A 57671-nucleotide genomic window follows, 5' to 3' on the forward strand; every position below is an offset into this window, starting at 1 on the left:
TTGGTCGCAGAGTTTGATTCCGGGGCCAGAAGTGTTGCCGACGGCCGGGACTGGTCCACGCTGTCGGCGGGGGAGCGGGCCGACGTGATCGATGACCACCGGTTGGTCTACCGGGCGGATTCGATGGTGAATTGGTGTCCTGGACTGGGCACGGTGCTGGCCAACGAGGAAGTGACATCCGATGGCCGCAGCGACCGCGGCAACTTCCCCGTATTTCGCAAGCGGCTTCGGCAATGGATGATGCGGATCACCGCATACTCCGATCGGCTGCTCGACGACCTCGATGTGCTGGACTGGCCGGACCAGGTCAAGACCATGCAGCGCAATTGGATCGGGCGCTCGACGGGTGCCTCCGCGCTCTTTACGGCGACCAGGTCCAACGGTGAGGCGGTCGGTCTCGAAGTGTTCACCACTCGCCCCGACACCCTGTTCGGTGCCACCTATCTGGTTCTGGCCCCCGAACACGACCTGGTCGACGATCTGGTTGGGGCCGCGTGGCCAGCCGGTGTGGACCCGCTGTGGACCGGTGGTGGTGCCACGCCGGCCGAGGCCGTGGCCGCCTACCGTCGCGCTATCGCGGCCAAGTCCGACCTCGAGCGTCAGGAAAGCAAAGAGAAGACCGGCGTCTTCCTGGGTAGTCACGCGATCAATCCCGCCACTGGCCAGCCGGTGCCGATATTCATTGCCGACTACGTGCTGGCCGGCTACGGCACCGGGGCCATCATGGCAGTTCCGGGCCATGATCAGCGGGACTGGGATTTCGCGAGAGCACTGGGTCTTCCGGTGGTCGAAGTCATTGCCGGCGGCGATATTTCGCAGGCCGCCTACACCGGCGACGGCGTCCTGGTGAACTCGGGATTCCTCGACGGCATGAGCGTGGGGGAGGCAAAGCAGGCCATCACCGCTCGGCTGGAGTCCGACGGCCATGGCCAGGCCCGCATCGAATTCAAGCTGCGTGACTGGCTTTTCGCGCGTCAGCGGTATTGGGGTGAACCATTCCCGATCGTGTACGACGCGGATGGACGCCCGCACGCACTTGCTGAGTCTGCGCTTCCCGTCGAACTGCCCGATGTACCGGACTATTCGCCGGTGCTTTTCGACCCCGACGATGCGAACAGCGAGCCGTCGCCGCCGTTGGCCAAGGCGACCGAGTGGGTGCACGTCGAGTTGGACCTCGGCGATGGGCTCAAGCCGTACAGCCGCGACACCAACGTGATGCCGCAGTGGGCGGGCAGCTCCTGGTACGAGCTGCGTTATACCGATCCGCATAACGTAGATCGGTTCTGCGCCAAGGAAAATGAGACGTACTGGATGGGGCCGAGGCCGGCCGAACACGGCCCGGACGACCCGGGTGGCGTCGACTTGTACGTCGGTGGCGCCGAGCACGCGGTGCTGCATCTGCTCTATGCCAGGTTCTGGCACAAGGTGTTGTACGACTTGGGCCACGTGAGCTCTCGCGAGCCCTACCGTAAGCTGATCAACCAGGGCTACATTCAGGCCTTCGCCTATACCGACGCGCGTGGATCCTACGTACCTGCCGAAGAGGTCATCGAACGTGGCGGCGGGTTTGTGTATCCCGGTGCCGACGGCGAGATCGAGGTCTTTCAGGAATTCGGGAAAATCGGTAAGAGCCTGAAGAATTCGATATCGCCCGACGAGATCTGCGACGACTATGGCGCTGACACCCTGCGGGTGTACGAGATGTCGATGGGCCCTCTCGAGGCTTCACGCCCGTGGGCGACCAAAGACGTTATCGGCGCGTATCGCTTCTTGCAGCGGGTGTGGCGGCTGGTGATCGACGAAAACACCGGCGAGATCCTGGTGGCTGATACGCCCGCTGAGTTGGACACCGACACGCTGCGGGCGCTGCACCGGGCTATCGCCGGGGTGGCTGAAGACTATGCGGCACTGAGAAATAACACCGCGGTCGCCAAGCTGATCGAGTACACCAACTTCCTCACCAAGCGCCATCGCGATGCCGTGCCCCGAGCCGCCATCGAGCCGCTGGTGCTGATGGTGGCCCCGCTGGCCCCGCACATGGCCGAAGAGTTGTGGCAGCGGCTGGGTCACACCACTTCGTTGGCGCACGGACCATTCCCGGCAGCCGATCCGGCCTATCTGATCGACGACACCGTCGAATATCCGGTTCAGGTCAACGGCAAAGTGCGGGGCCGGGTTGTGGTGGCCGCCGACGCGGATGATGATGCGGTCAAAGCCGCCGCCCTAGCCGATGAGAAGGTGCAGGCGTTCCTGGCGGGCGCAAGCCCGCGGAAGGTAATCGTGGTCGCCGGCCGTCTGGTGAATCTTGTTGTTTGACCGCGATTCCAAACCCGGGGTGGGTGTCCTCAGCGGGGTCGGATGACCACTTCGTGGACGTGACCGTCCGGTGGCGTGGCTACCACATTGGCCACCACCGCGGCGACCGTGTCGGCGCGCATGAATCTTGCGGGATCGTAGGTACCGCCTTCGAAATCGACTAGTTCCCTCTGCATGTCGGTGTCAGTGCGGCCGGGATAGACGGTCGTTACGCGAACCGTGGGCTCATCGGTGCGCAACGAATCAGCAAATGCCCGTAAGGCGAATTTACTGGCCGAATAGGATGCCATCCCGGCGGAAACGTTGCGCCCGGCCCCGGAGTTGATGAAGACAACCTGGCCGCGGGCACTTCGCAGCGCCGGCAGCAGCGCCAGCGTAAGAGCAACGGCACCAAAGAGATTGACGTTGAAGGTGGCGCGCCATTCGTCGACGTGCGAATCGCCGAAATGCCCCGGGATGGAGAGCCCGGCATTGTGCACCAGTACGTCGAGTTCGTCGACGATCTCGCAGCTGGTTTCGATCGACTCGTCATCAGTGAGGTCCAGCGGAAACGTAGTGGCGCCGAACTGATCTGCCACAGCGTCGAGTTGGGCGGAAGGCCGGCCGGCCAGCAACAGGGTGTGCGTCGGCGCCAATGCGGCAGCGATCGCAGCACCGATGCCGCGGCTGGCGCCGGTGATGAGTGCAGTTGGCATGGGTCTAGCTGACACCAATCCGTTTATCGGTCAATTACTTTCATCCCCGCCCGGGCGTGGCGGCGTCGTCCTCCGGGGCATTGGCGGGTTCGCCGCAGGCCAAGCGTTCGAGCGGGATCAGAGCCGTCATCAGGGTTTCGAGGTCGGAGTGGGGGAGTTGGTCGAGCATCGCGGCCAGGGCTGCGTGCCGGTTGGCCAGCGACTCGGCGTGAACGGAGCGTCCTTGCGGGGTGATGTCGACAAGCACCGCCCGCAAGTCCGATGGGTCGCGCGAGCGCTTCACCAGTCCGATCTTCTCCAGGCGACGGATCGCCACGGTGGTGGTGGGAGTTCGCACCCGCTCATGCGCGGCCAAGTCGGTCATCCGGATGGGACCCCGATCGAGTAGGGTAACCAGAATCGATAATTGCGCCAACGTCAATTCGCCGGCGACCACTCCGTTAGGGTCGCCCCGGCGCAGTATCGAAAACAACTTGGATAACGCGCGGTGCAGACCCTCGGCCAGTTCCGTCACCTCGGGCGCGGCTGATTCGCTATCCGCCATAATTCGGCAGTCTAACCCGACATCTGGCCAGCGGTAGAGGCGATCTAGCCGGCCTGTCAAAGTACTTGAGCGAGAAACCGCTGCAGCCGTTCGGTGCGCGCGGCCTCGAATAGCTGCTCTGGGGGACCGGCTTCGACCACCGTCCCGTGGTCCATGAACACCACGGCATCCGAGGTTGAGCGGGCGAAACCCATTTCATGGGTGACCACGACCATGGTCATCCCGTCGGCGCCCAAGTCGGCGATCAGCGCCAAGACGCCCTTGACCATCTCTGGGTCCAGCGCCGAGGTTGCCTCGTCAAAGAACATCACCTGTGGGGCCATCGCGAGGGCACGCGCGATCGCAACGCGTTGTTGCTGCCCCCCGGACAACATGTCTGGGCGTGCATTGGCCTTGTGTTTCAGGCCAACTCGGTCTAGTTGGTCCAATGCGAGCACTCGCGCTTCTTCGTTGGATAGTCCGCGTAGCTTGCGTGGCGCCAGCGTGACGTTGTCGACAACGTTGCGGTGCGGGAACAGGTTGAAGTGCTGGAACACCATGCCGATGCGCTGCCGAAGGTCGTTGGGGTTGTCGCGCAATACCGATCGCCCGTCTAACAGGATGTCTCCGCTGTCGGGCTCGTGCAGGCGGTTCAAGGTGCGAAGCAGCGTCGACTTGCCTGACCCGGACGGACCGATCACCGCCGCGGTGGTACCCGCGGGGACCTCCAAATCGACGCCACGCAGCACCATGCTGCCGCCCAGCGTTTGGTGAATACTCCTGGCCGCCAGACAAACCGGCTGTCGACCTGCATCCTGGTGGGTCACGTCATCTCCTCACCGATGGTGGAGCTGACGACTCCGGGGGGATCCTCCGGATCGAGGCGGCGGCGACCGCGGCGAAGCCGCGCGTCGATGTAGTTCACCAGATGCGTCAGCGGAACGGTCAACATCAGGTAGAAGATGCCCGCGGCCACCAGCGGCGACAGGTTGCCGGTTTGGGCGTTGAGGTCGCGCCCGACCTGGAACAGTTCACGCTGTTGAGCGATCAGGCCAAGGAAGTACACCAGGGCAGAGGCCTTCAGCAACGCGATGAATTGATTGACCAGTGCGGGCAGCACCCGTCGCACCCCCTGGGGCACCACCACCAGCCGCATGGCCGCCGAGTAGCTGAAACCCAGCGCGCGGGAGGCCTCGAGTTGACCGGGGTCAACACTTTGGATTCCCGAACGCAGAATCTCACCGACATAGGCGCCGGCCATCAACCCCAGCGCCGCGATGCCCAACGGGTAGGGATTGTTGTTGGTCAATCCGCCCACGATGGGCCCGACGCCCAACCCGATGATCAGGATGATCACCACCTCGGGCAGGCCGCGGAAAATGTCGGTGTAGACCCTGGCGGGCCAGCGCAGCCAGCGCTGGTGTGAGATTCCAGCGATCGCCAGCGCCATGCCGAGCGTCAGCCCGATGATGCTGGCGCTGAGGGTCAGGATCAACGTGTTGGGCAGCCCGGTCTTGAGCAACGTCGGGATGGCTTGCCGATACATGTCCCAGTCGAAGAAGGAGTCCCGCAACTGGGTCAGGGCCGATTTCGGTGCGGCCGGCCCCACCGGCTTGTGCCGATGGGTTGCGGCAATGGCTGTGAAATCGGGCAGGGTGGGCGCGGCGACGGCCCGAGAACCCGGCTTCCAGCCCGGCGGCAGGGTGCGGGGCACCCACTTGCTGTACAGCTGGGACCAGGTGCCGTCCGCGATGACGGCGTCCAGCCCCGAGTTGAGGGCATCGAGCAACGGCCGATTGTCTCTGGCCACCACATAGGCCACAAAGTCCCCCGCGCCGAACGTGTTCGCCACGAGCACGGCGGGATCGCCGGGCCGGATCGCCGCCTCGGCCTGATTGCCCGGTGCCACCCAGGCGTCGATCTGGTGGGTCTTGAGGTTGCCGTACACGGTGGCAAAGTCGGGGTACTTCACCGGTTGCAGATGCAGGCTGTTCACCACATAGGACTCTTCGACGGTGCCCTGAACCACGCCGATGCGTTGCCCCGGCGCCAGGTCACTGAACTTGGTTATTGCCGAACCCGGGGGCACCACCAGCGAGTAGTAGCCGAAGTCGTAGCCGTTGGTGAAGGCGACCGTGCGTCGCCTCGCCTCGGTCAATTTGACCGATGCAGAGCCAACGTCGAAGCGTCGCGCCGCCACCTGGGCCAGCAGGCCGGAGAAGTCGGTGCCAACAAAGCGGACCTGCAGGCCCAGCTTGGCTGCGATGGCGCGCAAGAGTTCGTTATCGAAGCCGGTGAACTGCCCGGTGGAGTTGATGCAGGTGTTGGGCGGAGCGTCGGACAGGGTGCCCGCCGTCAAGACTCCGGGCGTGCCTAGCCCCAGGTCGCCAATGTTCACCGAACTCAGCGGCACAACCCCCGCGGTGGTCTGGACGTCTTCGTCCGAGCCGGCAGTCGTCGCACTGGACAGATCGGCGGGCAGGACCATGGCACTGTCCACACCGGCCGGTGCGCACTGATTGTGGTCCGCCAGGGCGGGCGCCGCCAGCGCCAAGCCCAACACGATCAGGATCGTCGCGGACACCGCAAGCATTCTCTTCCCGCCGCGAGCACCGGGATGCACGGTTGAACTCATCACCGCCACCGTATCGATCAAGCGGGCGGTGTGTGCTGCTCAGAATGCGAGCCGGGTCGCCTCGGGGGTCTCGACAACAATTTTGGGCCGCGCCGGCAGCGGCGCTACCGGCGCAGCCGTTGCATGGCCGTTGTGGCGGCACGCTTGCTCATGCGGGGTGAACACCTGGCGCCGAAACAGTTCGGCCAGCATCGTTTGCGCCATCAACTCGGAGCGGCCGCTGCAGGCCGCGCGCGCGGCCTGCGGGTCACGTCGATGTATCGCCGAATGCTCGTCTTCGTAGAAGGGCAGCATGTCTTCGCGCCGGTACTGGTAGCTCGCCCAAAACGCGCCGGGTATCAGGTTTTGCGACGCGCGAATGAGGGCCTGCAGTCGTGGTCCCGCGTACTCCTCGTTGATCGTTCTGCGGTATTCCGAGGTGAGTTCGGCAAAGATCCGGGCGTCCTTGGCGGCGCGAAGCGTTCGCATCAGCCCGTCGAGCTCTCCCAGAATCCGAGGCGTGGGATTGGCCGCGGTGCGCGCGGACGCCATGCCATTGAGCACGCCCTCGAGCTCGTAGTGCTCGAGCACGGTCGATTGGTCGAAGCGTTCCACGAACGCTCCTCGGTGATAGCGCGTGGACACGATTCCGTCGTGTTCGAGCTGGACCAACGCCTCCTGGATGGGGACCCGGCTGACCCCGAGGCTCCCTGCGATCTCGTTGCGGTCGACACGGTCGCCGCTTCGTAGTTTGCCAGTCAGAATCAGGTTGAGGAGGTGCGCAACAACCTGGTCTTTTTCCTTGACCCCATATTTCTTTGGCATCGGTTTCGTCGAGTCTCTTTTCGGCCCGGTCCGGCAATCAGCGCTGGAAGTTTCTCACGACTGGGCACGCAAATTCTCAGATTTGACGATTAAATTTACGTTCTCGAAAGTCAGCGGCTGTCACGCCATCTGCACAACGCCTCGGCAGCTGCCAGGTCGTAGTCGGGCCCATCGCACCCGACGGTCAGCAGTGTGACTCCCAGACCGGCGAGTGCGTCGGCGTCGGCGCTGAGCCTGCTGCTGTCCTGAAGCGCGGCAGAACGCTCGATGGTGGCTGGATCCCGACCGACGTCGGCGCAGTGCCGGGCGAGCACCGCGGACTTCGCCGGGAACTCGTCAACGCCGGTGAAGCTGTGCCAGATGTCAGCGTGTTCGGCGACCAGCCGTAGCGTCTTGCGTTCGCCCCCGCCGCCGATCAGGACCGGAATGTCGCGAGTAGGCGCCGGGTTCAGCTTCGCCAGCCGCGTTTTGATCCGGGGGAGGGCGCCGGCTAGATCGTCGAGGCGGCTGCCTGCGGTGCCGAACTCGTACCCGTATTCGTCGTAGTCCTTCTGCTTCCAGCCCGAACCGATCCCCAGGATGAGCCGGCCGTCGCAAATGTGGTCGACGGTGCGAGCCATATCGGCCAGCAACTCCGGATTGCGGTAGGAGTTGCAGGTCACCAGCGCGCCGATCTGGATGCGCGAGGTCTGTTCGGCCCAGGCCGCCAGCATGGTCCAACACTCGAAATGGGCTCCATCGGGGTCGCCGAACAGCGGGAAGAAGTGGTCCCAGTTGAAGGCGATGTCGACACCGATGTCTTCGCACCGGCGCACGGCATCGCGGATATCGCCGTAGTGCGAGGCGTGTTGTGGCTGCAGCTGAACGCCGATACGCAAAGGTCGATCGGGATGTACGGGTGAGGTCATAAGACCACCGTAGGCGTGTTGCGGCGCGGGCTCAGCGCCCGCCGAGCACTCCACGCAGGATCTCGACTAGGACCCGGGGTTGGTCGCTTTGCACCGAATGACCCGAGTTCTCGACCGTCTGTGCGCCACGAAAACCCTTCGCACGCCCGCGCAGCTCGGCGATGTCCTCGTCGCTGACGAAGCCCGACTTACCGCCGCGCACCAGGGTGACCGGCGCCGCCAACGCATCGACGTCGTCCCAGAGGACGGCGAAGTCGGGGAAAGCGCGGATGGCGTCATAACGCCATGCCCAGTTGCCGTTCTCCAGCCGCCGAGAGTTGTGGAACACGCCGCGGCGCAGAGCCTTTACTTCGCGATGTGGTGCCGCGGCGACCGTCAGATCCAACATGGCCTGGAAGCTGGGAAACTCCCGCTCCCCGTGCATCAGGGCAACCGTGCCGCGCTGTTCCGCGGTCATTTCAGCGTGGCGCTGCAAGGCAGAGGGGGTGACGTCGATGAGCACCAGCTCGTCGACGAGTTCGGGTGCCAGGGCGCCGAGCCGTATCGCGGTCAGCCCGCCCAGCGACATCCCGACAACGAATTCGGCTTCGGATGCCAGCTCGCGCAGCGCCGGTACCAGTGCGTCCGCGTTGTGCTGGGGTGAATAGTCACCGTCCTGACGCCAGGCCGAATGGCCGTGGCCGGGAAGGTCCACCGCCAGCGCCGGTTCGCCAAGACCGACGATCACGGTGTCCCAGGTGTGGGCGTTTTGCCCCCCGCCATGCAGAAAGATCACCCGCGGGGCGCGGCCGCCCCAGCGCAACGCGCTGATCCTGGTCTCGGCCGCGCCGACTTCGATGCGCTCCACTTCCGGAAGCGGACCCGTCACCCCGGCCTGTTCGGCATTCTCGGCCAGCAGGTCGAACTCGGTGAGGCCGGTCAGATCGTCGGGGAAGGAGTCGGTCACACCTGCGACTCTACGAGCTGCGCCGAGCGTCACGCTGGGGTGACGCTCGGCGCAGAAAGCCACGCTGGCGTGACGCTCGGTAGGAAGGGGTTAGCCCTCGATGATGAACTCTTCGAGCTGGGTGCGCGCAACGTCGTCGGCCAGCTGCTTCGGCGGGCTCTTCATCAGGTAGGCCGATGCCGGGATGACCGGGCCACCGATGCCGCGGTCCTTGGCGATCTTGGCCGCCCGCACCGCGTCGATGATGATGCCCGCCGAGTTCGGCGAGTCCCACACCTCGAGCTTGTACTCCAGGTTCAGCGGCACGTCACCGAAGGCACGGCCTTCCAGGCGCACGTAGGCCCACTTGCGGTCGTCGAGCCAGGCCACGTGGTCGGACGGGCCGATGTGGACGTTCTTGTCCTCGACCTTGCCGGCCAGCGAGCCGGTGAGGTTGGACGTCACGGCTTGGGTCTTGGAGACCTTCTTGGACTCCAGGCGCTCGCGCTCGAGCATGTTCTTGAAGTCCATGTTGCCGCCGACGTTGAGCTGGTAGGTGCGGTCCAGGGTGACCCCGCGGTCCTCGAACAGCTTGGCCATCACGCGGTGGGTGATGGTGGCGCCGACCTGGCTCTTGATGTCGTCGCCGATGATCGGCACGCCGGCGTCCTTGAACTTCTTGGCCCAGGCCGGGTCGGAGGCGATGAACACCGGCAGCGCGTTGACGAACGCCACGCCGGCGTCGATGGCGCACTGGGCGTAGAACTTGTCGGCCTCCTCGGAGCCCACCGGCAGGTAGGACACCAGGACGTCGACCTTGTTGTCCTTGAGGACCTTCACCACGTCGACCGGCTCGTCGTCGGACAGCTCGATGGTGTCGGCGTAGTACTTGCCGATGCCGTCGAGCGTCGGACCACGCTGCACCACCACGTTGGTGGGCGCCACGTCGGCGATCTTGATGGTGTTGTTCTCCGAGGCGAAGATCGCGTCGGACAGATCGAAGCCGACCTTCTTGGCGTCGACATCGAAAGCCGCCACGAACTTGACGTCGCGCACGTGGTACGGGCCGAACCGCACGTGCATGAGGCCGGGCACCATCGAGTTGTCGTCGGCATTTTGGTAGTACTCGACGCCCTGGACCAGCGAGGACGCGCAGTTGCCGACGCCGACAATGGCGACTCGTACCTCAGGCTGCGCACCCGGCGCGCCTAGCGGCTTCTTCTCACTCATTCGGGCGTTCTCCTAACCTCATTGCTTCTGCGGTGTCTAGGCATTGTTGGTTTGCGGGGGTTCAGGTCTGTTCAGCGTGATTGGGTGCGGCGCGTTCGGCGGCGATGAGCTCGTTGAGCCACTTGACCTCACGCTCGCTGGACTCCAGTCCGAGTTGATGCAGCTGGCGGGTGTAGCGGTCGAACGAGCTGCTAGCCCGGGCCACCGCGTCACGCAGGCCTTCCCGGCGTTCCTCCACCTGGCGGCGACGGCCTTCCAGGATGCGCATCCGCGCTTCGGCCGGGGTGCGGTTGAAGAACGCCAGGTGTACCCCGAAGCCGTCGTCGGTGTAGTTGTGCGGGCCGGTGTCGGCAACCAGCTCGCCGAAGCGCCGACGGCCGGCATCGGTGAGCTGGTAGACCCGCCGGGCCCGCCGCACCGGCATCCCCGTGGGGGCGGCGTTCTCGGCGATCAACCCTTCGGCCTGCATGCGCCGCAACGCGGGATACAGCGATCCGTAGGAGAATGCCCGGAACGCGCCGAGCAGGCCGGTCAGGCGTTTGCGCAACTCATAGCCATGCATCGGCGATTCGATGAGCAGGCCCAGGATGGCGAGCTCCAGCATCGAACCACCTCCCTTGCATGCCTGGTTACGACGAACCGACGCCTCGCGCCATAGTATCGTCGCGATATATTCGCCACAACACAACCTACCGTTGGTGCGGTGTTAGTCACAGTTGGTTGGCGGGGAAACCCGCTGAACGACGAGCCCGTTCGGGCTAGGACGGGTAGTTCACCTGTTTGATGGTGCCGTCGCCGGCAAAGGCGATGTATCCACTGCCGTAGTCGCTCGAGACGTATAACTGTAGCGATATCGCCCCGGGGGTGGTCGGGTCGCTCGCGGGGTTGATGGACAGGTACATGTTGGTGACGTCTTTCTGCTTCATCCCCAGGGTCTCCGCGGCCCCGCGCATGATGCCCACTGCCGTCTTCACGTCGAACTTGCCCAGGTCGACGAGCGCGGTGTCGGCGCCGCTTCGGGCGCTGCCGGTGGGATCCCCCCAGCCGCCGCGGTAGGTGTAGCTCAAGATCCTGCGTTCGTCGGCGGGGTCTTTGCGGTCCAGCACCGCGTACTCGGGATAGATCACCATCCGGTAGCCCATCGTGTCCCCGAACCTCTTGCGGGTTTGTTCCAGCAGCCCGGTCAGCCCGCCCAGCGAGTGCAATTGCTTGGGCGGTGTCAGCACCACCGCCGCCACCCCGTCGGGCTTGGCGCCCGGGTCCGTCGTGAAGTCCAGCGGCGAACGGGTGTTCCCGTACAGGCCCCAGCCGATCGCAACACCTAACAAGATCGAGACACCCAACGCGGCCGCCAGCAGGCCAAGGCTGTTGCGCTGGCCCCGAGACTTGAGGGCCGGCACCTCTGCGGGCGCACTCTCGGATTGCAGGTCGGCGACCAAGTGCTGCAGGTCACCCAACGTAACCGCCTGGGTTGCCGTGGCGACCCGCTGGCGATGCTCCTCCATCGAGAGCTGGCCGTCGCTGAGGGCACTGTCGAGAATCTGGCAGGCGTCTTGCCGGTCGGTGTCCTTGGCCCGGGTCGCCGTCGAGCCTCCACGCGCAAGTGATGCGCCTAGCCATTTCGCCACGCCGATGATCGTAGAAGTCCCCGCCGGCAGGTGGTCAACGAATGCCCAGGAGACGCGCGATAACGGCATTGTTGCGTATCGGTGGTGCGGATCGCGACGTACTCTGGTCAGCGTGCGACTGCAGCGACAGGTAGTGGATTACGCGCTTCGGCGGCGCTCACTGCTGGCCGAGGTGTATTCGGGGCGCACCGGTGTTTCCGAGGTGTGCGACGCGAATCCCTATCTGCTGCGCGCGGCGAAGTTTCACGGGAAACAAAGTCAGGTGATCTGCCCGATCTGCCGTAAAGAGCAGCTCACGCTGGTGTCTTGGGTGTTCGGTGACCACCTGGGCCCGGTGTCGGGTTCGGCGCGTACCGCCGAAGAGTTGATCATGTTGACCACCCGGTTCTCCGAGTTCGCGGTGCACGTCGTGGAGGTGTGCCGCACCTGCAGTTGGAATCACCTGGTGAAGTCCTATGTCCTGGGTGCGGCACGTCCCGCACGTCCCCCGCGGGGAACCGGTGGCAAGCGCACGGCGCGCAATGGAGCCCGCACTGCCAGTGAGTAACGAAGGGCGCCACCACCAGCCGCCCAGCGACGCTCGGGGCGGTCCAGCGGGCGACGACATGGGCGGCCAATCCGGCAACGACGAACGGTCGCGTTCGGTGCCGGTTCCGCGTCGTGCGGTTCCTCCCGACGACAGGATGACCACGATCATTCCTGCGGTGTCGGATCCTCGCTCAGCTCGCCACGCCGACCCGATCGAGGAAGTCAAGGCCGCCCTCGACAGTCCGCCCTCGGCGCCCCTGCAGCGTGATCAGCTCGATCAGGTCAAGGCCGCGCTCGACGCCCCGCCGACGCGGCCCATCCGCAGCCGGCGCGGCGGCGGTGGGCTTCCGCCCGATGGCGGGGCGCCTCCACCCGCGGGGCCCGCGGGGCCTTCAGGTCCAACAGGTCGCTCTCGCGCCCGGTCCCACCGGTCCACGACACAGCGCGACTGGCTGCGCCGGATCAACTGGAAATGGGTGCGGCGGTCGGCCTACCTGGCCGCGGCGGTGGTCATCCTGCTGCCCATCGTCACCTTCACCATGGCCTACTTCATCGTAGATGTGCCAAGGCCGGGCGACATCCGCACCAATCAGGTGTCCACGATCCTGGCTAGCGACGGCTCCGAGATCGCCAAGATCGTTCCCCCCGAAGGCAATCGGGTCGACGTGAACCTCAGTCAGGTGCCCGAGCATGTCCGCGCCGCCGTCATCGCCGCCGAAGACCGCGGCTTCTACTCCAACCCGGGGTTCTCCTTCAGCGGCTTCGCGCGAGCGATAAAGAACAACTTGTTCGGCGGTGACCTGCAAGGCGGCTCCACGATCACCCAGCAATACGTCAAGAACGCGTTGGTCGGCTCGGCGCAACACGGGTGGAGCGGCCTGATGCGCAAGGCCAAGGAACTCGTCATCGCCACCAAGATGTCGGGGGAGTGGTCCAAAGACGATGTGCTGCAGGCCTATCTCAACATCATCTACTTCGGCCGCGGCGCATACGGGATTTCGGCAGCGTCCAAGGCCTACTTCGACAAGCCGGTCGAGCAGCTCACCGTGTCGGAGGGAGCCCTGCTGGCGGCGTTGATTCGGCGGCCCTCCACGCTGGACCCGGCGGTGGATCCCGATGGGGCGCTGGCGCGCTGGAACTGGGTGCTCGACGGCATGGTGGATACCAAGGCGTTGTCCGCCAAAGACCGGGCCGAGCAGGTATTTCCCAGGACCGTGCCGCCGGATCAAGCCCGCGCGGCCAACCAGACCACCGGGCCCAACGGGCTGATCGAACGCCAGGTCACCAAAGAGTTGTTGGAGCTGTTCAACATCGATGAACAGACCCTGAACACGCAGGGGCTGCAGGTCACGACCACGATCGATGCCCAAGCGCAGCAGGCGGCCGAAAAGGCGGTAGCGAAGTACCTCGACGGGCAGGATCCCGAGATGCGGGCCGCGGTGGTCTCCATCGACCCGCACAACGGCGCCGTGCGCGCCTATTACGGCGGCGACAACGCCAATGGGTACGACTTCGCCCAGGCCGGGCTGCAGACGGGGTCCTCGTTCAAGGTATTCGCCCTGGTGGCCGCCCTTGAACAGGGAATTGGCCTGGGCTATGACGTCGACAGTTCGCCACTGACGGTGGACGGCATCAAGATCACCAATGTCGAAGGCGAGAGCTGCGGTACCTGCAACATCGCGCAGGCGCTCAAGATGTCGCTGAACACCTCCTACTACCGGCTGATGCTCAAACTGAAGGGCGGCCCGGAGGCCGTCGCCGACGCCGCGCACCAGGCCGGCATTGCCACCAGCTTCCCGGGCGTGCCCCACACGCTGTCCGAGGACGGCAAGGGCGGACCGCCCAACAACGGGATTGTGCTGGGCCAGTATCAGACCCGGGTGATCGACATGGCTTCGGCCTACGCCACGCTGGCCGCATCCGGGATCTATCACCGGCCACATTTCGTGCAGAAGGTCGTCAACGCCGACGGCCGGGTTCTTTTCGACGCCTCCACCGAAGACAACACCGGTGACCAGCGCATCCCCAAGGCGGTAGCCGACAACGTCACCGCGGCAATGGAACCCATTGCCGGATATTCGCGTGGTCACAACCTGGCCGGCGGCCGGCCGTCGGCCTCCAAGACCGGCACGGTGCAGTTGGGCGACACCAGCGCCAACCGAGACGCCTGGATGGTCGGTTACACCCCGTCACTGTCGACAGCTGTGTGGGTGGGAACGGTCAAGGGTGACGAGCCGTTGGTGACCGCCTCGGGCGCACCGATTTACGGCTCGGGCCTGCCGTCAGACATCTGGAAAGCCACCATGGACGGTGCATTGAAGGGCACCGAGGTCGAGAGCTTCCCCAAGCCCACCGAGATCGGCGGCTACGCCGGCGTGCCGGCACCGCCTCCACCTCCACCGGAGGCGCCGCCGCCCTCGGAGACCGTCATCCAGCCCACGGTCGAAATAGCGCCCGGGATCACGATTCCCGTCGGGCCGCCAACCACCATCACTCTTGCTCCCCCTCCGCCACCAGGGGCGCCACCCGCCGACAATCCGCCACCGTGACGGACGCACAGACACAACGTTGCGCCACCTCGCCCGAACCGCTAGCCAGGGATCTGCGTAGCGCCGACTACCGCGATTTCCCCAGCCGCACTGATGTTTTGGGGTCCGCGCTGGCGGGTGTGATCGGTGGACCGGTAGGCCGCCACGCGCTGATCGGGCGCGCCCGTTTCATGACCCCGGTGCGGGTGATGTTCTTGATGGCCTTGGTTTTTCTGGCGCTCGGCTGGTCGACCAAGGCGGCCTGTCTGCAGACCACCGGCACCGGTCCGGGCGACGAGCGGGTAGCCAATTGGGACAACCAGCGTGCCTACTACGAACTGTGCTATTCCGATACGGTGCCGCTCTACGGGGCCGAACTGTTGAATCAGGGCAAGTTCCCGTACAAGTCGAGCTGGATCGAGACCAACGGCGAAGGTACTCCCCAGATTCAGTACGACGGCCGAATTGCAGTGCGCTACATGGAATACCCGGTTTTGACCGGGGTCTACCAGTACCTGTCGATGGCGCTGGCCAAGACCTATACCGCATTGAGCAAGGTGGCCCCCTTGCCGGTGATCGCCGAAGTGGTGATGTTCTTCAATGCCGCGGCCTTGGGCCTGGCACTGGCCTGGCTGGCCACCGTCTGGGCCACCGCCGGGCTGGCGGGCCGACGGATCTGGGACGCGGCCCTGGTGGCGGCCTCACCGTTGGTGATCTTCCAGATATTCACCAATTTTGATGCGCTTGCAACGGCATTCGCGATGGGCGGCCTGCTGGCCTGGGCGCGACGCAAACCATGGCTGAGTGGTGTGCTGATCGGATTGGGCGCTGCTGCCAAGTTGTATCCGCTGCTGTTCCTGGGCGTGCTGGCGGTGCTGGGTATCCGGTCCGGACGACTCGGTGGCGTGCTCCGCGCCATGCTGGCGACCGCGGCAACCTGGCTGATGGTGAATCTGCCGGTCATGGTGCTCTATCCGCGGGGCTGGTCGGAGTTCTTCCGGCTCAACACCCGGCGCGGCGAAGACATGGACTCGCTGTACAACGTCATCAAGTCGTTCACCGGCTGGCGCGGTTTCGATCCCTCGCTGGGCTTCTGGGAGCCGCCGGTGGTGCTCAACACCGTGGTCACGGTGCTGTTTGGGCTGGCCTGCGCGGCCATTGTCTACATTGCGCTCACCGCGCCGCGGCGGCCGCGGCTGGCCCAAGTTGCATTCCTGGTGGTCGCCGCCTTCTTGTTGACCAACAAGGTATGGAGTCCGCAGTTCTCGCTGTGGCTGGTCCCGCTGGCCGTGCTGGCGCTGCCGCATCGACGGGTTCTGCTGGCGTGGATGACAATTGACGCACTGGTGTGGGTACCGCGGATGTATTACCTCTATGGCAATGCCAGCCGTTCGTTGCCCGAACAGTGGTTCACCACAACGGTGCTGCTCCGTGACATCGCGGTGATGGCGCTGTGTGCATTGGTGATTCGACAGATCTACCGGCCCGAGGAGGACTTGGTGCGTTGGGACGGCCGAATCGACGATCCGGCGGGGGGCACTTTTGATCGCGCCGCCGATGCTCCTCCAGGGTGGTTGCCGGGCTGGCTGCGCCCGGTGCATTCACGACGGGTGATGGTGGCGGCCGCGCCCGAACCGGTCACGGTGGGGGGCCGGTGATGCAGGTCGCGATCCCGGTGTTTCCCCGGTTCACCGCGTTGGACGCGGTTGGCCCCTATGAAGTTCTGCAACGGATTCCGTCGATCGATGTGGTGTTCATCGGGCACCAGCGTGGTGAGGTGCGCACCGAAAACGGCATGCTCGGCGTGACCTGCGATGCCACCTTCGACGAAGTGGATGCGCCCGATGTCGTGGTGTTTCCCGGTGGCATCGGCACTCGGGGACTGCTCGAAGACGAAACCATCCGCGGCTGGCTGCAGGCGGTGCACCCGCACACCAGATTCACCACTTCGGTGTGTACCGGTGCGCTGCTGCTCGCCGCGGCCGGCTTGCTGGACGGATTGACCGCGACGACGCACTGGCGGGCCGCCGAACTGCTCAACGGGCTGGGTGCACGGTATGTGCCGCAACGAGTGGTCGAGCACCTGCCGCAACGGATCATCACCGCCGCCGGGGTGTCCAGCGGGATCGACATGGGATTGCGGCTGGTCGAGCTGCTGGTGGATCGCGAGGCCGCGCAGGCCACCCAACTGCTGATCGAGTACGACCCCGAGCCGCCGTTCGATGCCGGATCGCTGGCCAAGGCCGACGAAGGGGTCAGGGCCAGGGCGATCGAATTCCTCGACTCCCGCAAGTGAGCGGTCCATCCGATTTCGCAGGTTAAGCCGCGTCCGGTAGCCTGATGCGGTTGCCGACGCAGGCGACCCTTCTGCCGCGGAACTACCGTGGCCGTGCAGACCAGAGGAGGTGATGAGGTTCCCATGCGTCCATACGAAATCATGGTCATCCTTGACCCAACGCTCGACGAACGTACTGTTGCCCCGTCCCTGGAGACGTTCTTGAATGTCATCCGGAAAGACGGCGGAACGGTCGACAAGGTCGACATCTGGGGCCGGCGGCGCCTGGCCTACGAAATCGCCAAGCACGCCGAAGGCATCTACGCCGTCATCGACGTGAAGGCAGCCCCGGCGACGGTATCCGAGCTCGACCGCCAGCTGAGCCTGAACGAGTCGGTGCTGCGCACCAAGGTGATGCGCGCCGACAAGCGCTGACTGTCCGCTGTCAGCGCCGTTCCATAGGCTCGTGTGCAGGCTCGTTAAGACATGCTCATGACTACCCGCCAGGCGGATCCAGGAGGAAATTGTGGCTGGTGACACCACTATCACCGTTGTTGGAAACCTGACCGCTGACCCCGAATTGCGTTTTACGCCATCGGGTGCGGCCGTCGCGAATTTCACCGTGGCTTCCACACCGCGGATCTATGACCGCCAAAGCGGTGAGTGGAAGGACGGCGAGGCGCTGTTCCTGCGCTGCAACATCTGGCGTGAGGCCGCTGAGAACGTCGCAGAAAGCCTTACCCGGGGAGCGCGCGTGATTGTCAGCGGGCGGCTCAAGCAGCGGTCCTTCGAAACCCGTGAGGGCGAGAAGCGCACCGTCGTCGAGGTCGAGGTCGAGGAGATCGGACCGTCGCTTCGGTACGCGACCGCCAAGGTGAACAAGGCCAGCCGCGGCGGCGGTGGTGGCGGCTTCGGCGGTGGCGGTGGCGGTGGCGGTGGCGGTGGGGCGCGTCAGGCGCCCGCGCAGGCCAGCAGCCCGGCAGGGGGCGACGACCCGTGGGGCAGTGCCCCGGCATCGGGTTCGTTCGGCGGCGACGACGAACCGCCCTTCTGAACCAACAGAATTTCAGACCAGTAAGAAACGGAAAGAAACAGACACATGGCCAAGTCCAACAAGCGTCGTCCGGCTCCGGAGAAGCCGGTCAAGACGCGCAAATGCGTCTTTTGCGCCAAGAAAGACCAAGCAATCGACTACAAGGACACCGCGCTGCTGCGGACCTACATCAGTGAGCGCGGCAAGATCCGTGCCCGCCGGGTCACCGGCAACTGTGTGCAGCACCAGCGTGACATCGCCCTGGCGGTGAAGAACGCTCGCGAGGTCGCGTTGCTGCCCTTCACCTCGTCGGCGCGGTAATCGACGGTAATCGCTGAAAGCCCAACGAAAGTACGTATAACGATGAAGCTGATACTGACGGCTGACGTCGACCACCTCGGTTCCGTCGGCGAAACAGTCGAGGTCAAGGACGGGTACGGCCGCAACTTCCTACTACCGCGCGGGATGGCGATCGTCGCCTCGCGAGGTGCGCAGAAGCAGGCCGATGAGATCCGCCGGTCCCGCGAGACCAAGGCGGTACGCGACCGCGAACACGCCAACGAGATCAAGACCGCCATCCAGGCGCTCGGCTCGGTCGCGTTGCCGGTGAAGACCGCTGCCGACTCCGGCAAGCTGTTCGGCTCGGTCACCGCTGGTGACGTCGTGGCCGCCATCAAGAAGGCGGGCGGGCCGAACCTCGACAAGCGGATCGTGCGGCTGCCCAAGGCCCACATCAAGGCGGTGGGCACCCACCCCGTGGTGATGCATTTGCACCCCGAGATCGAGGTGGAGCTCTCCGTCGACGTGGTCGCGGAAAGCTAGCCCGCACTAACAAGCAATGTCCCCGGTGGCGGCCAGTGGCCGCCACCGGGTTTTGTGCTGCTCGGAGCCATATGCGAGATAGCTGGGAAGCGCGATGCGGCGGCGCCCGGCTGGCGAACTTTCCAGAGCATGGTTTCGGACGTGCCTCGTTACCACTGATTAACTTGGGGAAAATCTCGGCGAAAACCAACACGCCCGACGCAGTAACCTGACCCGACACGCCGAAGAGATTCTTGTCCACACTGAATGTCTGGCGTTGGATAGCGGTCACCTGCAGTGATGTATAGAAGGTCGGCCTTGATCCACAGGTTTTCCACACCCCCCTCAACACCGGCGTCAATGGATATGCACACACGATGCACAGGTTCATAAACAGCAGGCACTTGGAGTACTCGCCAGCAACGTCTAGCGTCGTCCCGTCGCAAGACGATGGGTGTGTGGGAGTGGGGGTTGTCGGTGCCTTGACTTACGCTCTGAAACTCGGCGATCGAATGTACGTTCGGATGCTTATTTCGGAGGAGGTGAGAGCCAATGGCTGTCGTTGACGACCTCGCGCACTCGGACAACATGGATGCCCCGCCGCCGAGTGAAGACTTCGGCCGGCAGCCGCCGCAGGATCTCGCCGCGGAGCAGTCGGTGCTGGGCGGGATGCTGTTGAGCAAGGACGCCGTCGCCGATGTGCTGGAGCGGCTGCGGCCCGGTGACTTCTACCGTCCGGCTCACCAGAACATCTATGACGCCATTCTGGATCTCTATGGGCGCGGGGAACCGGCCGACGCGGTGACGGTGGCCGCCGAGTTGGATCGGCGCGGCCTGCTGCGGCGTATCGGCGGTGCGCCCTATTTGCACACCCTGATCTCAACGGTGCCGACCGCCGCCAACGCCGGCTACTACGCGGGCATCGTTGGCGAGAAGGCGCTGCTGCGCCGTCTGGTGGAGGCCGGCACGCGGGTGGTGCAATACGGCTATGCCGGTGCCGAGGGCGCCGATGTGGCCGAGGTGGTCGACCGCGCGCAGGCCGAGATCTACGACGTCGCCGATCGGCGGCTGTCCGAGGATTTCGTGCCGCTGGAAGATCTGCTGCAGCCAACGATGGACGAGATCGACGCCATCGCTTCCAACGGTGGGATCTCGCGCGGTGTGCCGACCGGATTCACCGAACTCGACGAGGTGACCAACGGCCTGCACCCGGGTCAGATGATCATCGTCGCGGCGCGCCCGGGTGTGGGCAAGTCCACGTTGGGCCTGGACTTCATGCGCTCCTGCTCGATCAAGCACCAGATGGCCAGCGTCATCTTCTCGCTGGAAATGAGCAAGACCGAGATCGTGATGCGATTGCTGTCAGCGGAGGCGAAAATCAAACTCGCCGACATGCGTTCGGGCCGGATGACCGACGATGACTGGACCCGGCTGGCGCGTCGGATGAGCGAGATCAGCGAGGCGCCGCTGTATATCGATGACTCGCCGAACCTGACCATGATGGAGATCCGGGCCAAGGCGCGCAGACTGCGCCAGAAGGCGAATCTGAAGCTCGTGGTCGTCGACTATCTGCAGCTGATGACCTCCGGTAAGAAGCACGAGTCGCGGCAGGTGGAAGTCTCGGAGTTCTCCCGGCATCTGAAGCTCTTGGCCAAGGAGATCGAAGTCCCGGTGGTCGCGATCAGCCAGCTCAACCGTGGTCCCGAGCAACGTACCGACAAGAAGCCGATGCTTTCGGACCTGCGTGAGTCGGGCTCGCTGGAGCAGGACGCCGACATGGTCATTCTGCTCAACCGCCCGGATGCATTCGAGCGGGACGACCCGCGTGGGGGAGAAGCGGATTTCATTCTGGCCAAGCACCGTAACGGTCCGACCAAGACGGTGACCGTCGCGCACCAGTTGCACCTGTCGCGCTTTGCGAACATGGCCAGATGAGCCGCGGTGGTAGTGCATCGGATGCGGTTAGAGGTCAACAGCAGGCTGTTCAGCGCACTAGACAAACGCAAGGTGGCCGCGATGCCCTTGTGCACCTGCCGATCAAGTCGTCCAGAAATCATTGTGATTGTTGAACAACGAGGCACCCCGCGACAATCGCAAGGCTATCCACGAGCTGCACTGACAGCCGCGACCAGAGCGCTTTACGACGCTTTGCAATGCGCTCACACACCGTCGCGTTTCACGGCGTACGGTTCTTGGGCATGAGTCGTCGAGGGTCGCATACCAATTCCTTCCGATTGCTCGGCGCCGTCGCGGCGTTCGGGCTGATCGTCTCGGGCTGCTCGGACTCCGATGGCGAGTCCTCGTCGGCGGACACCTCCACCTCTTCGGCGGCGTCCTCCACCACGGCCGGGGCAGCGACCGTCAAACCCCTCGATCAGGCCGCGCTGCAGGCAGCCCTCGACCAAGGCGCCCAGGAGTTCCTGCTGCCCGGTGCGGTGGCGCTGCTTCGCACTCCTTCCGGCACGGTCACCGCGACCTATGGCACCACGGAGCGGGGCGGCGGCAGGCCCGTCTCCGTCGACGACCACGTCCGGGTCGGATCCAATACCAAGACGTGGACGGCGACCGTCATCCTCGAGCTCGCGCAGGAGGGCACGCTCGCCGTCACGGACCCCGTCTCGAAGTACCGCCCGGATGTGCCGAACGGCGACAACATCACGATCGAGCAGCTGCTGAACATGCGTAGCGGCCTCTACAACTACAGCGAGACACCAGAGGTCAACGAGGCGCTCGACAATGACCCGCAGCGGGTGTGGACCCCGGACGAACTGTTGACGATCGCTTATCAGAACCCGCCCTACTTCCTGCCCGGCGCGGGATACCACTACTCCAACACCAACTACGTGCTCCTCGGCCTGATCGCCGAGCAACTCGACCGCAAGCCGCTGGCCGAGATCTACCAGGAGCGGATCTTCGCGCCCGCCGGACTCACCAGCACGGTGTTCCCCGAGCTGCCCGACACGTCGCTACCTGATCCCTACTCGCACGGCTACTTCTACGGCACCAACATGCTCACTATCAGCGATCCGGCGCTGCCCGAGGACATGCAGGCCGCCGCGAAAAACGGGTCCCTTGCACCGGCCGACGTCACCAACAACAACCCGTCGTGGACGTGGGCGGCGGGAGGTGGCATCTCGACCGCGAACGACCTCGCCACCTGGGGGGAAGCCCTCGCCGGCGGGAAGGTGCTTGACGGGCAGATCCAGCAGCAGCGGATGGCCAGTATCCAATCGACCGACCCGTCCAACCCGGCAGCAGCCGGCTACGGCTGGGGGATGGCGAAGTTTGGCCCGATGTACGGTCACACCGGCGAGTTGCCCGGGTACAACTCGTTCATGGGGTCGGACCCGGAGAACAACGTCACCCTCGTCGTCTGGGCGAATCTCGCGCCAGGCGTCGACGGGCACGACCCGGCGGCCACCATCGCCAGGGGCGTCATCGATAAGATGTACGCCGGGTAGGGGCTCTCAGAGACCCGGCGTGCGGCGGCCCACCATTGGGTCGCCCGCGACCTCGTTGGTCGGTGACCGCGAGGCACCCAACGAACCGAAGGCAGGGAACGGAATGGTCTGTCGCTGAGGGCCGGCCTAGTCGCCGACCGATGGTTGTCGAGCGGCTCCTGTCGATTCTCTTGGGTTCCACCGCCGGTGCCAGAACGATGGCCAACTCACGAATAGGTGAGTTTGCAGTTGTCAGTCCCACCCCGTTCTCGGTGGTCTTATTGCGGCCGCCAGGACCTACGCGCAACCCGTTCCTGCAGGGTCGCGTAGATTCTTTGACGAGCAATCCGAGCACCTAACGCAGCATCCAACGAAGGCCATCATGTCCGACGATCAGAACACAGGCGTTCCACCGAATCACCTCTCCATCGATCCGCGCAGCGCCTTCTATAGCGAAGAGGTCCTCCGCCGCGACGTGGGTATTCGGTTTAATGGCGTCGAGAAAACCAATGTTCACGAATACAACGTGGCTGAGGGGTGGGTGCGTGTTGAAGTCCCTACCGCGAAGGATCGCCGCGGAAATCCAATGGTCGTCAAGCTCAGCGGCACGGTTGAACCCTATTTTCGCTGAGAGAAATAGCAGCCGCCGCGAATTCTCTGCCGGGGCCGTCGAACGGCCCCGGCGGTCAGCCCGTGGCTCGATCACGGAGCGAATCTGAGCTACGGCCCGACCCTGCCCGGACAGGCCCCAAGGGGGGGATGACCGATTCGGCAACCAGGCTGGTCGCGGCTGCCGCCGCGGCGGCCGACGACGAGTTGATCGCTGCCCGATGCGAACTGATCCGCGCAAAAATTGCATTTGCGGCCAGCCGCGGCTCCGACGCCCCGCCACTTCTGCTTGCCGCGGCCAAACGAATGCAACGCCTCGACCCGTTGGAGTCGCGGAAGGCTTACCTCGGAGCGGTGCTGGCGTCTATCCTGGTCGGCTGGATGTCGACCGACCAGCACAATTCGTCGCCCTCGGTCGCAAAGGCGGCCAGCAATGCGCCGGCCGCTCCGCACCCTGCGCGCGCGCTCGACGTATTACTGGACGGCCTGGTCATCAGATTGACCGAGGGCTACGTTGCGGCGGCCCCCATCTCCGCAGCGCGATCCGAGAGTACCTGCGCGAGCGGGACATCGGCGTGGCCGAACCGGGTTGGCACGATCTCACCGCCCGCGTCTGCTTGGACCTGTTCGACCAGGACGCCTACAACTTCCTGGCGGCCCGCCAGGTCGAAGATCTTCGGGCAGCCGGCGCGTTGACGATGCTTCCCGTCGCGCTTGTGACGTTAGCGGGAGTCTGTGTCTCGGCAGGCAATTTCGGGCAGGCCGATGCCTTGCTCGATGAGTCTGCCGCCATCATCGCCGCGACCGGCGCGCCCCCGCGTCCGGCGATAAAGACCTACCTCGCCGCATACCGCGGACAGGAACAGCTATGCCGCGATGGAGTGCAGCAAACGGTCGACAGTGCAGCGAGTCGTGGCGAGGGATATGACGTTTCGGTCGCCATGTACGCGGCCGCGATCTTGCACAACGGGCTCGGTCAGTACCAGGAGGCGTTCCACGCCGCAGCATCGGGCGCACGCTACGACGACCTCGGAATGTGCGGCTACCTGCTGGGCGAACTGGTCGAAGCGGCTGTGCGATGCAAGGAGCGCAATGCAGCAACAGAGGCGCTGGGACGACTCCTCAAACGGACCAAGGCCAGTGGCACTCCCACAGCCCTCGGCATAGGCGCCAGCGCCACTGCGCTCGTGTCCGACGGCTCAATCGCCGATGCCGCGTATCGCGAAGCCATCACACACTTGCAGAGCAGTCCGGTCGTGCGAGGTGGGCATCTTCGCGAACAGCAACCGTGGAGTGACCACCAACGTCGAACAAAATTCCACTAATGGCAGAGGACCGATCCCTCCGCGCTATCGGTTTGCCGGCCGGTGGCGGTGAGGCGGACGGTTCCTGACCTGACCGCCCGGCGGTGTCAGCCTCTGCGGGCGACGTCTTTGCTCAGGATCTGGGGCCAGGTCTCGACGTCGGCCGGGGTGTGCGCCACGATGAGCGTCGACTGCGGCAGCAATGCGGCAAGTGATTCCGCGGTCGACAGCGGATGCGCCGGGTCGTTGATCCAGGCCAGGATCGTGGTCGGCACATCGATTCGTGCTAGGGCTTCACTGGTGGGAAGGTCGCTGAGAGCCGCACCGCGAAACAGTGATGGCAGCAACGCATCGGCGACATCGGGAACTGTTTCGGGCGCGCCGACCGTGGCTGGTGGCGGAGTCGCCGCACGCCCCCAGGCGATGAATGCCCCGACTCCCTCGGTCTCGATGATTTCGGCCGCCACCCGGTAATTGGCGGCCTGCGCGGGCCGGGTGTGCCACGCGGTGGCCGGCACCATCAGCGTGAGACCGGCGAAGCGGTCCGGCTCGCGGGCGGCAGCGTGCAGCAGTGTGCCGGTACCCATGGATGGGCCGACCCCATGCACCTGTTCGCCGGGAAACCATTTGTCGAGCAGCCGTAGAAGATCCTCGGCAAGGCGTTCCCACCGGTAATCTTGGGGAACCTTGCGCCCGGTCGACTTGCCGTGGCCGCGTGCGTCGTAGCGCAGCAAGCGGGTCCCGCTGAGCCCCCTGCCGAGGTCAAGATTGAGCACCCGGTCACGCGCCCGGCTGGAGGTAAGTCCGTGCAGTTGAACTACCGGGTGACCACCTTCGTCGCTCAGCTCTACCGCAAGCTCTGCTCCCGGTACCACGAAAGTGGACATCGCGCGACTCTTTTCACGATCGGCCGACTCGTCCCGGAGCCGACCGCGCTGACTGAGCATTCAGGCTATCTGGGGCGTTAGGGTACCGCCATGCGGCTGACCAACGTGGCGCACTTGCGGCTACCGTTCGGACGACTCTGGGGTTATGACGTGTCGGTGTCTGATCTCGGTCGGCAGCTTCCGGTGTCTTTTGACCAGCGCATACACGTAGCCGCGGGTGCGCGACCCGGCTCCTGGATGGCTCTGTCCATTCGATTGCCGGCTGGGGTCAGCCGGCAATCGCTGGCCGATGCGTGGCTGGGCGTGATCGCCCGCCACGGCACTCTGCGAACGGCATTCACACTCGGGGCGGACGGCGATCCGCAGCTGCATGAGATCGATGTTCAACCCGGCAAGTGGGTCGAGCATGAGATCGCCGCGGGCCAGGAGGTCAACGACGCACTGCGAGTAGTTCTCAACGCGACGTGTTCGCCCTATCAGCGGCCCTCACATCGGCTCTGCGTGTTGGAGACTGCCGCCGGATTGACGGTGGTCATCGCTGCCGACCACGCACATGTGGATATGTGGTCGATGCTCGTGATTGCCCGGGACCTGTTGTCGATGCTCGCCGACGCGAGGACCGGACGTACGTCGTCTCTGCAGCCGCGGCCCGCGTTTGTGGTGCACACCCAAGCGCTACTGGACCGTCCCCCGGCGCCGGATCGCGTGCGTGCGCGGTGGGCCCAAATCATCAGCGACAGTGGTGGGGTCATGCCGCGGTTTCCGCTGCCGTTGGGTGAGTCTGGGCCGCATCCGGAACGCGTCGAAGTGCGTGATGTGTTCGATGTCGATGACGGCGCCGCGTTCGCCGCGCAGGCACGCAATGACGGCGTCTCGACGTTGGCACTCGCGGTGGTCGCCATGACTGCGGTAACCCGCGAGTTGGCGGGAGCGCCGCTGCGCGCAGTCTTCCCCGTGCACAGCCGATTTGAAGAAAAGTGGCACGACTCGGTCGGCTGGTTCATCACCAATTCGGTGCTGGAGTCCGCGGTCGTCGAGCCGAACGCCGCGGCCGCCGCCGTCAAAGAAGCGGTGCAGCTTGGTTCCTGGCCACTCGCCGACGTACTGGCTCCGTGGGGCGGAATGCCAATGGCGCCTGGCATGTTCGCCATCTCCTGGCTGGACCAACTTAGACTTCCGGTGCGCATCGACTCCGTCGGACTCGACGCCCAGTATGTAAGCGCGAGGATCCACACCGATGGCGTCATGCTCTGGTTCATTCAGGACGAATCCGGCCTGCATCTGCGATGCCGCTACCCAGATACCGCGGAGGCGCGAACCAACGTGGGGTCCTGGCTGGACCTGCTGGTGGCGCGCCTGCAGGCACTGGCGCAGTCCTCGGTGCGAGGACTGTTGCGGGTAGCAGGGCGCACCTTCCGGGTGCAGCGCGCGACGCGCGAACACGTGGGAGTGATCGCCGAGCTGCTCTCCGACGACGAATTCGGTCAGGATCGCGAAGGCGCCGGACTCGAACGCTACGAGGCGGCCTACGACATCCTCGTTCGCAACCGATCCAACTATCTCGGAGTCGTCCTGAACGGTTCCGACATGGTCGTCGCGACCGTGCAATTGACCATCATTCCCGGCCTGTCCCGCGGCGGCGCCACTCGGCTGCAGATCGAGGGATTACGGGTCGCCAAAGCCGAACGCGCACAGGGCCTCGGTACCGCCCTCGTCGAGTGGGCACACAACTACGGCCGAGCTCACGGGGCGCAGTTGGCGCAGGTGACCACGGACGAGGCACGCGAAAGGGCTCGGGCGTTCTATCGCCGGCTCGGGTACCACGCCGCCCACGTCGGGCTGAAACGCACCATCTGAGTCCGGTTTATGCGCAGTGAACGTTTCAGCGGTGCCCAGGTCGTGCTCGGTGGGGTTCTTAGAGACACCGGTGCCGACCAGCGATTCTTCGTCGACAAGCGGCAGGACCTGTAGCGAGCCCGTGTCGCCGTGTCCGGGCGGGGTCTGCGCCGGGCGTCGAGGCGCAGCGAGACGACAAGGGCCGGTTGATGTTCCCGGGATTTCTTCTCCTCGCGCACAAGGGCTGAGGATGACTGAGCCACCCGAGAACGCATTCACCCCGGACGCCCACGGGCCGCCATCTCAGGGAACTCCGGGTCTATGGGCTCACGCAATGGGGCCGACGTGATGGCGGCCCTCATGGGCAGAAACACCGCAGGGAGAAAAGTCACTAGCATGACCACGCTGGCGTATACGAACACCACGGTGTACGCCTGAGACAGGTCGTGCAACAGGTTGGCCCCAAAATCGGGATTGAGGGTTCGCGGCGGTATCTGCGAAGGGTCCAGGGGGATCCCCCGTCTGGTCGCGCTTTCGTTAAGGGCTTCGAGGCGGTTCGCCGCGGCAATGTTGGCGCTGCGATTGAACTGGCTGGTCAGTATGACCGACATCAGTGCGGTGCTTGCCGAGGCGGACAGCTGTTGATTGACGCTAACCAGGGTCGAACCCCGCGCGATTTGGTGCGGGGCCAGGGTCTGCACCGCCACCGTGGTGAGTTGCAGCATGATGGAGCCTATGCCCATACCCACGATCGTCAGCCCGATAAGCAGGGTGGGTACGTAAGCGGCGTGCTCGGCGGCGCCGAACGCGAGAGTGCCCATGCCAACGCTGATCAGCGTTACGCCGCCCAACACCACCTTGCCGGCGCCGTGTCTGTCCATCAAGACGCTGGAGGTCGGTATGGTCACCGCGGCACCGAGCCCAAGCGGAATCATGTGTATGCCGACCTGCAACGGTGTTTCACGCAACAGCTGCTGAAAGTAACTTGGCACCAGCAGCACGGCGCCGGAAAACCCGGCGGCGACAAAGACTATCGTCGCATTGGCGACGGTCACCACCCGGTTCCTGAACAGCCGCAGATCTATCAGCGGACGGTCGGCGCGATAGAGAGCGTGAAAGACGAAGGCGCCCATCAGAACCAGCCCGGCGGTCGCCGGTATCAAGACATGGCGATCAGCTACGGTCCCGCGGGCTGGAACAGTCGACAATCCGTAGAGAAATGTTGCCAGCCCGGGTGACAGTAGCAGCATGCCGACTAGGTCGAGGGTTTCTGACGGTGCTGTGTGATCTCCGGGAAACGCGATGGCTGCAAGGGCTACCGTGATCAAGCCGATCGGCACATTGATCCAGAAGATCCACTGCCACCCGTAGTCGTCGATGAGCCAGCCGCCGAGTATCGGCCCAGCCATCGGGCCAAGTAGTAGCGGTATGCCCATCACCGACATGAGCCGAGCGAGTCGGTTGGGGCCCGCCTCGCGAGCCAAGATGGTAATGACCAGTGGCATCAATATGCCGCCACCACCGCCCTGAACCGCGCGGAAGATGATCAGACACGCGATGTTCGGGGCGACCGCGCACAGCACTGAACCTAGGGTGAACCCCAACACCGAAATCATGAAGAGTCGCTTGGTGCCGATCCGGTCGGCCGCCCAGCCTGACAACGGGATAGCCGCGGCTTCGGTCAGTGTGTAGGCGGTCACCGTCCAAGCGACGACGGCTTGATTTGAGCCAAAGGTGACGATCAGACTGCGCTGCGCGACACTGACGGCAGTATTGGCCAAATTCACTGCGACCGAAGCGAACACGCAGATTCCAGCAATCCGAAGCAGCGAACCGTCGAGTCTATCGGCGTGGCGCTCTCCCGCCGCCACTGAACTCCCCGTGCTCCCATCCGGCCGTCCCGGCAGATTCTGTTGCAACGCGGTAGCTTTCGCAGGAGTGGTATTCATCGGCAGCCGCTATACGCACGGCCTGGACAGCATCGGACCACCCAGGTTCGGCGGCTCGGTAGCGTGAACCAACATCGAATGACGCCCAGCTACACGCGCGCCGCTGTCGGCTCTTGCGAGACGGACGTGAGAAGTCGCTGACGCGTTAGCCGAGGGGGCCGTGAGCGGATGTTTAGTGGCCACCAGAACCAGCGGCCGAGTAGCGCGGCGATAGACGGGGTCATCAAGGAGCGCACAATCAACGTATCGAACAGCAGACCCAGGCCGATGGTGGTCCCGATCTGGCCTATCACAATCAGATCGCTGACCGCCATGGACGCCATCGTCAAGGCAAACACCAGGCCGGCCGACGTCACTACCTTGCCAGTACCGCCCATCGCGCGGATGATTCCGGTCTTTATCCCGGCCCCGACTTCCTCCTTGAGCCGGGATACCAGCAGTAGGTTGTAATCGGAGCCCACGGCCAATAGAACGATGACGGACATCGCGAGCACGAGCCAATGCAGTTCGATGCGGAGCAGGTGTTGCCACAGCAACACCGAGAGACCAAACGATACGCCTAGCGATAGCGCAACGGTTCCCACGATCACCAACGCCGCGACGAAACCTCGCGTGATAAGTAGCATGATGATGAAAATCAGGCAGAGCGACGAAAGCCCCGCAATTATCAGATCGTATTTCGAGCCGTCGGCTATGTCTTTGTAGACCGCGGCGGTACCGGTGAGGTAGATCTGGGCGTCCTCCAACGGGGTACCCTTGAGCGCCTCCGCCGCCGCGATATTTATCGCGGAGATGCTCGATATGCCCTCGTATCCCGCCGCGTTTCCTCTGTGAAAGATAAATAGCCGGGCCGCCTTCCCATCTTGGGACAAAAACATCTTCATTCCCCGTTTGAAGTCGGGGTTGTTAAAAACCTCTGGAGGCAGGTAGAACGAATCGTCGTTCTTAGCGGCGTCGAATGCTTGGCCCATCGCAGTCGAGTTCTTGCTCAATTCATCCATCTGATCGTAGATCCCGGACATCGTGCTGTGCATTGTCAGAATCAATGTCCGCATACCCTCCATGTTTTGGATCATCTGCGGAAATGTCGCGACGACCTGGGGGAGAATCCGATCCATGTCGGTTAGGTCTCCCGTGAGGGTGGTGAGCTGTTCGGAAACCTGGTCGACGCCGTCGAGGGCATCAAATATCGATCTTAGCGACCAGCAGATAGGTATGTCCGCACAGTGTTTCTCCCAGTAAAAATAGCTCCGAATCGGCCGCCATGTGTCTTCGAAGTCCGCGATGTGGTCACGCAATTCGTCGGTGACGCTCTTCATTTCGAGCGTATCGCCGACCATTCGATGCGTAGTTTTCGACATCTGCAGCATCAGATCGTAGGTCCGCTTCATTAGCGCGATAGTGCTCGTCAGCTGGTCCGCCTGCGTCAGCATGTCGTTCATGCGGTCGCGCTGGTATTTCATGTTTTGCAGCTGACCCGCATTCTGCATGCTGATCTGGAACGGTATCGACGTATGCTCGATGGGCGTGCCCTTGGGCCGAGTTATTGCCTGCACTCGGGAGATTCCCGGCACGTGAAAGATGCCTTTGGCCAACTTGTCCAAGACCAGGAAGTCCGCAGAATTCCTCATATCGTGGTCGGCGACGATCAGCAAGACGTCCGGCTTCATTCGGGACGGAGGAAAGTGACGATTTGCCGCGGCGTATCCAGCATTGGCCGGGATGTTGTCTGGCACATAGGTCTGGTCGTCGTAATTTGTCTGATACCCGGGCAGGGCGATCAGGCCAACCAGTGAGACGGCACAGGTTGCCGTCAGGATGGGAGCGGGCCACCGTACGACAGCGGTGCCAATCCGGCGCCAGCCGCGCGTCTTGATCTTCCGCTTCGGATCGAAAAACCCGAAGCGGCTGCCCAATGCGAGAACTGCTGGGCCCATCGTCAGCGCGGCGACGACCGCAACCAGCATGCCCGCGGCACAAGGGATCCCCATGCTCTGGAAATAGGGCATCCTCGTGAAGGTCAGGCAATACATCGCTCCGGCGATGGTCAAGCCGGAGCCTAAGATGACGTGAGCAACGCCTCGGTACATCGTGTAGAAGGCTGTTTCCGCGTCCTCGCCGGCCTGCCGAGCTTCCTGGTAGCGGCCGATGATGAATATGCTGTAGTCCGTACCGGCGGCGATGGCCATGGTTGTGAGCAAGTTAATGGCATAGGTCGACAAGCCAATAACCCCGTGCCACGCCAAAAAGGCGACGACTCCCCGCGCCGCTGTTAACTCGATTCCAACCGTAATGAGCAAAAGTGTCACGGTGACGATTGAGCGATAGACCAGAAGCAGCATGGTGAAGATCACCAAGATACTTATCATCGTGACGATGACGAGTGACTTATCTCCGGTGCGACTCATATCGGCGGTGAGTGCCGACGGGCCGGTGACGTACACCTTTATGCCAGGAGGTGGCGGCGTGCGCGCCAGAATCTGCCGCACAGCCTCGATGGACTGGTTGGCCAGCGGGCCCCCCATGTTGCCGGCGAGGTTCAGCTGCACATACGCGGCTTTGCCATCGGTGCTCTGCGCCCCTTCCGCCGTCAGCGGATCGCCCCAAAAATTCTGAATGTGCTGAACGTGCGTTGTATCGCTGCTCAACTGGCGAACGAGGTTGTTGTAGTAGTAATGCGCGTTGTCGCCCAGCGGCTGGTCGCCCTCCAAGAGGATCATCGCTGTGTTGTCGGAATCGGACTCCTTGAACAGCTCCCCGATGCGCCTCATCGCAACCGCCGACGGGGCATCTCTGGGGTTCATTGAAACCGAATGCAGCTGCCCAACCACCTCAAGTGGCGGCAAGCCCACGGTGAGATACGCACTCAGTGCAATCCAGCCGATGACGATGGGAATGGACAGCCTACGGATTGCGCAGGAAAGCGACTGCCGCACTGGGCGTTTGATAGTCACGCGGACTTTACAATGCAGAAGGTGTACGCGTTGATTTCTTGTGATATTCGCTCGGCCTTGATGACGCCGTCAACGATTATCCGGCAGCCCAATCTGTTGCTATCACCCTGCGCCACAATATTTCCCGTCAGTGATGCCGACGTTGACTTGATTTCCAGCGACCAGGGCAGATGCGCTCCATCAACCCGGCGCGGCTGGGCATTGACGTCGAAATAGTCGATATCGGCGACGGTTCCCGCTGGCCCGAAGATTTCATACGTCAGCTGTTTTGGGTTGAAAGGTGTGGCGTCGTCACTGGAGCCGTCGGTATAGAGCTCGGGCTTTTGTGAACCGAAGAATCCGTGAACACGCGATACGCTGAATGCGGTGACGCCGACCACCGTGACGATCACCAGTGGGATCCAAAGTTTGCCAAGAATCTTGAGAGCTGTCATCAGTTCACCTAGCTGCAGTTCTGCTGTTCGAGGACCGCGTCAGTCGGGGGATTCTTCGGCGCGGTTCGGGGGATGAAAGATGGGACTTCGTGGGTGCGCCTTCCGCGTCGAAACCTGGTCGACGGCCGGAGCGGAGCGGCGCGACGGTCGCGAAGGTGGTGTGCTGGGTGATCGGCTGGCTGATCACTGGGGCCCCTAACGATCGGGATTGTTGTCAGCACTGATGTCTGGCTACCCACCTAGAAAGCTGAAACCAATTCGCTTTTAGGCGTTAGGAATTCGTGCAGTTACTAGGTGCTGTAGTAGGTAGAACGTCAATAGCGGGCTCAACCGTACTGTCGCCCTTGGGGGTTGGCAACCCCGCCAAAATTGCGTGAATCCTGTGAGTTGGCTTAATAGCCTTTCGGGCCGAGATTGATGGAATCGCAAGTCGGCGAACAAATGTGACGTGTACTCGCCTTTTCGGGCGGAAACCACCCCAGTGCTTGGGAAACGCGTCGCGCACCGGCACCCATGTGCGACAGGAACAACCGGCCCGTGTTGGGGAAACGTCGTTCATCGGTTGCCCGCAGTGATCGAGCGCCGCGAGTCGTTCAGCTGCGGGTTTGTGAATACCTACCGGTAGGGAATTGGTCGCGGCCGCCGGCGGGGCTCGCGTATTCGATTGACTTGTAAAGCTAAGTCGCACAACGATTCAGGTGCTTTGCCGACTGCCGGTGGTGGCGGCGAGATGTCGGGCCGACCGGTTGAGCTGCGGAGACTGCGGCCGCGGGCCGGCCTCATTACCCGCCCCGCCCTGGCTGACTCCTGTGAGTTCACTGGGAGGGGTTGCGAAAGCACTTGGGCGGGCGTGAAATATGCGCTTGGCGCCGACGTTAAAACGTCAACTCGAAAGTTGTAATGCTAATGACTATCAGTCCTTTTGACGACGATAATGGCGCATTCTTCGTTCTGGTCAACCACGAGGAGCAGCACAGCTTGTGGCCGACCTTCGCTGAGATCCCAGCCGGATGGCAAGTGGTCTATGGCGAGGAGGAGCGCACAAAGTGTCTGGCATATATCGATGAAAACTGGCCTGACATAAGGCCGAAGAGCCTCCGCGAGAAGCTGGCGCGAGGTAGTCACGGCCACACCTGAGCCGCTGGCAAGCTCCCGAACCGAACTCGATCTGACGCGGTTCGCCAGGTTCGGTGACTCGGTGATGTCACGGCGAGGCTGGTCACGGCCTGACGGCCAATTTGTGGTCGCCGGCTGCCCGGTTCACCAAATTAGGGGACCCGCTCTAAGAAAGGCATTTCGATGGCAAGCGAAGAGAAACTTCACACCTATCTCAAGCAGGTCGTCTTGGAACTCGAGAAGACGCGTAGGCGTTTGCGCGAGGTTGAGATGGGGGCTCGCGAACCGATCGCAATCGTGGGTATGGCTTGCCGCTACCCGGGCGGGCTGGAGTCACCCGCAGATCTGTGGTCGGCGGTTGCCGAAGGCCGTGACCTGATTTCGGAGTGGCCGTCGGATCGGGGGTGGTACGGCGAGCCCTATTTCGACGGGGAGTCTCAGACCAGCAGGTTGGGCGCACCGATCGGGGGGTTTCTGGCCGATGTGAGTGCGTTCGACGCGGAGTTTTTCGGACTCAGTTCGAGTGAGGCCTTGGCGATGCATCCACATCAGCGGCTCGCGCTCGAATGCGCCTGGGAGGCGTTCGAGCGCGGGGGTATCGATCCCTCGAGCGTCCGAGGTAGCGACACCGGGGTCTTCCTAGGTGTTACGTCGATTCCGTACGAAACACTGGGCGAAGGGGTGGACGGCGATAGTCCACTGATGTTGGCGGGCCATATGACGAGTATGGCTGCGGGGCGAATTTCCTATCTTTTCGGGCTCGAGGGACCAGCCATGGCGCTGGATACCGCTTGCTCGTCGTCGCTGGTTGCGATTCATCAAGCCGTCGGATCATTGAGATCGGGTGAGTGCTCGATGGCGCTTGCCGGGGGCGCAGCAATCATGATGTCGCCACCGAGCTTCTTTGCCTTGGCGCAAGGCATGGCCTCGGCGAGCGACGCGCGTTGCAAGTCGTTTTCAGCGTCGGCCGACGGTGCCGGTTGGGGCGAAGGGTTGGGCCTGCTCCTGCTGGAGCGCCTATCTGACGCCCGGCGCAATCAGCATCCGGTGTGGGCCGTGGTGCGCGGTAGCGCCGTCAAGCATGACGGCGCATCGAACGCTCCGCAGGCGCCCAACGGTCTTGCCCAGCAGCGGATTATCCGGCGAGCGCTACAGAATGCTGGTTTGGAGGCGGCCGAAGTCGACGTGGTCGAGGCGCACAGCCCCGGAACGCCGGTGGGCGATCTGGTCGAGGCCGACGCGTTGATGGCGACATACGGTCAGCACCGGCCAGAGGGACGGCCGCTGTGGTTGGGTTCGCTCAAATCAAACACCGGACACACTTTGGCTGCGGCCGGCGTTGGCAGCGTCATCAAGATGGTGGAAGCGATGCGGCACCGCACCATTCCATTGACTTTGCACGTGAACGAGCCGACTCCGTATGTGGACTGGGCATCAGGGCGCATTCAGTTAGCGACTGAAACTCAGGAGTGGCCGCGACCGGACAACGTGCGCCGGGCTGCGATATCTGGCGTTGGAATGGGCGGGGTTAACGCACACATCATCATCGAAGAGGCCGTCGAGGAGCCCACGCCAGTGGGGCAGACGGCCTTATCGGACAGTGGCTGGGACGCAGCCTCTCCCGTCGTCCCGTGGATCATCACCGCAAAGTCGCCGGAGGCGCTGCTGGCGCAAGCCGCTCGGACGGTAGCGCATCTTGAGGATGAGCCCGAGCCGCGGGCCATCGACATTGGATACTCGCTGGCTAGCACTCGGGCACAGTTTGAACATCGAGCGGTAGTCGTCGGACGCGATCGCAACGAGTTGCTCAACGGGGTGCGATCACTTGTGGCTGGCGAATCTGTCCCGGCGGTGGTGCGTGGTGTGGCTGAGCCGTCCGCCAAAACGGCGGCGTTCTTTCACGGCGAAGGGGCGCACTGGCTGGGCATGGGGCGCCAACTGTACTCAATCTTCCCGGTGTACGCCAAAGCAATTGACGAAACCTGCGAAATACTGAGCAGTCTGATGGGCACGCCAGTTCGTGACCTGCTTTTTGCGTCGGCTGACTCGGAAAAGGGCAGCTTGCTGAGGCGACCCAGCTACGCTCAGCCCGCACTATTTGCCGTGGAGACGGCGTTGTACCGGCTAGCGCAGTCCTGGGGTTTTCAGCCCGACTTCGTTATGGGGTGCTCTGCGGGTGAGATCGCGGCCGGACATGCGGCGGGCCTGTGGTCATTGCAGGACGCGTGTGCTCTCGTGGTGGAGAGTGGCCGCCTGAGGCAGTCAATGGGTGATGCCGACACCACTGCTGTCAGCCCTACCGCGGAGCTCTACGCAATTCCTCCGTTGGGTGCCAGCGAGCCTAGTGCCAACGGTGCGTCAGGCAACCACACCGGGTCGCAGTCGTCTGATGGGCAGGAAGCCACGTCCACCGGGCAACAGCAGGCATCCTCCGCTGACGCGCTGCGAACAGGCCTTTTCAAGCTCTGCGACCGGCTCGATTACCGCCTTCCGGATACGCCCATTGTCTCAGCGCATACCGGAACGGTTGTTGATCCTAGCCTGGTCCGCACGCCGGAATATTGGGTAGAACAACTGAGTTCACCGGTGCATCTCAAGAAGGCGATACGCCGGGCACGGAGTAGGGAAGACATCACCACTTTCCTGCAAATCGGTCCCGGGGTTCATCATGCCGCCATGATCCACGGGATTTTCGAAGATGCTGATGGCAGTTCCTCCGGCGTCGTGATTCCGCCGTTGTTGCAGCCAGGCACGGATGAAGATGTCTCGTTTGTGAGCGGGCTGGCCACGGCGTACGTGAACGGGGCACCAATCGATTGGGCTGGCGTGTACCGCGGCGCGGGAGCACGGCGAGTACCGTTGCCGACCTACGCTTTTCAGCGCACGCGACTATGGCTTGATGCGCAAGGCAGCGCAGGCGCCGGCGCAGGCCTGGCCGGGGCGGTCGATGCTCGGGCGTCGGCGGGACCGGTGCACGATGGCGAGCCCGTGTGCACCGAAATCGAGCGGACTGTGGCCGCGGCGATTGGGCAGGTTCTGGGCATCGCCCAAGTCAGCCGCGACGACGGGTTCCTGGCCCTCGGGGGCGACAGTGTCTCTGCAATGCGGCTGGCCGCGCGGGTCCGCGCGGAGGGCCTGCCGCTAACCCCGGAGCTGCTTTTCGAACACGCCACCGTCAGGCAGATCGCAGCGGCGCTGCAGGAGGCCGCCAACCAGGCCACGGACTGGGGCGCCCCGGGGCGCCTCGCCGCTGACCGCCAGTTCGAGGCCATGAGCGTGTCGGGACTGTCATCCGCGGAGCTGGCCGCACTGCCAGGACTGTTGGCGATGCTCGACCAGCCGAGGTCAGCATGACGCAGCCAACCAAGCCCGTCGTCGACATCGAGGACGTGATGACGCTCAGCCCACTTCAGCTGGGGCTGTTCGCGCTGGCCATGGCGAGTGGAGCCGCGTCCGACGACCCGTACACCGTCGCACTCGGCATCGATGTGCATGGTTCGCTGGACGTCGGCCTGCTACGCAGTTGCGCGTTGGCGATGCTGAAGCGCCACCCGAATTTGAGGGCTCGATTCCTCGGCCGCGGCTTGCCGCATCCAGTGCAGGTGGTGCCGTCCGAGGTGCAGTTGGAATGGGCGCGTGTCGAGGCCACGGCGGAGACGGCGGGTGCGCTGGAAGCGCAGGAGCGCAATCGCGGATTCGACCTGGAAATGGGTCCGGCGATCCGATTCTTGCTGATCGAGCTACCCGGCGACAGGTGGCGATTCTTGATTACCGCCCACCACATCGTGATCGGCGGCTGGTCCATCGCGCTGTTCGTCGATGAGCTACTCACGCTGTATGAAGCCGACTGCAACATCGACACGTTGCCGGCGCAGCCGCGACCGTATCGCGACTACATCGGTTGGCTCGAGCGCTGCGACGTTGAGCAAGGGCAACGGCAGTGGCGCGAGCATCTCGCCGGCCTGGCGGCGCCTACCCTGCTGGCGGCGCCGCTCGGTAGCAGCGGTGTGCAGCCGGACAGCCTGCCCAAGAGGGCGCAGCTGACCCTGGACGAAGGGGCCACGACATCCTTGGTCGACGGTGCCCGCAACCGCGGAGTGACGGTCAATACCCTGACGCAGCTGGCCTGGGCGCTGATGCTGTCGACGCTAACCGACCGCCGCGACGTGGTTTTCGGGGTCACGGTGTCGAACAGACCCGCCGAGTTGGCCCGGGTGGAATCAATGGTCGGGCTTTTCGTCAACACCGTCCCGCTGCGTGTGCGTCTCGACCCGAAAACGACTGTTGCCCAGCAATGCGCGTTGATACAACGCGATGCCGCCCGGCTGCGTGAGCATGCCTATCTGAGCCACTCGCAGATCCGGGCGCTGGCCGGCATGGGCGAGCTGTTTGACACCCTGCTGGTATTCCAGAACTTCCCATCCCTGGGTCTGGCCGACGGGAAGGCGCGAGCCGTAGGCGCGGCGACGTTTGACTCCCTAACCGTGCAGAGTCCTACGCACTTCCCCGTCTGCATCACCGCTGAACTCACCGATGCTCGTTTGTCGCTGTCGATAGCAACAAATGCCAACGCATTCGGCGACATCACCGAATCGGCCCTGGGTGATCGCTTGTTGGCAGTACTGCAACGACTGTTGCCGATGTGGGACCGTCCGCTGCGCGACGTCAGCATGTTGCTTGACGGTCACACCGACGGCGATACGGCCGTATCCGAGCATGCGCGGCTGGATGTGGTGGGTAATCGGGCGGTGTTGGCGGAGCCGTTGGTGGAGCCGGTGTCGGTTCCGGGGTTGTTCGCCGCGCAGGTGGCCGGTGGTGCTGAGGTGACGGCGTTGGTGTGTGGGGATCGGTCGTTGACCTATCGCGAGCTTGATCAGGCGGCTAATCGGTTGGCGCATTTGTTGGTTGATCAGGGTGTGGGTCCTGGTGATGTGGTGGGGTTGTTGTTGGAGCGCTCGGTTGAGGCGGTCATCGCGATCTTGGCGGTACTCAAAAGCGGTGCAGCGTATTTGGCGATCGATGTCAATCATCCTGATGGGCGTATCGGGTTCATGATCGAGGATGCCGCGCCGGTGGCGGTGATCAGTACCGCGGGGTTGGCGCAGCGGTTGGCGGATTACCCGGTGGCGGTGATCGATATCGATGATCCCGCGATCGCGACGTGCTATCCCGGCCATGAGTTGCCCTTCCCCAGCGCGGACAACATCGCGTATCTGATCTATACCTCGGGCACGACCGGCAAGCCCAAAGGCGTGGGGATCACCCACCACAACATCACCCAGTTGTTCACCTCGGTCGCCGCCACCGGATTCACCCCAGCGTCGGGACAAGTCTGGACCCAATGGCATTCGTATGCCTTTGACGTGTCGGTCTTTGAAATGTGGGGTGCACTGCTGCATGGGGGCCGGTTGGTGGTGGTGCCGGAGTTGATCACCAGGTCTGCGGCGGAGTTGTTGGCGTTGTTGGTGACTGAGGGTGTCAGTGTGTTGAGTCAGACACCGTCGGCGTTTTATGCGTTGCAGGCTGCGGATGCGGCGCAGCCGCAGTTGGGTCGGCAGTTGTGTCTTGATGCGGTGGTGTTTGGCGGTGAGGCGTTGGAGCCGGCGCGGTTGGGGCCGTGGTTGGCCAATCATGGGCAGCGGCCGCGGTTGATCAATATGTATGGCACCACCGAGACGACGGTGCATGCGTCGTTTCGTGAGATTGTGCGCCATGACCTGGGTTTCGCGGTGAGCCCGGTTGGGGTGCCGTTGGCGAATCTGGCGTTTTTTGTCCTCGATGGGTGGTTGCGGCCGGTGCCGGCGGGGGTGGCCGGGGAGTTGTATGTGGCGGGTGCCGGGGTGGGGTGTGGGTATTGGCGCCGTTCGGGGTTGACCGCGTCGAGGTTTGTGGCGTGTCCGTTCGGGGCTGCGGGGGTGCGGATGTATCGCACCGGCGATGTGGTGCGTTGGGGCCCAGACGGGCAGTTGCAGTACGTGGGGCGCGCCGATGAACAGGTCAAGATCCGTGGGTATCGCATTGAGTTGGGCGAGGTGGCTGCGGCGTTGTCGCAGTTGGACGGGGTGGATCAGGCGGTGGTGATCGCTCGTGAAGACCGGCCCGGGGATAAGCGGTTGGTGGGCTATGTCGTCGGCTCGGTGGATGCGGGTCTGGCGCGGGCGGCGTTGGCGCAGGCGTTGCCGGCCTATATGGTGCCCGCCGCGGTCGTGGTGGTCGACAGTTTGCCGTTGACGGTCAACGGCAAGTTGGACATTCGGGCCTTGCCGGCCCCGCAATACGGCGCCACCGGCAGTTACCGCGCCCCGGCCAGCCCGGTCGAAGAGGTCCTCGCCGGCATCTACGCCCAAGTACTCGGACTAGACCGGGTCGCGGTAGACCAATCCTTTTTCGACCTGGGTGGGGATTCGTTGTCGGCGATGCGGGTAGTCGCTGCGATCAATAAGTCCTTGGATGGGGATTTGTCGGTGCGGGCGTTGTTCGACGCGCCTACCGTCGGCGAGTTGGCGCCGTGTATCGGTCAGGGTTCGGGGCAGTGGACGCCGTTGGTGGCCGGTGAGCGTCCGGCGGTGGTTCCGTTGTCGTTTGCCCAGCAGCGGTTGTGGTTTATCGATCAGTTGCAGGGGCCTTCGGCGGTCTACAACATGGCGTGGTCGGCGCGGTTGTCCGGTGAGCTCGATGCCGCGGCGTTGGGTGCGGCGTTTGCTGATGTGGTGGCCCGTCATGAGAGCTTGCGGACGGTGTTTCGTGCCGTGGCGGGGGTGGCTGAGCAGTTGGTGCTGGGCGTCGAGCAGGTCGATGTGCGGTGGCAGATCATCGATGCTCAGGGTTGGTCGTCACGGCGGCTGGCTGAGGCCCTCGAACAGCAAGCACGGCATTGTTTTGATTTGGCGGTCGAGATTCCGTTGCGGGCGAGGCTGTTTCGTGTCGCTGACGACGAGCACGTGTTGGTGGTGGTGGCTCACCATATCGCCGCTGACGGGTGGTCGCTGCGGCCGCTGGTCACTGATTTGGGAGTGGCTTATGCCAGTCGGTGTGCGGGGCGGGCGCCGGGTTGGGCGGGGCTGGCGGTGCAGTATGTCGATTACACGTTGTGGCAGCGCACCAACCTGGGTGAGTTGACCGATAGCCACAGTGGTATCGCCGGGCAGCTGAGGTATTGGGAAAAAGCTCTCGAGGGGATGGCCGAACGGTTGCAGTTGCCCACCGATCGGGCCTATCCGCGGGTGGCTGACCATCGCGGTAGCGGTGTGGATGTCCAGTGGCCCGCCCAGCTGCAGCAGCAGGTTGCCCGGGTGGCGCGTGAGCATCACGCGACGAGCTTCATGGTGATCCAGACCGCCCTGGCGGTGCTGTTGGCCAAGCTCAGCGGCAGCTCTGATGTGGCAGTCGGGGTTCCGGTGGCCGGCCGTGGTGATCCGGCCCTCGATGAGTTGGTGGGCGTGTTCGTCAACACGGTGGTGCTGCGGGTGCAGGTGGCCGGTGATCCCACCTTCGCCCAACTGCTAGCGCAGGTACGCACCCGCAGTTTGGAAGCCTTCGAGCATCAAGACGTGCCCTTCGAGGTGCTGGTGGAGCGGCTCAACCCGGTGCGATCGTTGACCCATCATCCGTTGGTCCAGGTGGTGTTGGCGTGGCAAAACGACATGTCGGCGGAGTTGGTGTTAGACGGTCTCGACGTCGAATTCGCGCCAGTACACACCCAAACTGCCCGGATGGATCTGGTGTTTTCACTGGGTGAACGTTTCACCGATACCGGTGCACCCGCCGGGATCGGCGGGGGTGTGGAGTTTCGCACCGATGTGTTCGACGCGGCCAGTATCGCTGCGTTGATCGAGCGGTTGCAGCGGGTGGTGGTGGCGATGGTCGCTGATCCGGATCGGCGGTTGTCGTCGGTGGATCTGCTTGATGAGGCCGAGCATGCGCGGCTGGATGTGGTGGGTAATCGGGCGGTGTTGGCGGAGCCGTTGGTGGAGCCGGTGTCGGTTCCGGGGTTGTTCGCCGCGCAGGTGGCCAGCCGTGCTGAGGTGACGGCGTTGGTGTGTGGGGATCGGTCGTTGACCTATCGCGAGCTTGATCAGGCGGCTAATCGGTTGGCGCATTTGTTGGTTGATCAGGGTGTGGGTCCTGGTGATGTGGTGGGGTTGTTGTTGGAGCGCTCGGTTGAGGCGGTCATCGCGATCTTGGCGGTACTCAAAAGCGGTGCAGCGTATTTGGCGATCGATGTCAATCATCCTGATGGGCGTATCGGGTTCATGATCGAGGATGCCGCGCCGGTGGCGGTGATCAGTACCGCGGGGTTGGCGCAGCGGTTGGCGGATTACCCGGTGGCGGTGATCGATATCGATGATCCCGCGATCGCGACGTGCTATCCCGGCCATGAGTTGCCCTTCCCCAGCGCGGACAACATCGCGTATCTGATCTATACCTCGGGCACGACCGGCAAGCCCAAAGGCGTGGGGATCACCCACCACAACATCACCCAGTTGTTCACCTCGGTCGCCGCCACCGGATTCACCCCAGCGTCGGGTCAAGTCTGGACCCAATGCCACTCCTACGCCTTCGATTACTCCGTGTGGGAGATGTGGGGTGCGTTGCTGCATGGGGGCCGGTTGGTGGTGGTGCCGGAGTTGATCACCAGGTCTGCGGCGGAGTTGTTGGCGTTGTTGGTGACTGAGGGTGTCAGTGTGTTGAGTCAGACACCGTCGGCGTTTTATGCGTTGCAGGCTGCGGATGCGGCGCAGCCGCAGTTGGGTCGGCAGTTGTGTCTTGATGCGGTGGTGTTTGGCGGTGAGGCGTTGGAGCCGGCGCGGTTGGGGCCGTGGTTGGCCAATCATGGGCAGCGGCCGCGGTTGATCAATATGTATGGCATCACCGAGACGACGGTGCATGCGTCGTTTCGTGAGATTGTGCGCCATGACCTGGGTTTCGCGGTGAGCCCGGTTGGGGTGCCGTTGGCGAATCTGGCGTTTTTTGTCCTCGATGGGTGGTTGCGGCCGGTGCCGGCGGGGGTGGCCGGGGAGTTGTATGTGGCGGGTGCCGGGGTGGGGTGTGGGTATTGGCGCCGTTCGGGGTTGACCGCGTCGAGGTTTGTGGCGTGTCCGTTCGGGGCTGCGGGGGTGCGGATGTATCGCACCGGCGATGTGGTGCGTTGGGGCCCAGACGGGCAGTTGCAGTACGTGGGGCGCGCCGATGAACAGGTCAAGATCCGTGGGTATCGCATTGAGTTGGGCGAGGTGGCTGCGGCGTTGTCGCAGTTGGACGGGGTGGATCAGGCGGTGGTGATCGCTCGTGAAGACCGGCCCGGGGATAAGCGGTTGGTGGGCTATGTCGTCGGCTCGGTGGATGCGGGTCTGGCGCGGGCGGCGTTGGCGCAGGCGTTGCCGGCCTATATGGTGCCCGCCGCGGTCGTGGTGGTCGACAGTTTGCCGTTGACGGTCAACGGCAAGTTGGACATTCGGGCCTTGCCGGCCCCGCAATACGGCGCTACCGGCAGTTACCGCGCCCCGGCCAGCCCGGTCGAAGAAGTCCTCGCCGGCATCTACGCCCAAGTACTCGGACTAGACCGGGTCGCGGTAGACCAATCCTTTTTCGACCTGGGCGGCGACAGCATCCTGGCGATCCAGGTCGTTGCGCGGGCCCGTGCGGCGGGGGTGGTGTGCCGGCCGCGTGACGTATTCACCGAGCAGACCGTCGCCGGACTAGCAACGGTGGCGACGGTTTTCGATGATGCGAATGACGACGGCCGGCACGCCGAGGACAGTGTGGGCGAGGTCGTGGCCACGCCGATCATGCGCTGGCTGCAAAGCCTGGACGGTCCGCTCAAAGAGTTCAATCAGACGGCGTTGTTGCAGGCTCCCGCCGCGATGTCCTACGACGACGTGATCGTCTCGCTGCAGGCGGTGCTGGATCGTCATGCGATGCTGCGGCTGCAGGTTGACACCGATGCGACGGGGCGCTGGTTGTTGCATGTGCCCGAGCCGGGTTGCGTGGACGCGCGCCAGTGTGTGCGGGCAGTGACGGCGCTGAACGATGACGAGTTGGTGCAGGCCCGGTCGCGGTTGGACCCGTCTGCCGGAGTGATGGTTAGCGCTTTGTGGGTGACCTCGTCCGCCCAGTTGGCCTTGGTCATTCATCATTTGGCGATCGATGGGGTGTCATGGCGGATCCTGCTGGACGACCTCAACAGCGTCTGGGAACAGCACCGCTCCGGCGAAATGGCGGCATTGCCAGCTGGCGGGACGTCGTTTCGGCGTTGGGCGACGTTGCTGGCCGAGCAGGCGTATTCAGCGACGGCGGTGGACCACGCGGCCGCTTGGAGGCAGGTGCTGGCCGCCCCAAGCGTGCTGCCGGCCGTGAAGCCTGCGGTTGACACATACGCCACTGCGCAGCGGTTGTTGGTGTCGCTGGATATCGAGACGACCCGGACGCTGCTCGCCGCGGCGCCGGCGGCGTTTCATGCAGGGGTGCAAGACATCTTGCTGATTGCGTTCGCGTTGGCGTGGTCGGAGTTTTCAAGTGGCGGTGGTACCCGGATCGCCATCGACGTGGAGGGCCACGGGCGCCACGAGGAACTGGCCTTCGGTGTTGACCTATCGCACACGCTGGGTTGGTTTACCACCAAGTACCCGGTGGCCGTGGGCGTCGGTGCGCTGCGCTGGGCGCAAGTAGTGGCCGGCGATGCCGCCCTGGGCACCGTGGTCAAGGATGCCAAGGAGCAACTTCGGGGCCTGCCTGACGGCCTGCTCTATGGGTTGATTCGCTATCTCAATCGCGAAGTCGAGCTGGCCGGGGCCGAGCCGACGATCGGTTTCAACTATCTGGGGCGCCTGAGCACACGGACGACCGCGGGTGACGACCACTGGCAAATCGCCAGGTGGGGTTCGCTGTTCACCGACGAATGCGCCAGCGCCGAACTGCCGATACAGCTCTTTCACACAGTAGAGCTCGACGCGGTCACCTTCGACACGGAAGCCGGCCCGCAGTTGCACGCCCAGTGGACGTGGGCGACATCGGCCCTCGACCGGGCACAGCTCAACCGGATCAGCCGGTTGTGGTTCGAGGCGCTGACCGGCATCTGTGCGCATGTCCGTGCTGGCGGGGGCGGCATGACCCCCTCTGATATCGGACTCACCCGGTTAAGCCAGCACCAGATCGACCAACTCGAACAACGCTACCGCGTTGCCGACGTGTTGCCTTTGACCCCTCTGCAGCAGGGCCTGCTCTTTCATGCCGATGCCGCACGAGGTGGCGCCGATCTGTATGTGGTCCAGTTCGACATCACCCTGTCCGGCGCGCTGGACCCGCGGCGGCTACGGACAGCCGCACAAGAAGTGCTCCGCCGCCATCCCAATCTCGCGGCTCAATTCGTCTGGGGCGAACCCCTCGACGAGCCCGTGCAGATCATCCTGAATGACTTGGTGCTGGAATGGCGGACGGTCGAGTTCGACCCAACTGGCGACCCGGATGCTCATGTCGAGCAACACATTGACGAGGTCTGCGCCGCCGAACGCGTCGCCGTCGCAGACCTCGGCAGTGGCAGTCCATTTCGGATCGCATTGATCCGCACCGCACCGTGTGAGCATCGCTTTGTACTCACCGCGCACCACATCGTGTGCGACGGCTGGTCGATGCCGATCGTGATGCAGGAAATATTGGCCGCCTATGCGGGACAGCCGCTGGCGGCGCCCGGGTCGTATCGCAACTTCTTGACCTGGCTGGCCGAGCGGGACAAGAGCGCTGCCCGCACCGCCTGGCGTGAGCTGTTTGCCGATTTCAGGCACCCCACATTGGTGGGCCCGCCAGATCACCTGGGCCTGGGCAGTCGAGGCGTTGAGTCATACCTGTTGCCCATCGGGACTACCGAGGCGCTGACCGAGCTGGCGAGGTCGTGTCGCGTCACGGTGAATATCGTGCTGCAGGCCGCGTTTGCGCAACTGCTGAGCTGGTTGACCGGTCAGCACGATGTCGCGTTCGGCACCACCGTATCGGGCCGGCCAGCCGAGGTGGCCGGCGTGCACTCCATGGTGGGGTTGTTCATCAATACGGTGCCGACCCGGGCTCGGATGGCGGCGACTACGACCACTAGAGAGCTGCTGGACCAGCTGCAAAGCGTGCACTACGAGACTCTCGAGCACCATCACCTGGCGCTGAGCGACATCCACCGCGTCAGCGGTCATGACCAGCTGTTCGACACCCTTTTCGTCTACGAGAACTATCCAATCGACAAAACAGCCGCCCAGGGCACCGGGGAGCTGGCCATTTCCGGGATCACCTGCCGCGAATACAGCCACTACCCGCTCGTGGTGCAAGCCATGCCGGGCGACCAACTAGGCCTTCGAGTGGAGTTTCGCACCGATGTGTTCGACGCGGCCAGTATCGCTGCGTTGATCGAGCGGTTGCAGCGGGTGGTGGTGGCGATGGTCGCTGATCCGGATCGGCGGTTGTCGTCGGTGGATCTGCTTGATGAGGCCGAGCATGCGCGGCTGGATGTGGTGGGTAATCGGGCGGTGTTGGCGGAGCCGTTGGTGGAGCCGGTGTCGGTTCCGGGGTTGTTCGCCGCGCAGGTGGCCAGCCGTGCTGAGGTGACGGCGTTGGTGTGTGGGGATCGGTCGTTGACCTATCGCGAGCTTGATCAGGCGGCTAATCGGTTGGCGCATTTGTTGGTTGATCAGGGTGTGGGTCCTGGTGATGTGGTGGGGTTGTTGTTGGAGCGCTCGGTTGAGGCGGTCATCGCGATCTTGGCGGTACTCAAAAGCGGTGCAGCGTATTTGGCGATCGATGTCAATCATCCTGATGGGCGTATCGGGTTCATGATCGAGGATGCCGCGCCGGTGGCGGTGATCAGTACCGCGGGGTTGGCGCAGCGGTTGGCGGATTACCCGGTGGCGGTGATCGATATCGATGATCCCGCGATCGCGACGTGCTATCCCGGCCATGAGTTGCCCTTCCCCAGCGCGGACAACATCGCGTATCTGATCTATACCTCGGGCACGACCGGCAAGCCCAAAGGCGTGGGGATCACCCACCACAACATCACCCAGTTGTTCACCTCGGTCGCCGCCACCGGATTCACCCCAGCGTCGGGTCAAGTCTGGACCCAATGCCACTCCTACGCCTTCGATTACTCCGTGTGGGAGATGTGGGGTGCGTTGCTGCATGGGGGCCGGTTGGTGGTGGTGCCGGAGTTGATCACCAGGTCTGCGGCGGAGTTGTTGGCGTTGTTGGTGACTGAGGGTGTCAGTGTGTTGAGTCAGACACCGTCGGCGTTTTATGCGTTGCAGGCTGCGGATGCGGCGCAGCCGCAGTTGGGTCGGCAGTTGTGTCTTGATGCGGTGGTGTTTGGCGGTGAGGCGTTGGAGCCGGCGCGGTTGGGGCCGTGGTTGGCCAATCATGGGCAGCGGCCGCGGTTGATCAATATGTATGGCATCACCGAGACGACGGTGCATGCGTCGTTTCGTGAGATTGTGCGCCATGACCTGGGTTTCGCGGTGAGCCCGGTTGGGGTGCCGTTGGCGAATCTGGCGTTTTTTGTCCTCGATGGGTGGTTGCGGCCGGTGCCGGCGGGGGTGGCCGGGGAGTTGTATGTGGCGGGTGCCGGGGTGGGGTGTGGGTATTGGCGCCGTTCGGGGTTGACCGCGTCGAGGTTTGTGGCGTGTCCGTTCGGGGCTGCGGGGGTGCGGATGTATCGCACCGGCGATGTGGTGCGTTGGGGCCCAGACGGGCAGTTGCAGTACGTGGGGCGCGCCGATGAACAGGTCAAGATCCGTGGGTATCGCATTGAGTTGGGCGAGGTGGCTGCGGCGTTGTCGCAGTTGGACGGGGTGGATCAGGCGGTGGTGATCGCTCGTGAAGACCGGCCCGGGGATAAGCGGTTGGTGGGCTATGTCGTCGGCTCGGTGGATGCGGGTCTGGCGCGGGCGGCGTTGGCGCAGGCGTTGCCGGCCTATATGGTGCCCGCCGCGGTCGTGGTGGTCGACAGTTTGCCGTTGACGGTCAACGGCAAGTTGGACATTCGGGCCTTGCCGGCCCCGCAATACGGCGCCACCGGCAGTTACCGCGCCCCGGCCAGCCCGGTCGAAGAGGTCCTCGCCGGCATCTACGCCCAAGTACTCGGACTAGACCGGGTCGCGGTAGACCAATCCTTTTTCGACCTGGGTGGGGATTCGTTGTCGGCGATGCGGGTAGTCGCTGCGATCAATAAGTCCTTGGATGGGGATTTGTCGGTGCGGGCGTTGTTCGACGCGCCTACCGTCGGCGAGTTGGCGCCGTGTATCGGTCAGGGTTCGGGGCAGTGGACGCCGTTGGTGGCCGGTGAGCGTCCGGCGGTGGTTCCGTTGTCGTTTGCCCAGCAGCGGTTGTGGTTTATCGATCAGTTGCAGGGGCCTTCGGCGGTCTACAACATGGCGTGGTCGGCGCGGTTGTCCGGTGAGCTCGATGCCGCGGCGTTGGGTGCGGCGTTTGCTGATGTGGTGGCCCGTCATGAGAGCTTGCGGACGGTGTTTCGTGCCGTGGCGGGGGTGGCTGAGCAGTTGGTGCTGGGCGTCGAGCAGGTCGATGTGCGGTGGCAGATCATCGATGCTCAGGGTTGGTCGTCACGGCGGCTGGCTGAGGCCCTCGAACAGCAAGCACGGCATTGTTTTGATTTGGCGGTCGAGATTCCGTTGCGGGCGAGGCTGTTTCGTGTCGCTGACGACGAGCACGTGTTGGTGGTGGTGGCTCACCATATCGCCGCTGACGGGTGGTCGCTGCGGCCGCTGGTCACTGATTTGGGAGTGGCTTATGCCAGTCGGTGTGCGGGGCGGGCGCCGGGTTGGGCGGGGCTGGCGGTGCAGTATGTCGATTACACGTTGTGGCAGCGCACCAACCTGGGTGAGTTGACCGATAGCCACAGTGGTATCGCCGGGCAGCTGAGGTATTGGGAAAAAGCTCTCGAGGGGATGGCCGAACGGTTGCAGTTGCCCACCGATCGGGCCTATCCGCGGGTGGCTGACCATCGCGGTAGCGGTGTGGATGTCCAGTGGCCCGCCCAGCTGCAGCAGCAGGTTGCCCGGGTGGCGCGTGAGCATCACGCGACGAGCTTCATGGTGATCCAGACCGCCCTGGCGGTGCTGTTGGCCAAGCTCAGCGGCAGCTCTGATGTGGCAGTCGGGGTTCCGGTGGCCGGCCGTGGTGATCCGGCCCTCGATGAGTTGGTGGGCGTGTTCGTCAACACGGTGGTGCTGCGGGTGCAGGTGGCCGGTGATCCCACCTTCGCCCAACTGCTAGCGCAGGTACGCACCCGCAGTTTGGAAGCCTTCGAGCATCAAGACGTGCCCTTCGAGGTGCTGGTGGAGCGGCTCAACCCGGTGCGATCGTTGACCCATCATCCGTTGGTCCAGGTGGTGTTGGCGTGGCAAAACGACATGTCGGCGGAGTTGGTGTTAGACGGTCTCGACGTCGAATTCGCGCCAGTACACACCCAAACTGCCCGGATGGATCTGGTGTTTTCACTGGGTGAACGTTTCACCGATACCGGTGCACCCGCCGGGATCGGCGGGGGTGTGGAGTTTCGCACCGATGTGTTCGACGCGGCCAGTATCGCTGCGTTGATCGAGCGGTTGCAGCGGGTGGTGGTGGCGATGGTCGCTGATCCGGATCGGCGGTTGTCGTCGGTGGATCTGCTTGATGAGGCCGAGCATGCGCGGCTGGATGTGGTGGGTAATCGGGCGGTGTTGGCGGAGCCGTTGGTGGAGCCGGTGTCGGTTCCGGGGTTGTTCGCCGCGCAGGTGGCCAGCCGTGCTGAGGTGACGGCGTTGGTGTGTGGGGATCGGTCGTTGACCTATCGCGAGCTTGATCAGGCGGCTAATCGGTTGGCGCATTTGTTGGTTGATCAGGGTGTGGGTCCTGGTGATGTGGTCGGGTTGTTGTTGGAGCGCTCGGTTGAGGCGGTCATCGCGATCTTGGCGGTACTCAAAAGCGGTGCAGCGTATTTGGCGATCGATGTCAATCATCCTGATGGGCGTATCGGGTTCATGATCGAGGATGCCGCGCCGGTGGCGGTGATCAGTACCGCGGGGTTGGCGCAGCGGTTGGCGGATTACCCGGTGGCGGTGATCGATATCGATGATCCCGCGATCGCGACGTGCTATCCCGGCCATGAGTTGCCCTTCCCCAGCGCGGACAACATCGCGTATCTGATCTATACCTCGGGCACGACCGGCAAGCCCAAAGGCGTGGGGATCACCCACCACAACATCACCCAGTTGTTCACCTCGGTCGCCGCCACCGGATTCACCCCAGCACCGGGACAAGTCTGGACCCAATGCCACTCCTACGCCTTCGACCTGTCGGTCTTTGAAATGTGGGGTGCACTGCTGCATGGGGGCCGGTTGGTGGTGGTGCCCGAGTCGGTCACCGGCTCCCCGGCCGATCTGCATGCTCTGCTGGTGGCCGAACAGGTCGATGTGCTGGCGCAAACCCCCTCCGCAGTGGCGATGCTGTCGACGCAGGGCCTGGAATCGACGACGTTGGTGGTGGGAGGCGAGGCGTGTCCGGCCGAGGTGGTCGACAACTGGGCGCCTGGCCGCATGATGGTCAATCAATACGGCCCCTCGGAGACCACGATGTATGTGTCGATGAGTGCTCCGCTGGTCCCGGGCTCGGGGCCGGCGCCGATAGGTGTGCCGGTGCCCCGCGCCGCCCTATTTGTGCTGGATGGGTGGTTGCGGCCGGTGCCGGCGGGGGTGGCCGGGGAGTTGTATGTGGCGGGTGCCGGGGTGGGGTGTGGGTATTGGCGCCGTTCGGGGTTGACCGCGTCGAGGTTTGTGGCGTGTCCGTTCGGGGCTGCGGGGGTGCGGATGTATCGCACCGGCGATGTGGTGCGTTGGGGCCCAGACGGGCAGTTGCAGTACGTGGGGCGCGCCGATGAACAGGTCAAGATCCGTGGGTATCGCATTGAGTTGGGCGAGGTGGCTGCGGCGTTGTCGCAGTTGGACGGGGTGGATCAGGCGGTGGTGATCGCTCGTGAAGACCGGCCCGGGGATAAGCGGTTGGTGGGCTATGTCGTCGGCTCGGTGGATGCGGGTCTGGCGCGGGCGGCGTTGGCGCAGGCGTTGCCGGCCTATATGGTGCCCGCCGCGGTCGTGGTGGTCGACAGTTTGCCGTTGACGGTCAACGGCAAGTTGGACATTCGGGCCTTGCCGGCCCCGCAATACGGCGCCACCGGCAGTTACCGCGCCCCGGCCAGCCCGGTCGAAGAAGTCCTCGCCGGCATCTACGCCCAAGTACTCGGACTAGACCGAGTCGCGGTAGACCAATCCTTCTTCGACCTAGGCGGCAACAGCATCCTGGCGATGCGGGTGTCGTCCGCGATCGAGAAGTTTCTGGGTGTGGATCTGCCAGTGCGGCTGATGTTCGAGGCTCCAACTGTTGAAAGCCTCAGCAGACAGGTGGAATCACCCTACAGCTCAGTCGAATTGGCTCCCGTTGAGCTGCTCAAGCAGGGCGCTGGAACGCCGCTGTTTTGCCTGCCGCCTGGTGGCGGGCTCAGTTGGATATATCGGAATCTGGGCGCCTATCTGGACTGTCCGATCATCGGCATTCAACAAGTTCCGTCAGATCAGGAAGTAGAACCCGGATCGGTTGGGGACATGGCACGACGCTATGTCGACATGATTCAGGCGCATCACCCTGATGGCCCCTACAACCTTCTCGGTTGGTCCATGGGGGGCGTGGTCGCCCATGAGATTGCCGTTGAGCTCCGCCGGCGAGGATGCGAGGTCGGCCGGCTCATCGTTCTGGACGCGGCCGGCGAGGTCGATAGCGCCGACAGTGTTGCCGAGCCAGCATCCGAAAGCGATGTCCTGGAACTGATCTTGGTCGCTGCGGGAATCGATATCGCGGAACACCCGCGGCCCCTTACCTATCAGCAGGCAGAAGCACTACTCAACCAACGCACACCGGTCGAGTTCTCGCTCCCGCCCAGGCGGATTGTAGAAGTCATGCTTGACAACATGAACGCCAATCAATCAATGAGATTGAAGCATGTCCCGGATGTATTTGACGGTGACATGATTGTCTTCTCCGCCAAGCGGGACAGCGGCGGCCGATCACTCGCAGATAGTTGGCGGCATTACGTTGCCGGCGATATCACGGAATATCCCATCGATTGCACACACGAGGCGATGTTGAACATCGAATCACTGCAATTATTCGCAGAGCGGATCGCTATCTACCTGCGTTAGTTGAACGGCAATAGGACCGACTCGCCCTGAGACTGGAGGCACGACCAATGAACCGCCGCTATTTGTCGGATGAAGAGATACAAGGACTGAACCGAGACCTCCGAATACTGGTCACGACAAATGGCACTCTCACCAGGATTCTCAATATCGTCACCGCCGATGAAATCGTCATCGAGAACATCGATCAGGAGATTCTGCCCGACGCGCCGACTCCGCCGGACCCCGCACAGTTGCCCAAAGGCCGAACTCTGCTGCGCAATGTAGTGCTCAAGGGCAGGCATTCTGGGAGCTCATTCGTAGCCGCAGAGACTTCGATCGTCGTCGATCGAGTCCCGCCCGAGCTCATAGAAAGCCTGATGAACACGGACCGTCCGATTGGCGAGTTGCTGGTGGCGAGTCGCATTGAGTTCTTCAAGGAAGCGCCGGAAGTCTGGATCGGCGAGTTGCCGGAGTGGATCGTGGCTCCGGAATACGGAATCTCACAGCATCAAGCCCTCGCCCGCCGATACACGATCATCATCTCGGGTCAACCGGCGATAGTCATCACGGAGCATTTCCTTCCGGAGATATTCATCTGCTGTCTCAACAACGACATCGCGATCAACAAGGACATTCGACCCATAACGGCACCAAGGCCCAAACAGTGACTTGAAGCGGCGGCATCGGCACCAACCCGACTGTAGGAAGTTCCAACTTTCTCTACGTGTAGGTCTGCCTTAAGGCAAGGGCCTGCATCCCTGCGCCATGCGGGGAAACGAATGTGTTCATAGTGGCGAGTCAGGACGGGGTCATTCGGCATGCGAAATAACAATCTAGCGTGGCTGCTTGCCAACCAAGCATTGGCGTCAGAATGGTCGGCATCGCCGGCATACTACGCGCCGAACATTGTGACCCACGCCCAAATCCATGAGGGTGCTGCGCGCCTCGGCAACGTGTTTGGTTCCCGGGGTCTGCGCACTGGCGACCGTGTCCTGCTGTGCCTCCCGGACTCAACCGATTTGGTGCAGTTACTGCTGGCCTGTCTGGCTCGGGGGATTGTGGCGTTCATTTCGAATCCGGAGCTGCGCCCCGACGACCATACATTCCAGGAGCAGGACACGCAGCCGGCACTTGTGGTGACCACTGATGCTCTGCGCGACAGGTTTGCGCGGTCCGGCATCGTGGATCCGGGGGAGCTGTGGGCGCAAGCCAACCAGGCCAAACCGGCGGCCTACGAGCCGTTGACCGGCGATGCCCTTGCCTACGGCACCTATACGTCCGGTACCACCGGCGCCCCCAAGGCAGCGCTGCATCGGCACGGCGACGTGTGGGCATTCATCGACGCCATGTGTCGCAATGCATTACGGCTCACCCCCGACGACGTCGGGCTAAGCATCGCGCGCATGTATTTCGCCTATGGTCTAGGCAACTCGGTGTGGTTTCCACTGGCCACCGGCAGTTCTGCGGTGATCAGTCGTTCGCCGCTAGGCGCCGAGTCGGCGGCCAACCTCAGCGAGAGGTTCTCGCCATCGGTTCTGTATGGCGTGCCAACCTTTCTTGCGAGAGTTGCCGACACCTGCGCTGCCGATGCGTTCCGGTCGTTGCGCTGTGTGGTCTCCGCAGGCGAGGCACTTGAGCTCGGCCTGGCCCAGCGACTGATGAAGTTCTTTGGCGGTATCCCCCTCCTCGATGGAATAGGCTCCACCGAGGTTGGGCAAACGTTCATCTCGAGCACGGTCGATGAATGGCGCCTCGGGACTCTAGGAAAGGTTCTGTCCCCCTACGAGATACGTGTGGTGGCACCGGATGGCACGATCGCCGCACCCGGGGTTGAGGGAGACCTTTGGGTCCGCGGACCGTCGCTGACCGCCGGCTATTGGAATCGACCTACCCAGCCTCCGTCGATCAGCGATAGCTGGCTCGACACGCGGGACAGGGTGTGCGTCGACGCCCACGGATGGGTAACTTACCGGTGCCGCGCGGACGACATAGAAATCGTCGGCGGCATCAACATCAATCCGCGCGAGATTGAACAGCTCATTCTCGAAGACCACTTGGTGGCCGAGACGGCGGTCGTTGCCGTACGGGAACCCACCGGCGAATCAGCGCTTCAAGCGTTTCTGGTGCCCGAAAGTGGCGCGTCGCTTGGTGAATCGGCGATCAAAGAACTTCATCGGCGGCTGCTTGGCAGCCTGTCGCCGCACAAGGTACCGCATCGATTCGAGATCGCAGAGCGGCTCCCCCGAACCGCGTCCGGAAAACTACAGCGTGGCCAACTCCGCACGCAGCCTGCGGCGCAGCCAGTTTGGGAGCGCCGGTGCACGGTGGGGACGTCCGACTCGGATGGGCAGCGCGATCCCCACACGCAAACCAACTACAAGGTTGGCCCCAGAGTCGGCCCGGTAACACTTGACGAGCGCCTGGCAGTTCTACAGCAAGAAGGTCACCGCCTGATCGCCGACACAGTCAGCGCAGAGGTGGCCCAGATCCTGGGAGACCCCGCCGCTGAGCGAATAGACCGCGACGTCGCCTTCGCCGAGCTGGGTTTTGACTCGCGCATGACGGTTGAGTTGCGTAATCGGTTGGCGGCGGTGACCGGGTTGCGGCTACCGGAGACGGTCGGGTGGGACTATGGCTCGATTTCTCGGCTGGCAGCGCATTTGGAGACCGAGCTAGCTGGATCGGGTGGCCGGGGGAAGCCGGGTCCTTCGGTGGCTGGTGGGGCGCCGGTGGCGATTGTGGGTGTGGGGTGTCGGTATCCGGGTGGGGTGGAGTCGGCGGGGGTTTGTGGGATGTGGTGGTGGGGGGTCGGGATGTGATTTCGGGGTTTCCGGTTGATCGGGGTTGGGATGTGGAGGGGGTTTTTGATCCGGATCCTGATGCGTTGGGTAAGACGTATTGCCGGTTGGGTGGGTTTTTGGATGGTGCTGATCGGTTTGATGCGGGGTTTTTTGGGATTGGGCCTAGTGAGGCGTTGGCGATGGATCCCCAGCAGCGGTTGTTGTTGGAGTGTTCTTGGGAGGCGTTGGAGGACGCGGGGATTGATCCGGTGTCGTTGCGGGGTTCGGTGACTGGGGTGTTTACCGGGTTGATGAGTTCTGATTATGGGGCGGGGCGGGTGTCTGGGGATTTGGAGGGTTATGGGTTGACGTCGGCGGCGGCGAGTGTGGCTTCGGGGCGGGTTGCGTATTTGTTGGGGCTAGAAGGTCCGGCGGTGTCGGTGGATACGGCGTGTTCGTCGTCGTTGGTGGCGTTGCATTTGGCGGCGGCGTCGTTGCGGTCGGGGGAGTGTGATGTGGCGTTGGCGGGTGGGGTGACGGTGATGGCCACACCGGCAACGTTTGTGGGGTTTTCTCGGCAGCGGGGATTGGCGGCTGATGGGAGGTGTAAGGCGTTCGCGGGGGCTGCGGATGGGACGGGGTTCTCTGAGGGTGCTGGGGTGGTGGTGCTGATGCGGTTGTCGGAGGCGCGGCGGCGGGGCCTTGCGGTGTTAGGGGTAATCGCGGGATCGGCGGTGAATCAGGATGGTGCTTCTAATGGGTTGACCGCACCCAATGGGCCTGCGCAGCAGCGGGTGATCGAGGCGGCGTTGGCTAACGCGGGGTTGACCGCTGCGGATGTGGATGTGGTGGAGGGCCACGGGACGGGCACCACGTTGGGTGATCCTATTGAGGCGCAGGCGCTTTTAGCGACTTACGGGCAGGCTCGCCCGGCCGATCAGCCGTTGTGGCTGGGTTCGATCAAGTCGAATATGGGCCATACTCAGGCCGCGGCGGGAATCGCTGGGGTGATCAAGATGGTGCAGGCGATGCGCCATGAGCTGATGCCGGCGACATTGCATGTGGATGTGCCTTCCCCGCATGTGGATTGGTCCTCGGGGGCGGTGTCGTTGTTGACCCAGCCGCGGCCCTGGCCGGCGGTGGATGGCCGGCCGCGTCGGGCGGGGGTGTCGTCATTTGGGATCAGCGGCACCAATGCGCATGTGATCGTGGAACAGGTTTGCCCTGAGGTGGTGGCCGAAGCCGTTGATGTGTCCCCGGATTCGCTGCCGTGGGTGGTTTCGGGCAAGTCGGAGGCCGCGGTAGCCGCGCAGGCAAAGCGGCTACTCGCTGCCGTGCAAGCCGATGAAGGCCTCGATCGGCTCGATGTGGGCTTCAGCTTGGCACGGCGCACGGCGTTTGAGTATCGGGCCGTCGTCCTGGGCGAGGACCGTCCGCAGCTGATATCGGGATTGACCGAACTGGCCGCCGGGCAGCCCGGCCCAACAGTACTCAACGGCCGAGCCGCCACGGTAGGCAAGACCGTCATGGTATTTCCCGGCCAAGGCTCACAGCGGTTGGGGATGGGCCAGCAGCTGCATGGCCAGTTCCCGGTTTTTGCCCAGGCGTTTGATGCCGTGGTTGAGCAGTTGGATCGGTATCTGCGGTTGCCGTTGCGGGACGTTCTCTGGGGAGGCGACGAGCACCTTTTGGAGTCAACGGAATTTGCTCAGCCGTCACTGTTCGCGGTAGAGGTTGCGCTGTTTGCCTTGTTGCGCGACTGGGGTGTGAGTCCTGATGTTGTGATGGGCCATTCGGTTGGGGAGCTGTCGGCCGCGCATGTGGCCGGGGTGTTGACGCTGGATGACGCGGCGAAGCTGGTGGCCGCGCGGGGGCGGTTGATGCAGGCTCTTCCCGAGGGCGGGGCGATGTTCGCGATAGCCGCTAGCGAGCATGAGGTGTCGCCCTTGTTGGGTGCGGCAGTGGGCATCGCGGCGATCAATGCCCCCGATGCGGTAGTGATTTCTGGTGAGCGGGCAGCGGTAGGCGTGCTTGCCGAGGAACTGATCGATCGTGGTCGACGGGTGCATCGACTAGCGGTCTCGCATGCATTTCACTCCCCGCTGATGGAGCCGATGCTTGCCGACTTCGCGCTGGCCGCTGGCGACATCACGGCGCACCCACCGCGGATTGCCTTGGTGTCGAACCTCACTGGCGAGCTTGCCGGCCCAGACTATGGTTCGGCGCAGTACTGGGTGGAGCATGTACGCCGGCCAGTCCGCTTCGCGGACAGCGTGCGCAATCTGGAAGAACTAGGAGCATCGCACTTTATCGAGGTAGGGCCCGGCGGAGGACTGAGCTCGGCCATTGCGCAATCGCTGCGGTCGCCGGAGGCGGTCACGGTGCCGGTACTGGGCAAAGACCGACCGGAAGCGAACTCACTGATCAGCGCGGTCGGGCAACTGTTTAGCACCGGGGTGGGGGTGGATTGGTCGGCGGTGTTTGCGGGCTCGGGTGGTCGGCAGGTGGAGTTGCCGACGTATGCGTTCGCGCGGCGGCGGTTTTGGCTGGACGGCTCGGCCAGCGCTGCCGATGTGGGCGAGGCGGGGCTGGTAGCGGCTGGGCATGCGTTGTTGGGTGCGGTCGTTGAGCAGCCCGATACCGGTGCCGTGGTGCTGACCGGACGGTTGTCGTTGGCGCGTCAGCCCTGGCTGGCCGATCACCTGGTCGGCGGCGCGGTGCTGTTCCCCGGCACCGGATTCGTGGAACTGGCCATTCGCGCCGGTGATGAAGTCGGATGCGGTGTGGTCGAGGAGTTGACGCTGGCGACGCCGTTGGTACTCAATGCCGGCACCGCGGTACAGGTGCAGGTGGCGGTGGCTAGTGCCGGGCAGTCGGGGCAACGGTTGGTGTCGATGTACTCCCGCGCGGACCAACCCGATCAGCATTGGGTGTTGCATGCGCAAGGCAGTGTGGCACCCGCAGCGGTGCAGCCGGCCCCGGCCGCCTCGGCCGAGCTGTCGACCTGGCCCCCGGCCGGTGCAGAGGCGGTCGATATCGGTGGCCTCTATGAACGGCTGGCGCGACGAGGCTATGGGTATGGCCCCGCCTTTCAGGGACTGCGCGCGGTCTGGCGGCGCGGCCGCGACGTCTTCGCCGAAGTCGGCCTGCCCAACGACGAGGGCCTGGACCTGACCGACGTCGGGATCCACCCAGCACTGCTCGATGCCGTCTTGCATGCCACGATGGCTGCCGCTGGCGCCGACGTCGCCGAGATGCGGCTGCCGTTCAGCTGGCGAGGCGTCTCGTTGCACGCCGCTGGTGCCGCTGGGTTGCGGGCCCGCATCGCCGCGC

At 63.8% G+C, this 57671-nt stretch carries 32 protein-coding genes and 1 pseudogene (2 of these 33 only partly in view); 19 read left to right on the forward strand and 14 right to left on the reverse strand.

Annotation, left to right across the window (positions count from 1 at the left end; all coding sequences use genetic code 11):
* Positions 1-2316 carry the 3' portion of a leucine--tRNA ligase gene (gene leuS / locus CCUG20998_RS00295; RefSeq protein ID WP_020731226.1) on the forward strand. It extends 615 nt beyond the left edge of the window, so 2316 of the gene's 2931 nt are visible here — the last part of the coding sequence; the start codon falls outside the window, past its left edge; its stop codon occupies positions 2314-2316.
* Between the two features lie 29 nt (positions 2317-2345).
* On the opposite strand, the gene CCUG20998_RS00300 is transcribed toward leuS, so the two are convergent.
* The 10 genes from CCUG20998_RS00300 to CCUG20998_RS00345 form a co-directional block, all read right to left on the reverse strand.
* On the reverse strand, positions 2346-3011 hold the full coding sequence (locus tag CCUG20998_RS00300) for an SDR family oxidoreductase (RefSeq protein ID WP_020731227.1): 666 nt from the start codon (positions 3009-3011) through the stop codon (positions 2346-2348).
* Positions 3012-3051: 40 nt separating this feature from the next.
* Positions 3052-3555: a MarR family winged helix-turn-helix transcriptional regulator gene (locus CCUG20998_RS00305; protein WP_036456846.1), complete on the reverse strand. Its 504-nt coding sequence runs from the start codon at positions 3553-3555 to the stop codon at positions 3052-3054.
* Positions 3556-3611: 56 nt separating this feature from the next.
* Complete coding sequence (locus CCUG20998_RS00310) at positions 3612-4286, reverse strand: amino acid ABC transporter ATP-binding protein (protein WP_231389832.1); 675 nt, start codon at positions 4284-4286, stop codon at positions 3612-3614.
* 71 nt (positions 4287-4357) lie between these two features.
* Positions 4358-6127, reverse strand: coding sequence for an ABC transporter substrate-binding protein/permease (locus tag CCUG20998_RS00315; protein WP_020731230.1), 1770 nt, complete (start codon positions 6125-6127; stop codon positions 4358-4360).
* A gap of 81 nt (positions 6128-6208) precedes the next feature.
* Positions 6209-6973 (reverse strand): GntR family transcriptional regulator, encoded by a 765-nt coding sequence (locus CCUG20998_RS00320; RefSeq protein WP_036456847.1) that lies wholly within the window; start codon positions 6971-6973, stop codon positions 6209-6211.
* 110 nt (positions 6974-7083) lie between these two features.
* A complete protein-coding gene (locus CCUG20998_RS00325) occupies positions 7084-7881 on the reverse strand; it encodes an LLM class F420-dependent oxidoreductase (RefSeq protein ID WP_020731233.1) in 798 nt (265 codons plus the stop codon).
* Between the two features lie 31 nt (positions 7882-7912).
* A complete protein-coding gene (locus tag CCUG20998_RS00330; protein ID WP_012392070.1) occupies positions 7913-8827 on the reverse strand; it encodes an alpha/beta fold hydrolase in 915 nt (304 codons plus the stop codon).
* A gap of 90 nt (positions 8828-8917) precedes the next feature.
* Positions 8918-10036 (reverse strand): inositol-3-phosphate synthase, encoded by a 1119-nt coding sequence (locus CCUG20998_RS00335; RefSeq protein ID WP_011738462.1) that lies wholly within the window; start codon positions 10034-10036, stop codon positions 8918-8920.
* A 61-nt stretch (positions 10037-10097) separates the two neighbouring features.
* Positions 10098-10640 carry a PadR family transcriptional regulator gene (locus CCUG20998_RS00340; protein ID WP_011738463.1) on the reverse strand — a complete coding sequence of 181 codons (543 nt, stop codon included), beginning with the start codon at positions 10638-10640 and terminating at the stop codon, positions 10098-10100.
* 154 nt (positions 10641-10794) lie between these two features.
* The gene (locus tag CCUG20998_RS00345; RefSeq protein ID WP_036457118.1) at positions 10795-11664 is read right to left on the reverse strand and encodes a DUF1707 SHOCT-like domain-containing protein; all 870 of its coding nucleotides are present in this window, start codon (positions 11662-11664) and stop codon (positions 10795-10797) included.
* A gap of 112 nt (positions 11665-11776) precedes the next feature.
* Between CCUG20998_RS00345 and CCUG20998_RS00350 the strand changes: the two genes are divergently transcribed.
* From CCUG20998_RS00350 to CCUG20998_RS00410, 12 genes are all read left to right on the forward strand, one after another.
* Positions 11777-12211, forward strand: coding sequence for a DUF5318 family protein (locus CCUG20998_RS00350; RefSeq protein ID WP_012392073.1), 435 nt, complete (start codon positions 11777-11779; stop codon positions 12209-12211).
* On the forward strand, positions 12204-14741 hold the full coding sequence (locus CCUG20998_RS00355; RefSeq protein WP_103654046.1) for a transglycosylase domain-containing protein: 2538 nt from the start codon (positions 12204-12206) through the stop codon (positions 14739-14741). The genes CCUG20998_RS00350 and CCUG20998_RS00355 overlap by 8 nt, the downstream gene beginning before the upstream one ends.
* A complete protein-coding gene (locus CCUG20998_RS00360; RefSeq protein WP_036456849.1) occupies positions 14738-16378 on the forward strand; it encodes a glycosyltransferase family 87 protein in 1641 nt (546 codons plus the stop codon). Before CCUG20998_RS00355 ends, CCUG20998_RS00360 begins: the two co-directional genes overlap by 4 nt.
* Positions 16378-17016, forward strand: coding sequence for a DJ-1/PfpI family protein (locus CCUG20998_RS00365; protein ID WP_036451713.1), 639 nt, complete (start codon positions 16378-16380; stop codon positions 17014-17016). The genes CCUG20998_RS00360 and CCUG20998_RS00365 overlap by 1 nt, the downstream gene beginning before the upstream one ends.
* Before the next feature lie 123 nt (positions 17017-17139).
* A complete protein-coding gene (gene rpsF, locus CCUG20998_RS00370; protein WP_011738469.1) occupies positions 17140-17430 on the forward strand; it encodes a 30S ribosomal protein S6 in 291 nt (96 codons plus the stop codon).
* A gap of 91 nt (positions 17431-17521) precedes the next feature.
* Positions 17522-18049, forward strand: coding sequence for a single-stranded DNA-binding protein (locus CCUG20998_RS00375; RefSeq protein ID WP_012392077.1), 528 nt, complete (start codon positions 17522-17524; stop codon positions 18047-18049).
* Between the two features lie 45 nt (positions 18050-18094).
* Positions 18095-18349 (forward strand): 30S ribosomal protein S18, encoded by a 255-nt coding sequence (gene rpsR / locus CCUG20998_RS00380; protein ID WP_011738471.1) that lies wholly within the window; start codon positions 18095-18097, stop codon positions 18347-18349.
* A gap of 42 nt (positions 18350-18391) precedes the next feature.
* Entirely contained in the window at positions 18392-18850 is a 459-nt protein-coding gene (gene rplI, locus CCUG20998_RS00385; protein WP_020731238.1) for a 50S ribosomal protein L9, read from the forward strand.
* Positions 18851-19381: 531 nt separating this feature from the next.
* On the forward strand, positions 19382-20764 hold the full coding sequence (dnaB, locus tag CCUG20998_RS00390) for a replicative DNA helicase (RefSeq protein WP_012392079.1): 1383 nt from the start codon (positions 19382-19384) through the stop codon (positions 20762-20764).
* 263 nt (positions 20765-21027) lie between these two features.
* A complete protein-coding gene (locus tag CCUG20998_RS00395; protein WP_166436232.1) occupies positions 21028-22290 on the forward strand; it encodes a serine hydrolase domain-containing protein in 1263 nt (420 codons plus the stop codon).
* A gap of 361 nt (positions 22291-22651) precedes the next feature.
* Positions 22652-22900 carry a DUF3297 family protein gene (locus CCUG20998_RS00400; RefSeq protein WP_036456850.1) on the forward strand — a complete coding sequence of 83 codons (249 nt, stop codon included), beginning with the start codon at positions 22652-22654 and terminating at the stop codon, positions 22898-22900.
* 553 nt (positions 22901-23453) lie between these two features.
* Positions 23454-24203: a hypothetical protein gene (locus CCUG20998_RS00410; protein ID WP_142399724.1), complete on the forward strand. Its 750-nt coding sequence runs from the start codon at positions 23454-23456 to the stop codon at positions 24201-24203.
* 86 nt (positions 24204-24289) lie between these two features.
* Here CCUG20998_RS00410 and CCUG20998_RS00415 read toward each other — a convergent pair whose 3' ends face one another.
* Positions 24290-25069, reverse strand: a complete 780-nt coding sequence (locus CCUG20998_RS00415; protein ID WP_036456851.1) for an alpha/beta fold hydrolase — start codon at positions 25067-25069, stop codon at positions 24290-24292.
* 90 nt (positions 25070-25159) lie between these two features.
* Between CCUG20998_RS00415 and CCUG20998_RS00420 the strand changes: the two genes are divergently transcribed.
* Positions 25160-26926: a GNAT family N-acetyltransferase gene (locus CCUG20998_RS00420; RefSeq protein ID WP_020731243.1), complete on the forward strand. Its 1767-nt coding sequence runs from the start codon at positions 25160-25162 to the stop codon at positions 26924-26926.
* A gap of 254 nt (positions 26927-27180) precedes the next feature.
* Here the strand turns inward: CCUG20998_RS00420 and CCUG20998_RS00430 are convergent, their stop codons facing one another.
* From CCUG20998_RS00430 to CCUG20998_RS00440, 3 genes are all read right to left on the reverse strand, one after another.
* The gene (locus CCUG20998_RS00430; protein WP_020731244.1) at positions 27181-28776 is read right to left on the reverse strand and encodes a DHA2 family efflux MFS transporter permease subunit; all 1596 of its coding nucleotides are present in this window, start codon (positions 28774-28776) and stop codon (positions 27181-27183) included.
* 167 nt (positions 28777-28943) lie between these two features.
* Positions 28944-31808 (reverse strand): MMPL/RND family transporter, encoded by a 2865-nt coding sequence (locus tag CCUG20998_RS00435; protein WP_036456852.1) that lies wholly within the window; start codon positions 31806-31808, stop codon positions 28944-28946.
* Positions 31805-32242, reverse strand: a complete 438-nt coding sequence (locus CCUG20998_RS00440) for an MmpS family transport accessory protein (RefSeq protein WP_020731246.1) — start codon at positions 32240-32242, stop codon at positions 31805-31807. The genes CCUG20998_RS00435 and CCUG20998_RS00440 overlap by 4 nt, the downstream gene beginning before the upstream one ends.
* 906 nt (positions 32243-33148) lie before the next feature.
* Here CCUG20998_RS00440 and CCUG20998_RS00445 point away from each other — a divergent pair.
* The 5 genes and pseudogenes from CCUG20998_RS00445 to CCUG20998_RS00465 all read left to right on the forward strand — a co-directional run.
* On the forward strand, positions 33149-33379 hold the full coding sequence (locus CCUG20998_RS00445) for an MbtH family protein (protein ID WP_020727606.1): 231 nt from the start codon (positions 33149-33151) through the stop codon (positions 33377-33379).
* A gap of 162 nt (positions 33380-33541) precedes the next feature.
* Positions 33542-36712 (forward strand): type I polyketide synthase, encoded by a 3171-nt coding sequence (locus tag CCUG20998_RS00450; RefSeq protein ID WP_020731248.1) that lies wholly within the window; start codon positions 33542-33544, stop codon positions 36710-36712.
* Positions 36709-51579 carry a non-ribosomal peptide synthetase gene (locus tag CCUG20998_RS00455; protein WP_116269081.1) on the forward strand — a complete coding sequence of 4957 codons (14871 nt, stop codon included), beginning with the start codon at positions 36709-36711 and terminating at the stop codon, positions 51577-51579. Before CCUG20998_RS00450 ends, CCUG20998_RS00455 begins: the two co-directional genes overlap by 4 nt.
* A gap of 47 nt (positions 51580-51626) precedes the next feature.
* Positions 51627-52226: a chorismate--pyruvate lyase family protein gene (locus CCUG20998_RS00460; RefSeq protein ID WP_020731250.1), complete on the forward strand. Its 600-nt coding sequence runs from the start codon at positions 51627-51629 to the stop codon at positions 52224-52226.
* Positions 52227-52376: 150 nt separating this feature from the next.
* Positions 52377-57671: pseudogene (locus CCUG20998_RS00465) on the forward strand (SDR family NAD(P)-dependent oxidoreductase) (it continues 2039 nt past the right edge of the window).

The sequence above is a fragment of the Mycobacterium marinum genome (assembly GCF_003391395.1).
GTDB classification, from domain to species: Bacteria; Actinomycetota; Actinomycetes; order Mycobacteriales; family Mycobacteriaceae; genus Mycobacterium; species Mycobacterium marinum.

What these genes read in the sequence shown, in the direction of transcription:
- CCUG20998_RS00365 (WP_036451713.1), top strand. Translation starts at nt 16,378, where the DNA reads ATGCAGGTCGCGATCCCGGTGTTTCCCCGGTTCACCGCGTTGGACGCG.
- CCUG20998_RS00460 (WP_020731250.1), top strand. Translation starts at nt 51,627, where the DNA reads ATGAACCGCCGCTATTTGTCGGATGAAGAGATACAAGGACTGAACCGA.
- CCUG20998_RS00445 (WP_020727606.1), top strand. Translation starts at nt 33,149, where the DNA reads ATGACTATCAGTCCTTTTGACGACGATAATGGCGCATTCTTCGTTCTG.
- CCUG20998_RS00455 (WP_116269081.1), top strand. Translation starts at nt 36,709, where the DNA reads ATGACGCAGCCAACCAAGCCCGTCGTCGACATCGAGGACGTGATGACG.
- CCUG20998_RS00415 (WP_036456851.1), bottom strand. Translation starts at nt 25,069, where the DNA reads ATGTCCACTTTCGTGGTACCGGGAGCAGAGCTTGCGGTAGAGCTGAGC.
- CCUG20998_RS00440 (WP_020731246.1), bottom strand. Translation starts at nt 32,242, where the DNA reads ATGACAGCTCTCAAGATTCTTGGCAAACTTTGGATCCCACTGGTGATC.
- CCUG20998_RS00305 (WP_036456846.1), bottom strand. Translation starts at nt 3,555, where the DNA reads ATGGCGGATAGCGAATCAGCCGCGCCCGAGGTGACGGAACTGGCCGAG.
- CCUG20998_RS00320 (WP_036456847.1), bottom strand. Translation starts at nt 6,973, where the DNA reads ATGCCAAAGAAATATGGGGTCAAGGAAAAAGACCAGGTTGTTGCGCAC.
- CCUG20998_RS00325 (WP_020731233.1), bottom strand. Translation starts at nt 7,881, where the DNA reads ATGACCTCACCCGTACATCCCGATCGACCTTTGCGTATCGGCGTTCAG.
- CCUG20998_RS00450 (WP_020731248.1), top strand. Translation starts at nt 33,542, where the DNA reads ATGGCAAGCGAAGAGAAACTTCACACCTATCTCAAGCAGGTCGTCTTG.
- CCUG20998_RS00400 (WP_036456850.1), top strand. Translation starts at nt 22,652, where the DNA reads ATGTCCGACGATCAGAACACAGGCGTTCCACCGAATCACCTCTCCATC.
- rpsR (WP_011738471.1), top strand. Translation starts at nt 18,095, where the DNA reads ATGGCCAAGTCCAACAAGCGTCGTCCGGCTCCGGAGAAGCCGGTCAAG.
- rpsF (WP_011738469.1), top strand. Translation starts at nt 17,140, where the DNA reads ATGCGTCCATACGAAATCATGGTCATCCTTGACCCAACGCTCGACGAA.
- CCUG20998_RS00335 (WP_011738462.1), bottom strand. Translation starts at nt 10,036, where the DNA reads ATGAGTGAGAAGAAGCCGCTAGGCGCGCCGGGTGCGCAGCCTGAGGTA.
- CCUG20998_RS00420 (WP_020731243.1), top strand. Translation starts at nt 25,160, where the DNA reads ATGCGGCTGACCAACGTGGCGCACTTGCGGCTACCGTTCGGACGACTC.
- dnaB (WP_012392079.1), top strand. Translation starts at nt 19,382, where the DNA reads ATGGCTGTCGTTGACGACCTCGCGCACTCGGACAACATGGATGCCCCG.
- CCUG20998_RS00300 (WP_020731227.1), bottom strand. Translation starts at nt 3,011, where the DNA reads ATGCCAACTGCACTCATCACCGGCGCCAGCCGCGGCATCGGTGCTGCG.
- CCUG20998_RS00310 (WP_231389832.1), bottom strand. Translation starts at nt 4,286, where the DNA reads ATGGTGCTGCGTGGCGTCGATTTGGAGGTCCCCGCGGGTACCACCGCG.
- rplI (WP_020731238.1), top strand. Translation starts at nt 18,392, where the DNA reads ATGAAGCTGATACTGACGGCTGACGTCGACCACCTCGGTTCCGTCGGC.
- CCUG20998_RS00315 (WP_020731230.1), bottom strand. Translation starts at nt 6,127, where the DNA reads ATGCTTGCGGTGTCCGCGACGATCCTGATCGTGTTGGGCTTGGCGCTG.
- CCUG20998_RS00395 (WP_166436232.1), top strand. Translation starts at nt 21,028, where the DNA reads ATGAGTCGTCGAGGGTCGCATACCAATTCCTTCCGATTGCTCGGCGCC.
- CCUG20998_RS00340 (WP_011738463.1), bottom strand. Translation starts at nt 10,640, where the DNA reads ATGCTGGAGCTCGCCATCCTGGGCCTGCTCATCGAATCGCCGATGCAT.